General features: G+C 45.4%; 59 protein-coding genes, 3 tRNA genes and 1 riboswitch (2 of these 63 only partly in view). Of the genes, 17 read left to right on the top strand and 45 right to left on the bottom strand.

Annotated elements, in window-relative coordinates; translation table 11 throughout:
* The 4 genes in view from AC5WJX_RS01375 to AC5WJX_RS01360 are tightly spaced (at most 38 nt apart) and all read right to left on the bottom strand, a layout consistent with a single transcriptional unit that may run on beyond the window.
* Positions 1-1,179: the 5' portion of a S41 family peptidase gene (locus tag AC5WJX_RS01375; protein WP_494483037.1), read on the bottom strand. The gene continues 459 nt to the left of window position 1, outside the view; 1,179 of the gene's 1,638 nt are visible here — the first part of the coding sequence; its start codon is at positions 1,177-1,179; its stop codon lies beyond the left edge, outside the window.
* 38 nt (positions 1,180-1,217) lie between these two features.
* Positions 1,218-1,832, bottom strand: a complete 615-nt coding sequence (locus AC5WJX_RS01370; protein WP_494483036.1) for an HAD hydrolase-like protein — start codon at positions 1,830-1,832, stop codon at positions 1,218-1,220.
* Complete coding sequence (locus AC5WJX_RS01365) at positions 1,832-2,332, bottom strand: hypothetical protein (protein WP_494483035.1); 501 nt, start codon at positions 2,330-2,332, stop codon at positions 1,832-1,834. The genes AC5WJX_RS01370 and AC5WJX_RS01365 overlap by 1 nt, the downstream gene beginning before the upstream one ends.
* Positions 2,333-2,340: 8 nt before the next feature.
* A complete protein-coding gene (locus tag AC5WJX_RS01360; protein ID WP_494483034.1) occupies positions 2,341-2,991 on the bottom strand; it encodes an ABC transporter ATP-binding protein in 651 nt (216 codons plus the stop codon).
* A gap of 138 nt (positions 2,992-3,129) precedes the next feature.
* Here AC5WJX_RS01360 and sucC point away from each other — a divergent pair, with 138 nt between their 5' ends.
* Both sucC and asnS read left to right on the top strand, forming a co-directional pair.
* Entirely contained in the window at positions 3,130-4,320 is a 1,191-nt protein-coding gene (sucC, locus tag AC5WJX_RS01355) for an ADP-forming succinate--CoA ligase subunit beta (RefSeq protein ID WP_440429874.1), read from the top strand.
* 130 nt (positions 4,321-4,450) lie between these two features.
* Complete coding sequence (asnS, locus tag AC5WJX_RS01350; RefSeq protein WP_494483033.1) at positions 4,451-5,899, top strand: asparagine--tRNA ligase; 1,449 nt, start codon at positions 4,451-4,453, stop codon at positions 5,897-5,899.
* 24 nt (positions 5,900-5,923) lie between these two features.
* Here the strand turns inward: asnS and AC5WJX_RS01345 are convergent, their stop codons facing one another.
* Positions 5,924-7,564, bottom strand: a complete 1,641-nt coding sequence (locus tag AC5WJX_RS01345) for an FMN-binding glutamate synthase family protein (RefSeq protein WP_494483032.1) — start codon at positions 7,562-7,564, stop codon at positions 5,924-5,926.
* A gap of 81 nt (positions 7,565-7,645) precedes the next feature.
* Here AC5WJX_RS01345 and AC5WJX_RS01340 point away from each other — a divergent pair, with 81 nt between their 5' ends.
* Positions 7,646-8,266: an L-threonylcarbamoyladenylate synthase gene (locus tag AC5WJX_RS01340; protein ID WP_494483031.1), complete on the top strand. Its 621-nt coding sequence runs from the start codon at positions 7,646-7,648 to the stop codon at positions 8,264-8,266.
* A gap of 23 nt (positions 8,267-8,289) precedes the next feature.
* On the opposite strand, the gene trpA is transcribed toward AC5WJX_RS01340, so the two are convergent.
* From trpA to recR, 6 genes are all read right to left on the bottom strand, one after another.
* Positions 8,290-9,060 (bottom strand): tryptophan synthase subunit alpha, encoded by a 771-nt coding sequence (gene trpA, locus AC5WJX_RS01335; RefSeq protein ID WP_494483030.1) that lies wholly within the window; start codon positions 9,058-9,060, stop codon positions 8,290-8,292.
* A 9-nt stretch (positions 9,061-9,069) separates the two neighbouring features.
* Entirely contained in the window at positions 9,070-10,251 is a 1,182-nt protein-coding gene (gene trpB, locus AC5WJX_RS01330; protein ID WP_494483029.1) for a tryptophan synthase subunit beta, read from the bottom strand.
* 10 nt (positions 10,252-10,261) lie between these two features.
* Entirely contained in the window at positions 10,262-10,888 is a 627-nt protein-coding gene (locus tag AC5WJX_RS01325; protein ID WP_494483028.1) for a phosphoribosylanthranilate isomerase, read from the bottom strand.
* 1 nt (position 10,889) lies between these two features.
* Entirely contained in the window at positions 10,890-11,879 is a 990-nt protein-coding gene (gene trpD, locus AC5WJX_RS01320; RefSeq protein ID WP_494483027.1) for an anthranilate phosphoribosyltransferase, read from the bottom strand.
* Positions 11,880-12,105: 226 nt separating this feature from the next.
* Positions 12,106-12,921 carry an SDR family oxidoreductase gene (locus tag AC5WJX_RS01315; RefSeq protein WP_494483026.1) on the bottom strand — a complete coding sequence of 272 codons (816 nt, stop codon included), beginning with the start codon at positions 12,919-12,921 and terminating at the stop codon, positions 12,106-12,108.
* A gap of 5 nt (positions 12,922-12,926) precedes the next feature.
* On the bottom strand, positions 12,927-13,544 hold the full coding sequence (gene recR, locus AC5WJX_RS01310; protein ID WP_494483025.1) for a recombination mediator RecR: 618 nt from the start codon (positions 13,542-13,544) through the stop codon (positions 12,927-12,929).
* A gap of 77 nt (positions 13,545-13,621) precedes the next feature.
* On the opposite strand from recR, the gene AC5WJX_RS01305 reads away from it, so the two are divergent.
* Entirely contained in the window at positions 13,622-15,130 is a 1,509-nt protein-coding gene (locus AC5WJX_RS01305; protein ID WP_494483024.1) for a sodium:solute symporter, read from the top strand.
* A gap of 18 nt (positions 15,131-15,148) precedes the next feature.
* Positions 15,149-15,856 (top strand): LOG family protein, encoded by a 708-nt coding sequence (locus tag AC5WJX_RS01300; protein ID WP_494483023.1) that lies wholly within the window; start codon positions 15,149-15,151, stop codon positions 15,854-15,856.
* Positions 15,857-15,993: 137 nt separating this feature from the next.
* On the opposite strand, the gene AC5WJX_RS01295 is transcribed toward AC5WJX_RS01300, so the two are convergent.
* Together AC5WJX_RS01295 and AC5WJX_RS01290 are read right to left on the bottom strand one after the other, a co-directional pair.
* Positions 15,994-16,587, bottom strand: a complete 594-nt coding sequence (locus tag AC5WJX_RS01295; RefSeq protein WP_440429888.1) for a DUF502 domain-containing protein — start codon at positions 16,585-16,587, stop codon at positions 15,994-15,996.
* A gap of 9 nt (positions 16,588-16,596) precedes the next feature.
* The gene (locus AC5WJX_RS01290; protein WP_494483022.1) at positions 16,597-19,065 is read right to left on the bottom strand and encodes a bifunctional UDP-N-acetylmuramoyl-tripeptide:D-alanyl-D-alanine ligase/alanine racemase; all 2,469 of its coding nucleotides are present in this window, start codon (positions 19,063-19,065) and stop codon (positions 16,597-16,599) included.
* A 92-nt stretch (positions 19,066-19,157) separates the two neighbouring features.
* Between AC5WJX_RS01290 and AC5WJX_RS01285 the strand changes: the two genes are divergently transcribed.
* Entirely contained in the window at positions 19,158-20,162 is a 1,005-nt protein-coding gene (locus tag AC5WJX_RS01285) for an alpha/beta fold hydrolase (RefSeq protein WP_494483021.1), read from the top strand.
* Here AC5WJX_RS01285 and AC5WJX_RS01280 read toward each other — a convergent pair.
* Both AC5WJX_RS01280 and AC5WJX_RS01275 read right to left on the bottom strand, forming a co-directional pair.
* A complete protein-coding gene (locus AC5WJX_RS01280) occupies positions 20,139-20,759 on the bottom strand; it encodes a TetR/AcrR family transcriptional regulator (protein ID WP_494483020.1) in 621 nt (206 codons plus the stop codon). The genes AC5WJX_RS01285 and AC5WJX_RS01280 overlap by 24 nt on opposite strands.
* A 95-nt stretch (positions 20,760-20,854) precedes the next feature.
* The gene (locus AC5WJX_RS01275; RefSeq protein WP_494483019.1) at positions 20,855-21,136 is read right to left on the bottom strand and encodes a hypothetical protein; all 282 of its coding nucleotides are present in this window, start codon (positions 21,134-21,136) and stop codon (positions 20,855-20,857) included.
* Between the two features lie 254 nt (positions 21,137-21,390).
* Here AC5WJX_RS01275 and AC5WJX_RS01270 point away from each other — a divergent pair, with 254 nt between their 5' ends.
* The 4 genes from AC5WJX_RS01270 to AC5WJX_RS01255 all read left to right on the top strand — a co-directional run bounded on the left by AC5WJX_RS01270 (position 21,391) and on the right by AC5WJX_RS01255 (position 24,456).
* Complete coding sequence (locus AC5WJX_RS01270; protein WP_494483018.1) at positions 21,391-22,299, top strand: SDR family oxidoreductase; 909 nt, start codon at positions 21,391-21,393, stop codon at positions 22,297-22,299.
* Positions 22,287-22,634, top strand: a complete 348-nt coding sequence (locus AC5WJX_RS01265; RefSeq protein WP_494483017.1) for a sugar nucleotide-binding protein — start codon at positions 22,287-22,289, stop codon at positions 22,632-22,634. Before AC5WJX_RS01270 ends, AC5WJX_RS01265 begins: the two co-directional genes overlap by 13 nt.
* A gap of 80 nt (positions 22,635-22,714) precedes the next feature.
* Positions 22,715-23,371 carry an NAD(P)H-binding protein gene (locus AC5WJX_RS01260; RefSeq protein WP_494483016.1) on the top strand — a complete coding sequence of 219 codons (657 nt, stop codon included), beginning with the start codon at positions 22,715-22,717 and terminating at the stop codon, positions 23,369-23,371.
* A 47-nt stretch (positions 23,372-23,418) separates the two neighbouring features.
* Positions 23,419-24,456, top strand: a complete 1,038-nt coding sequence (locus tag AC5WJX_RS01255; protein ID WP_494483015.1) for an MBL fold metallo-hydrolase — start codon at positions 23,419-23,421, stop codon at positions 24,454-24,456.
* A gap of 18 nt (positions 24,457-24,474) precedes the next feature.
* On the opposite strand, the gene AC5WJX_RS01250 is transcribed toward AC5WJX_RS01255, so the two are convergent.
* The 6 genes from AC5WJX_RS01250 to AC5WJX_RS01225 all read right to left on the bottom strand — a co-directional run bounded on the left by AC5WJX_RS01250 (position 24,475) and on the right by AC5WJX_RS01225 (position 28,467).
* Positions 24,475-24,861 (bottom strand): acyl-CoA thioesterase, encoded by a 387-nt coding sequence (locus AC5WJX_RS01250; RefSeq protein ID WP_440429903.1) that lies wholly within the window; start codon positions 24,859-24,861, stop codon positions 24,475-24,477.
* 60 nt (positions 24,862-24,921) lie between these two features.
* Positions 24,922-25,125, bottom strand: coding sequence for a hypothetical protein (locus AC5WJX_RS01245; protein WP_494483014.1), 204 nt, complete (start codon positions 25,123-25,125; stop codon positions 24,922-24,924).
* A gap of 64 nt (positions 25,126-25,189) precedes the next feature.
* A complete protein-coding gene (locus tag AC5WJX_RS01240) occupies positions 25,190-26,173 on the bottom strand; it encodes a glycosyltransferase family 2 protein (RefSeq protein WP_494483013.1) in 984 nt (327 codons plus the stop codon).
* Positions 26,164-26,751 (bottom strand): DUF1989 domain-containing protein, encoded by a 588-nt coding sequence (locus AC5WJX_RS01235; protein ID WP_440429908.1) that lies wholly within the window; start codon positions 26,749-26,751, stop codon positions 26,164-26,166. Before AC5WJX_RS01235 ends, AC5WJX_RS01240 begins: the two co-directional genes overlap by 10 nt.
* A 20-nt stretch (positions 26,752-26,771) precedes the next feature.
* Complete coding sequence (gntA, locus tag AC5WJX_RS01230) at positions 26,772-27,530, bottom strand: guanitoxin biosynthesis heme-dependent pre-guanitoxin N-hydroxylase GntA (RefSeq protein ID WP_494483012.1); 759 nt, start codon at positions 27,528-27,530, stop codon at positions 26,772-26,774.
* 82 nt (positions 27,531-27,612) lie between these two features.
* Positions 27,613-28,467 carry an ATP-grasp fold amidoligase family protein gene (locus tag AC5WJX_RS01225; RefSeq protein ID WP_494483011.1) on the bottom strand — a complete coding sequence of 285 codons (855 nt, stop codon included), beginning with the start codon at positions 28,465-28,467 and terminating at the stop codon, positions 27,613-27,615.
* Between the two features lie 311 nt (positions 28,468-28,778).
* On the opposite strand from AC5WJX_RS01225, the gene AC5WJX_RS01220 reads away from it, so the two are divergent.
* Positions 28,779-29,396 (top strand): hypothetical protein, encoded by a 618-nt coding sequence (locus tag AC5WJX_RS01220; RefSeq protein WP_494483010.1) that lies wholly within the window; start codon positions 28,779-28,781, stop codon positions 29,394-29,396.
* 52 nt (positions 29,397-29,448) lie between these two features.
* Here AC5WJX_RS01220 and thiD read toward each other — a convergent pair whose 3' ends face one another.
* From thiD to AC5WJX_RS01185, 7 genes are all read right to left on the bottom strand, one after another.
* Positions 29,449-30,303, bottom strand: a complete 855-nt coding sequence (gene thiD / locus AC5WJX_RS01215; RefSeq protein ID WP_494483009.1) for a bifunctional hydroxymethylpyrimidine kinase/phosphomethylpyrimidine kinase — start codon at positions 30,301-30,303, stop codon at positions 29,449-29,451.
* Positions 30,300-31,415, bottom strand: coding sequence for a 2-iminoacetate synthase ThiH (thiH, locus tag AC5WJX_RS01210; protein ID WP_494483008.1), 1,116 nt, complete (start codon positions 31,413-31,415; stop codon positions 30,300-30,302). The genes thiD and thiH overlap by 4 nt, the downstream gene beginning before the upstream one ends.
* Positions 31,408-32,175 carry a thiazole synthase gene (locus tag AC5WJX_RS01205; RefSeq protein ID WP_494483095.1) on the bottom strand — a complete coding sequence of 256 codons (768 nt, stop codon included), beginning with the start codon at positions 32,173-32,175 and terminating at the stop codon, positions 31,408-31,410. Before AC5WJX_RS01205 ends, thiH begins: the two co-directional genes overlap by 8 nt.
* A 2-nt stretch (positions 32,176-32,177) precedes the next feature.
* A complete protein-coding gene (locus AC5WJX_RS01200) occupies positions 32,178-32,825 on the bottom strand; it encodes a thiamine phosphate synthase (protein WP_494483007.1) in 648 nt (215 codons plus the stop codon).
* Positions 32,818-33,438 (bottom strand): thiamine phosphate synthase, encoded by a 621-nt coding sequence (locus tag AC5WJX_RS01195; RefSeq protein WP_494483006.1) that lies wholly within the window; start codon positions 33,436-33,438, stop codon positions 32,818-32,820. The genes AC5WJX_RS01200 and AC5WJX_RS01195 overlap by 8 nt, the downstream gene beginning before the upstream one ends.
* Before the next feature lie 13 nt (positions 33,439-33,451).
* Positions 33,452-33,655, bottom strand: coding sequence for a sulfur carrier protein ThiS (thiS, locus tag AC5WJX_RS01190; protein WP_494483005.1), 204 nt, complete (start codon positions 33,653-33,655; stop codon positions 33,452-33,454).
* A gap of 60 nt (positions 33,656-33,715) precedes the next feature.
* Positions 33,716-33,807: riboswitch (TPP riboswitch) on the bottom strand.
* A gap of 51 nt (positions 33,808-33,858) precedes the next feature.
* A complete protein-coding gene (locus AC5WJX_RS01185) occupies positions 33,859-34,941 on the bottom strand; it encodes an FUSC family protein (RefSeq protein ID WP_494483004.1) in 1,083 nt (360 codons plus the stop codon).
* 122 nt (positions 34,942-35,063) lie between these two features.
* Between AC5WJX_RS01185 and AC5WJX_RS01180 the strand changes: the two genes are divergently transcribed.
* A complete protein-coding gene (locus tag AC5WJX_RS01180; RefSeq protein ID WP_494483003.1) occupies positions 35,064-37,370 on the top strand; it encodes a glycoside hydrolase family 95 protein in 2,307 nt (768 codons plus the stop codon).
* A gap of 5 nt (positions 37,371-37,375) precedes the next feature.
* Here AC5WJX_RS01180 and AC5WJX_RS01175 read toward each other — a convergent pair whose 3' ends face one another.
* A complete protein-coding gene (locus AC5WJX_RS01175) occupies positions 37,376-38,110 on the bottom strand; it encodes a LytR/AlgR family response regulator transcription factor (protein WP_494483002.1) in 735 nt (244 codons plus the stop codon).
* Between the two features lie 22 nt (positions 38,111-38,132).
* Positions 38,133-39,146, bottom strand: a complete 1,014-nt coding sequence (locus AC5WJX_RS01170) for a sensor histidine kinase (RefSeq protein WP_440429925.1) — start codon at positions 39,144-39,146, stop codon at positions 38,133-38,135.
* Between the two features lie 209 nt (positions 39,147-39,355).
* Between AC5WJX_RS01170 and AC5WJX_RS01165 the strand changes: the two genes are divergently transcribed.
* Positions 39,356-40,438, top strand: a complete 1,083-nt coding sequence (locus AC5WJX_RS01165; protein ID WP_494483001.1) for a DUF5694 domain-containing protein — start codon at positions 39,356-39,358, stop codon at positions 40,436-40,438.
* A gap of 90 nt (positions 40,439-40,528) precedes the next feature.
* Positions 40,529-40,927: a PH domain-containing protein gene (locus tag AC5WJX_RS01160; protein ID WP_494483000.1), complete on the top strand. Its 399-nt coding sequence runs from the start codon at positions 40,529-40,531 to the stop codon at positions 40,925-40,927.
* A 30-nt stretch (positions 40,928-40,957) separates the two neighbouring features.
* Here AC5WJX_RS01160 and AC5WJX_RS01155 read toward each other — a convergent pair whose 3' ends face one another.
* From AC5WJX_RS01155 to AC5WJX_RS01125, 7 genes are all read right to left on the bottom strand, one after another.
* Positions 40,958-42,841: a mucoidy inhibitor MuiA family protein gene (locus AC5WJX_RS01155; RefSeq protein ID WP_494482999.1), complete on the bottom strand. Its 1,884-nt coding sequence runs from the start codon at positions 42,839-42,841 to the stop codon at positions 40,958-40,960.
* Positions 42,842-42,943: 102 nt separating this feature from the next.
* On the bottom strand, positions 42,944-44,161 hold the full coding sequence (locus tag AC5WJX_RS01150) for an MFS transporter (RefSeq protein ID WP_494482998.1): 1,218 nt from the start codon (positions 44,159-44,161) through the stop codon (positions 42,944-42,946).
* Between the two features lie 70 nt (positions 44,162-44,231).
* Positions 44,232-44,304: transfer RNA gene (locus AC5WJX_RS01145), tRNA-Gly, on the bottom strand.
* Between the two features lie 74 nt (positions 44,305-44,378).
* Positions 44,379-44,463: transfer RNA gene (locus AC5WJX_RS01140), tRNA-Leu, on the bottom strand.
* A gap of 48 nt (positions 44,464-44,511) precedes the next feature.
* Positions 44,512-44,584 (bottom strand) — tRNA-Gly (locus AC5WJX_RS01135).
* Between the two features lie 132 nt (positions 44,585-44,716).
* A complete protein-coding gene (locus tag AC5WJX_RS01130; RefSeq protein WP_494482997.1) occupies positions 44,717-45,199 on the bottom strand; it encodes a regulatory protein RecX in 483 nt (160 codons plus the stop codon).
* Between the two features lie 68 nt (positions 45,200-45,267).
* A complete protein-coding gene (locus AC5WJX_RS01125) occupies positions 45,268-45,492 on the bottom strand; it encodes a hypothetical protein (RefSeq protein ID WP_440429934.1) in 225 nt (74 codons plus the stop codon).
* Positions 45,493-45,849: 357 nt separating this feature from the next.
* Between AC5WJX_RS01125 and AC5WJX_RS01120 the strand changes: the two genes are divergently transcribed.
* On the top strand, positions 45,850-46,476 hold the full coding sequence (locus AC5WJX_RS01120; protein ID WP_494482996.1) for a DUF6266 family protein: 627 nt from the start codon (positions 45,850-45,852) through the stop codon (positions 46,474-46,476).
* Between the two features lie 18 nt (positions 46,477-46,494).
* Here the strand turns inward: AC5WJX_RS01120 and AC5WJX_RS01115 are convergent, their stop codons facing one another.
* Genes AC5WJX_RS01115 through AC5WJX_RS01105 form a run of 3 tightly spaced genes read right to left on the bottom strand, consistent with a single transcriptional unit; the run spans position 46,495 to position 48,835 of the window.
* Positions 46,495-47,505 carry a glycoside hydrolase family 43 protein gene (locus AC5WJX_RS01115; RefSeq protein WP_494482995.1) on the bottom strand — a complete coding sequence of 337 codons (1,011 nt, stop codon included), beginning with the start codon at positions 47,503-47,505 and terminating at the stop codon, positions 46,495-46,497.
* Between the two features lie 31 nt (positions 47,506-47,536).
* Positions 47,537-48,022, bottom strand: a complete 486-nt coding sequence (locus AC5WJX_RS01110) for a DUF4112 domain-containing protein (protein ID WP_494482994.1) — start codon at positions 48,020-48,022, stop codon at positions 47,537-47,539.
* 3 nt (positions 48,023-48,025) lie between these two features.
* The gene (locus AC5WJX_RS01105; protein WP_494482993.1) at positions 48,026-48,835 is read right to left on the bottom strand and encodes a hypothetical protein; all 810 of its coding nucleotides are present in this window, start codon (positions 48,833-48,835) and stop codon (positions 48,026-48,028) included.
* A gap of 104 nt (positions 48,836-48,939) precedes the next feature.
* On the opposite strand from AC5WJX_RS01105, the gene AC5WJX_RS01100 reads away from it, so the two are divergent.
* On the top strand, positions 48,940-49,176 hold the full coding sequence (locus AC5WJX_RS01100; protein WP_494482992.1) for a hypothetical protein: 237 nt from the start codon (positions 48,940-48,942) through the stop codon (positions 49,174-49,176).
* 37 nt (positions 49,177-49,213) lie between these two features.
* On the opposite strand, the gene AC5WJX_RS01095 is transcribed toward AC5WJX_RS01100, so the two are convergent.
* Genes AC5WJX_RS01095 through AC5WJX_RS01085 form a run of 3 tightly spaced genes read right to left on the bottom strand, consistent with a single transcriptional unit; the run spans position 49,214 to position 53,444 of the window.
* The gene (locus tag AC5WJX_RS01095) at positions 49,214-50,413 is read right to left on the bottom strand and encodes an AGE family epimerase/isomerase (RefSeq protein ID WP_494482991.1); all 1,200 of its coding nucleotides are present in this window, start codon (positions 50,411-50,413) and stop codon (positions 49,214-49,216) included.
* Positions 50,414-50,423: 10 nt separating this feature from the next.
* Positions 50,424-51,599, bottom strand: a complete 1,176-nt coding sequence (locus AC5WJX_RS01090) for a glycoside hydrolase family 130 protein (RefSeq protein ID WP_494482990.1) — start codon at positions 51,597-51,599, stop codon at positions 50,424-50,426.
* Positions 51,600-51,617: 18 nt separating this feature from the next.
* Entirely contained in the window at positions 51,618-53,444 is a 1,827-nt protein-coding gene (locus tag AC5WJX_RS01085; protein ID WP_440429946.1) for a sodium:solute symporter family protein, read from the bottom strand.
* 330 nt (positions 53,445-53,774) lie between these two features.
* On the opposite strand from AC5WJX_RS01085, the gene AC5WJX_RS01080 reads away from it, so the two are divergent.
* Positions 53,775-54,650, top strand: coding sequence for an AraC family transcriptional regulator (locus AC5WJX_RS01080; RefSeq protein ID WP_440429947.1), 876 nt, complete (start codon positions 53,775-53,777; stop codon positions 54,648-54,650).
* 88 nt (positions 54,651-54,738) lie between these two features.
* Here the strand turns inward: AC5WJX_RS01080 and AC5WJX_RS01075 are convergent, their stop codons facing one another.
* Positions 54,739-55,734: a glycoside hydrolase family 5 protein gene (locus AC5WJX_RS01075; protein ID WP_494482989.1), complete on the bottom strand. Its 996-nt coding sequence runs from the start codon at positions 55,732-55,734 to the stop codon at positions 54,739-54,741.
* Positions 55,735-55,754: 20 nt separating this feature from the next.
* On the bottom strand, positions 55,755-56,760 hold the 3' portion of the coding sequence (locus tag AC5WJX_RS01070; RefSeq protein WP_494482988.1) for a WD40/YVTN/BNR-like repeat-containing protein. It continues 11 nt past the right edge of the window; 1,006 of the gene's 1,017 nt are visible here — the last part of the coding sequence; the start codon falls outside the window, past its right edge — the gene reads right to left on this strand; it ends in the stop codon at positions 55,755-55,757.

Below are 56,760 nucleotides of genomic sequence, written 5' to 3'. Positions count from 1 at the left end.
AACACCGGTCAGTCCGCCTACTTTTTTAAAGCTAGCGGTGTTGCCTGCAATAGAATAGTCTACATTCGCATAAGTCAACATCTTGTTTTGAGCATCAAACCGGATGTTGCCATTCGCGTCGGTAAGTGGTTGGTTTCTAAGGATACTGGTGCTGCGATTGATATCACGCAAGGTCTTGTTGTAAACCTCCTTGTACATCACCCCATTTGCCGTAGCGGGCGCGATGAGGTTGATCAAATGTTCTGCAGTATTTACATAGCCACCGCCATTGTAGCGCAGATCTACGATCAGATCGGTCAATCCCTCCCGGGCGAACTCCGCAAAAACAGGATCCAGGTTTGTATCAGATGGGTTCGCACCCTCAGGGCTCGTCATTCTGGAGAAGCGGCCAAGGTGTACATAACCGACCTTTTTACCGTTTACTTCGAAAACCTTCTTCTTGTAAACCGGACTGCTGTTGTAAGAAGCCCGTTCTAAAGTAATATCAAATGCAGTTCCGTCAACTTTGTTCCCTTTTAACTTCGCGGAGCTTTTCGAGTTATCCAGCAGTTCGTTGATCAGGTCTTTCTCTGAGTTAAAGTTTGTACCAATCCGTTTACCGTCGATGGTGGTAATTTCCGCACCTCTGGTAAGTCCTTTTGCAGCAGCAGGAGAACCCGGATACACCGCTTTGATGTAAAGCCGGTAGTTGTTGTCGGTTCCGAAAGCAGAGAAGGAATAGATCCCCATGTCAAAGCCAACACCGTCAGTGTTCACCGCACTTTTAGTCACCATAACAGCCTCAGGATTTCTGTCCTCTAGGTCTGAGATATAGGAATATTTGGGATAATCAGGCGAAGATTTATTGTACTCGTAAGGCTGTCCAGTTTCTGCATCTGTACCATAACGCGTGATCTGGAACAGTTCGGCTTCGTAGCTCAGCAGATCTGTTCCTGCGATAAAAGATCTCGGTTTAAAATCATTATAGTTCGGCAGCGCCTCATTCCAGAGGTAAACCTCTTTAGCGTAGTAAAAAATAGAATCTTTTGTCAGATCAGCTCGCTCGCTTGAAGAGGGGTTCGGCGTTGATGGGTTCGTAAGATCAACTTCAGCATCTGACTTCTTACAGGCTGAAAGACCTACGGATATGATCAATGCAGCTGTAAAGACGCTGCGCATCCAATTGGATTTTATATTCATTTCAAAGAGGTAGCAATGGTTATGGTTTATTAACGTACTTAAGATAAGAAAAGTTTATCGACCGCTAAAAATTTAATACCCAGCTCGGCAGCCATATGGCGATCTGCCTCGGCACGTCCAATCACCAGAACTTCATCGGCCTTCAGCCGGTGTGCGGTCACAAACTTGCTCAGGCTATCATGATCCGGGTTCAGGGTGATTTCGGACTTAAAGAACACCCGGATGTATTGCTCCAGACCATTCCACTCGATCTGCCTGATCTTGTTCAGCTGTTGCTCGGGATCCCCTGCCACAAGTAAGTATATGGTTTTCCGCTCCACCACCAGGTCCTGCATAAACTTCAATACCGGATCAAAAAGCAATAGCTTCAAGGGAAGTTTGGCCGTTTTATTCAGCAGCGCAAAGTTCTCCCTGTACTGTGCTGGTATGGCGAACTTTTCGAAAGTGCTGTCGAGCACCGCTTCTACCCCTTGCTGTTCATAGGTTTCTTTCATAAACTGCACAATGGCGCTGGCATTAAGCTGCTCCGAGTATTCAATGAAAGATGCGAAAAGGTAGTAAACCTGCAGGTGGAAGTCCTTTACGGGATATAAAACATCATCCAGCTCAAAAACAAAAGCCTCATGTTTATCAATATATGCCGATGCTGTCATTACTTAATGGTAAATAAGATGGCTGTTGGTTTATCCAATTGTTCGGGAAGGTAAAATACGCCATTCAAATCGTGTTCCCTACCCAATGCACGCTGGCTTTCATCCGCGTCTAAAGGATACTTCAGGTCGCCTTTAACGAAAATGGCCCATGGACTTTTGACATCTACATCCTGTTGTGGGTAGAAGAACTTCGGCAGATCTAATAGTTCGGGTAAGAGCACGGTGATGTTGAATTCTTCAAACAGCACCAATGATTTGGAAACCTGCGAAACTTCGAAGGCATGCAGCGGTAACAGGCAATCCACGCCATGGTCAAGGCAGGTGTTCATCAGGTTATGTGCGATTGCGTCATTCGCTTCACCTAAAGAGATAAAGGTATAAGCTCCGGAACCGAAGGTCGGGGTGTCGCCATAATCGGCTAAGATGACCTCATGCCCTTCGAAGGCTTTAAGTAATTTAAGGGTGCCGGCAGATTTGCCGCCAGTAATCAATATCTTCAATGTGTTTGTTATATAATTAAACCATCTTTCATCGTAACCACGCGGTCGCTGATCTTAGCGAGGCCTTCATTATGTGTTACAATGATAAAAGTCTGTTTAAAGTTTTCACGGAGCGTGATAAAAAACTGATGCAGGGCATCGGCATTCATGGAGTCGAGGTTACCTGAAGGTTCATCGGCAAGTACCACAGTTGGTCTGTTGATCAGCGCACGGGCAACGGCAATACGTTGCTGCTCCCCGCCTGAAAGCTCATTAGGCTTATGCTGCGCACGGTCTTTCAGGCCCAGCATATCGAGCAGTTCCATGGCCTTCAGCTCTGCGTCTTTCTTCTGCACCTTGGCAATGAAGGCTGGGATACAGATGTTTTCCAGGGCTGTAAATTCAGGCAGTAAATGGTGGAACTGGAAGACAAAGCCGATGTTCTTATTACGGAACACGGAAACCAGCTCCCCGCTAAGGTTGTTGATCTTGGTGCCATTAAGTTCTACGGTACCGGAGTCCGGTTTGTCCAGCGTACCCAGAATATGCAGCAAGGTACTTTTTCCGGCACCCGAGGCACCGATGATGCTAACGATCTCCCCTTTTTCAACTTCAAAGTCTACACCTTTTAAAATGGGTAAACTTCCATACGATTTTCGAACTGCTGTGGCTCTAAGCATATACCTGCAATATTACAAAACGAATAGCATTAATAAGCCCAAAGCGCCCATCAAAACGTCAAAAAAAACCCAGAAACACGATTATATGTTTTTATAACCGAACTGAAATTGTAGATTTGAAACAAAATAATTCAGCAAATGAACATCCACGAATATCAAGGTAAAGAAATACTAAAGAGTTTTGGTGTTGCCGTTCAAGAAGGCATCGTTGCCGATACAGTTGATCAAGCTGTTGAAGCTGCTAAAAAAATGAAAACTGATTACAACTCTGACTGGGTTGTGATTAAAGCACAGATCCACGCTGGTGGTCGTGGTAAAGGTGGCGGTGTAAAGCTTGCTAAAAACCTGGATGAGGTTAAAGAAAAAGCATCTGCAATTCTTGGAATGCAATTGGTAACTCCTCAAACTGGTCCTGAAGGTAAAAAAGTGAATAAGGTTCTTGTTGCACAGGATGTTTACTATCCAGGTGCTTCAGAAACTAAAGAATTCTATATGAGCGTTCTGTTAAACAGAACAAACGGAACCAACATCATCATGTACTCTACCGAAGGTGGAATGGACATTGAAGAGGTTGCGGACAAAACCCCTCACCTGATTTTCAAAGAAGAAATTGATCCTAAAGTAGGTTTACAAGGATTCCAGGCACGTAAAATTGCTTTCAACCTTGGCTTAACTGGTGCTGCACATAAAGAGATGGTAAAGTTCGTTAGCGCACTTTACAAAGCTTACGATGCTACTGACTCTGCAATGTTCGAGATCAACCCGGTATTAAAAACCTCTGACGATAAAATCATTGCTGTTGATGCTAAAGTGAACTTAGATGAGAACGCTTTGTTCCGTCACAAGGATTACGCTGCAATGCGCGACACTGCAGAAGAAGATCCGACAGAAGTTGAAGCAAGTGCATCTAACCTGAACTATGTGAAACTTGACGGTAACGTTGGTTGCATGGTAAACGGTGCTGGTCTTGCGATGGCAACGATGGATATCATTAAAATTGCTGGTGGTGAGCCTGCTAACTTCCTTGACGTGGGTGGAACAGCAAATGCGGAGACCGTTAAAGCTGGTTTTAACATCATCCTTAAAGACCCTAACGTAAAAGCGATCCTGATCAACATCTTCGGTGGTATTGTTCGTTGCGACCGTGTTGCTCAAGGTGTTATTGATGCTTACCAGGAAATTGGAGACGTTCCGGTTCCAATTATCTGCCGTCTGCAAGGTACAAATGCTGAAGAAGCTAAAAAGCTTATCGATGAGTCTGGCTTACAGGTTTATTCAGCTATTGCGTTACAAGATGCCGCTAACCTGGTAACTAAAGTATTAGCATAGTATTCTAATTTATATAATATGAAACGCCGGCCAGCATTAATTTGCTGGCCGGTTTTTTTATAGGGCGCTTTTGCCGGAATTCCTTATTTTTGACTGGCTCCATAAAAAGACATGATTCCATAACAAAGACATGATTAAAAGAGAAAAAGTAAAAGACTTATTAGAAACGACCGAGTTTGACAGAGAAGTAACCGTGATGGGTTGGGTTCGTACCTTCCGCAACAATCAGTTTATTGCGATAAATGACGGCTCTTGTATGGGTAACATACAGATTGTGGTTGATTTTAATAATACACCGGAGCAACTACTGAAAAGAATTACAACCGGTGCTGCCTTGGCAGTTACTGGTACCATTGTAGAGTCGATCGGAAAAGGTCAGCGCGTAGATGTTAAAGCAACAAGCATTGAAATCCTGGGTGACAGTGATCCGGAGAAATTTCCATTGCAGCCAAAAAAGCACAGCCTGGAGTTCTTGAGGGAAATTGCACACCTGCGTTTCCGTACCAACACCTTCAATGCGGTTTTCAAAGTAAGACACGCACTGGCTTTTGCCATTCACAAGTTTTACAACGAGCGTGGCTTCGTATATATGCATACCCCGGTTATCACCGCCTCTGATGCGGAAGGTGCCGGAGAGATGTTCAAGGTGACTACCCTGGATTTTGAGAATACACCGCGAACCGAGGACGGTAAAATAGATTTCTCTGAAGACTTCTTCGGAAGAGCAACTAACCTGACGGTATCTGGTCAATTGGAAGGTGAGCTTGCAGCCATGTCCTTCGGACAGATCTATACCTTTGGTCCTACGTTCCGTGCAGAGAACTCTAATACCACACGCCATTTGGCGGAATTCTGGATGATTGAGCCAGAGGTCGCTTTTGCTGATCTGGAAGACAACATGCAGCTCGCAGAAGACATGATGAAGTATGTCATCAGCTATGCGCTGGAAAACTGTAAAGAAGAGATTGAGTTCCTGAACAACCGTTTACTGGAAGAAGAGAAATCTAAACCGCAGATTGAGCGTAATGCCATGTCCCTGATCGAGAAACTAAACTTCTGTCTGGACAACGAATTTGAACGCTTAACCTATACAGAAGCGATACGGATTTTACGTTCTTCTAAACCAAACCAGAAGAAGCAGTTCAAATATCTTATTGATGAATGGGGTGCAGATCTGCAGTCAGAACACGAACGTTACCTGGTTGAGAAGCATTTCAAAAAGCCGGTGATCCTTACGGACTACCCTGCTGATATTAAGTCGTTCTACATGCGTCAGAATGAGCCGGATGAGCAAGGGCGCCAGACGGTTGCTGCAATGGACATCCTTTTCCCTGGTATTGGCGAAATGATTGGTGGTTCACAGCGTGAAGAGCGCCTGGAGAAGCTAACGCAACGTATGGAGCAGCTTGGCATTCCGCAGGACGAAATGTGGTGGTATTTAGATACCCGCCGTTTTGGTTCTGCACCGCATGCAGGTTTCGGTCTTGGCTTCGAACGTTTGGTACTATTCGTTACCGGTATGACCAACATCAGAGATGTGATCGCATTTCCGAGGTTCCCTAAGAACGCAGAATTTTAAGATAAGCCGATTGGCTCATGCAAATTACCCATTAAGGGAATTTGCATGAGCATAATCAATCTGCGATACTTTATAATCTGTTGGCGCAAAACTCTTCGCTGTACTCAGCGCCATGCCCAACTCATACTTCAAAGGATAAGGTGTTTTCAACAAACTGCCTTCCGGAATATACGGGAAGGTTTCAATGTAAGATTGCATCACATTCGGGCTGATCCTCCTATTGATGTAAGCTCTTGTAAGCTGGTAAGGATGTCTCAGTCCGGCAGCACCAAGCAACTCGATTGCACTAGCCACCGTTAAACGGTGATAGTTAAATACCCTGGTTTTTTTATCTTCCACAACAAGCCCTTTCATCAAGCTTGGATCCTGAGTGGCAACACCCGTAGGACAGGTATTTGTATTACACTCCAGCGCCTGAATACAACCAATGGCGAACATCATGCCTCTTGCCGAGTTACATAGGTCGGCACCTAAAGCAATGTTCTTGATGATATCAAAACCTGAAACCACTTTTCCAGAGGCAATGATCTTAATGTGTTTCTTTAGGCCAAAACCTGTAAGTACATCATATACAAAGGCGACTGCTTCGCGTAAAGGCATACCTACAGCATTGGAGAACTCCTGTGGGGAGGCTCCGGTTCCACCCTCACCACCATCAACGGTAATGAAATCTACATAGATCCCGGTTTGCACCATGGCCTTGCAGATGGCGAAAAACTCACTCTTACGACCTATACAAAGCTTGATACCTACAGGCTTTCCACCGGAGAGTGTTCTAAGTTTCTTAACGAAATCCATCAGCTCTAAGGGTGTGGAGAATGCGGAGTGCGCTGGCGGCGATAGTACATCATATCCTTCTTTTACCAGACGGATCCTGGCAATTTCAGGTGTTACCTTTTGTGCGGGTAAGATACCGCCGTGGCCGGGTTTAGCGCCCTGCGATAACTTGATATCAATCATTTTCACCTGCTCCATTTTGGATCGCTCGGCGAAAGCCTCATCATTGAAGGTTCCGTCATGGTGACGGCAGCCGAAGTATCCTGTACCAATCTGCCAGATCAGGTCGCCCTTTTCCGCCAGGTGATAATCGCTTATCCCGCCTTCGCCGGTGTTGTGAGCAAAGTTCCCCATAAAGGCACCTCCGTTAAGTGCACGGATGGCATTTTCGCTCAGGGAGCCAAAACTCATGGCAGAGATGTTAAAGATGCTGGCAGCATAAGGTTGCGTGCAATCGGGACCTCCGATCATCACACGAGGGTTCGGGTCGAGTTCATGGTGACTGATGGCGGCAATGCTATGGCTTAGCCACTCGTAACCGTTTTCATAGACATCTAACTGTGTTCCGAAGGGAATGGTGTCGGTTTCTTTTTTCGCACGCTGGTAGATCAGTGAGCGGCTTAAGCGGCTGAAAGGTTTACCATTCGTATCACTTTCGATGAAGTATTGGTAGATCTTAGGGCGCAGATCTTCAGCAAAGTACCTGAGACGGCCGAAAACAGGATAATTCCTTACGATGCTATGTTTAGGTTGGTATAAGTCGTAAATACCGAGTAAGACAAATGGACCGATGAAAATGTAGGCCCAGAAAAATGGCGGCCAGGCCATGCTGATCATAAAAGTGGCGGTGACCAAAAACGCTGCTAGAGCGATGAAAGCTTTCCTCATATTCTAATTATTCAAAACAGATTGCTACAATACTACATTATATATCAATATGCACACCAAACAATTTCGTAAATTGACCCTATGCTTATCAAGATCTATCCAGAAAACCCAAATCCAAAATTCATAGAACAGGCAGTGGAGGTACTCCGAAATGGCGGTATCATCATCTATCCAACAGATACCATCTATGGCCTGGGCTGTGACATCACCAACCACAAAGCAATTGAACGCATTTGCCGGCTGCGTGGCATTAAGCCGGAGAAAGCAAACTTCTCTTTCATCTGCTCGGACCTGAGTCACATTTCAGATTACATTAAACCGATTGACACCAATGTTTTCCGGGTGTTGAAGAAGGCCCTACCAGGACCTTATACCTTCATTCTCAATGCGAACAACAATGTACCCAAGATGCTAAGTTCCAAGAAAAAGACGGTCGGTATCCGGGTGCCTGATAATAACATCGCCAGGGAGATCGTGCGGCTGCTTGGTAATCCTATCCTTTCCACTTCCATCCGTGATGACGATGATGTGCTGGAGTACTCAACCGATCCAGAGTTGATCCAGGAGAAATATCATGACACGGTAGATCTAGTTATCGATGGCGGCTATGGCGGCAACGTGGCATCAACGGTGATCGATTGCACCTCGGGTGAGTTTGAGGTGATCAGGGAAGGAAAAGGAAGCCTTGAAGATATCCTCTAAATTCAAAGCTTCCACTGTCCAGTTTATTGGGCAAAGCCCTTCATAAAGTCTTGTATGTTTTGTTTAAGGTCGCCGCTTTCGATCGCTTTGACGAAAGCGGTACCGATGATCGCGCCTCGCGCGTATTGACAAGCCTTATCGAAACTTGCCTGGTCACTAATTCCGAAACCAATCATAGCAGGACTTTTCAACTCCATAGCAGCTACTCTCGAGAAATAGTCTTCAGTAACCTGAGAAAGCGACAGGTTCTTGCCGGTCGTTGCTGAGGAGGAAACCATATAGATGAAGCCGTTGGTTAGTGCATCGATTTTACGAATCCTGTCTGCCGTGGTTTGCGGCGTGATCAGAAAGATGTTGCTGATGCCATATTGCTGAAAGGTGTCTTTGTAGAACTCCTCGTATTCCACCATAGGCAGGTCGGGTACGATCAAACCATCAACACCCACTTCCGCACAAGCTTTACAGAAGTTTTCTACCCCGTATTGCAACAATGGATTCACATAGCCCATAAGCAATACTGGTATTTTCACAAACTTACGTAAGTCTTTAAGTTGTTCAAATAAGATCCTCAGGTCCATACCATTATCCAGGGCTTTTTTACTGCTTACCTGGATTACCGGACCATCCGCCACAGGATCCGAATACGGGAAGCCGATCTCCAGCATATCTGCGCCTGCACTTTCCAACTCTCGGGCAATGGTTAAAGTATCTTGCAGATTTGGATAACCTGCCGTGTAATAAATTGATAATATATTCTTGTTCTTCTCCTGGAATAATTGATTAATTCTATTCATGGTATGCTGTTATAAGCCAAAGTATTTCATGTAAGTTTCCATGTCCTTGTCGCCCCTGCCGGATAAACAAACGACCACATTTTCACCTTCTTTAAGTTCCATCTTCTCCAGCTGCGCCAAAGCGTGTGCACTTTCGATTGCCGGGATGATTCCTTCGAGCTGGGTCAACAACAAGCCTGCGTTCAGCGCTTCCTCATCGGTGATGGAGACATACTGGGCCCGCGTGGTTTTAAACAGATGTGCATGCTGTGGACCTATACCCGGATAATCAAGTCCTGCGGACACAGAAAAAGGTTCCACCACCTGGCCATCTTCCGTTTGCATCAGGATGCTCCTGCTGCCATGGAGTACGCCTTCCTTGCCCAGTGCCGTTGTTGCAGCGGTAAATCCGCTGGAAACACCTTTCCCCGCAGCTTCTACAGCAACCAGTTTCACCTCAGTATCGTTGATGAAGTGATAGAACATGCCCATGGCATTGCTACCCCCGCCTACGCAAGCCAGCACATAATCAGGTTGATCATTACCGGTCTGCTCCAACAGCTGCTTTTTTGTTTCTTCAGAAATGATCGACTGGAACAAGGCCACCATATCGGGGTAAGGATGTGGTCCTACTACAGAACCGATGATGTAGTGCGTATCTACAGGATTGTTCACCCAGTCGCGCATGGCCTCGTTGGTGGCATCTTTCAAGGTTTTTGAGCCTGATGTTGCCGGAACGACAGTTGCGCCAAGCATTTTCATCCGTGCAACATTTGGCGCCTGGCGCTGAATGTCGATCTCTCCCATGTAGATCACACATTCTAGACCGCGCAATGCACATACCGTTGCGGTGGCTACCCCATGCTGGCCGGCGCCAGTCTCTGCGATGATCCGCTTTTTACCAAGACGTTCTGCCAGCAGGATCTGCCCAATGGTATTGTTGATCTTGTGTGCGCCAGTGTGGTTCAAATCTTCTCTTTTTAGAAAGATGTTGGCGTGGTATTTTGAGGACAAACGTTTCGCCAGGTATAAGGGCGATGGACGTCCGACATAGTCTTTCAGTAGTTTTTTAAACTCCTCCTGGAAGCTTTCATCATTGATGATGCTCATGTAGTTTTGTCTTAACTCCTCTACATTCGGATAAAGCATTTCAGGAATATAGGCGCCCCCAAAGTCGCCATAATATCCTTTGTCATTTACAAAATAATCCATAGCTGGTGTTTTATAGCTGGTTTTTAAATGTTGTTAATTGATCAATATCTTTATAAGCCGGGCTGATCTCAAAGCGGCTGTTTACGTCTACGGCGTACAATCTTGGGTCCATGATTTCCTTTAACTGAGCAACCTGGTCCAGCCCGATGCCGCCGCTCAGAAAATAAGGAACGGGTAATTTGTATTGTTTTAGTAGCGCCCAGTTGAAGGTTTCTCCAGAGCCACCATGTGCTGCAGTCTGCGTATCAAAAAGGAAATAGTCTACGAAGCCCTGGTACTGCTCCAGCAGTTCAAAGTTAAAGCCATCATTAATACCAAACGCTTTAATAAGCTCAATATCTGATAGATGAGACTTTAAACACCTACAGAACTCCCCTGATTCGGAGCCATGTAACTGAATTGCTTTCAACTGATAGCGGCTGGCAATACGCAGCATTTCTTCCTGGTTTTCATTTACAAATACACCTGTAGCTTTGATACCCGAGGGCAGCATTTGCACGAGTGCCAGGTCCATCCCGCCCACAAAGCGTTTAGACTTTTCGTAGAAGATAAATCCCATGTAATCCGGTGCAAGTGCTGTAAGCGCTTCGATGTTCCCGGGTTCACGCATACCACAAACCTTCAGTTTCACACCCATTTTAAGCGCTCAGTAAGATTTTAAAACTATTCAGTGCCCGCTTGCTCTTCAGCGATGCTTCAGCCTCGTAGAAGCAATCTCCGAAGCTCTTGGTGCCATCAATGGTTTGGATGGCCAAAGCAGCATTACATAGCACCACATTGTTCTGGGCATCTGTTCCTTCGCCGTTCAATATGGAGGTAAAGATTTTCGCTGAAGATTCCACCGTGTCACCCCCTTTAATGTCGGCCTCCGCCAGCTGTTCGAAACCAAGATCGGCAACAGCATGCAGCGCCTCACCCTTCGAGGTAAAAGTCTTGAAGTCTGAGGTTAAGGATACCTCGTCGAATCCACCCAAGGCATGAAGAATGGTGTAGTTCTTGTCTGTCTCCTGATACAAATAAGCATATAACCGTGCCAGTTCCAGGCTATAAACCCCAACCAGCTGATTTTTTGGTTGCGCTGGATTGCACATCGGCCCGAGCATATTGAAGAAGGTTTTAACACCCAGCTCCTTACGGATCGGTGCTACAATCTTCATCGCCGGGTTAAACAGTGGTGCATGGATAAAACATACCCCTGCCGCATCCAGTGTTCGCTTAAGCTGATCCTGATTGTTGGTAAAGGTGTAGCCCAGGTGCTCCATCACATTTGAAGAACCGCAACCCGACGACACCCCGTAGTTACCATGTTTGGCGACCTTATAACCAGCACCAGCCAGTACAAAGGAAGCAAGTGTAGAGATATTGAAGGTATCCTTCCCATCCCCACCCGTACCACACAGGTCAATGAGCTCGTAATCAGATAGGTCGACCTTGATGCAAAGGTCTAACATCGCGTCGCGGAAGCCTTGCAGCTCCTGTACGGTAATGTTCCGCATGCCGTAAGCGGTGATGAACGCAGCGATCTGAGCACTTTGGTACTCACCGCGGGCAATGGAGATCAGGATTTTCTGTGCTTCAGCTCTGCTGAAGCTCTTGTTTTCGAAAAGATGAGCGAGGATTTTCTTCATGGATATAAACAAAAAAAGGTTGCCTAATAAAGCAACCCACGTAATTTCTTATAATAAATAAACGAACAACAGGGGTTACACTACGCTTTTGCGTTGTGCCACCACCAAAATTTAAGTCCGCTTGTTTGTATCATCTCTCGCAAATATGGAATTGTTTTTATAGAAATCCAATTAATTTCAAAAAATATCCACTACTATGATATTGCAGGGACAACCGCGTCGCTATCTACTTGATCAACGCGTTCTTTTCTTTAGTGAAATGTTTAAATACCAGATTGTCTGCAAGACCCGGTAGCAACTTGTTTAACCACACCGTAAGTTTCCCCTGACCGGTCATTACCAGTGTTCTTTTTCTTGCTGCAATACCATCTACAATGATTTTTGCAACCGCTTCAGGGCTCATCATCTTAGCCTCTTCCATGCTCGTCTCCCCATGTGCCTTTCCGTTTTCAGAAAGTGCAGCAACACGAATGTTCGAAGACGTGAAACCCGGACAGGCAACCAATACATTAACGCCTGTCTTTAACAATTCAGTCCGCAATGCTTCCATAAAGCCATTCATGGCAAACTTTGAAGCTGAATAGCCTGTCCTGCCCGGTAGCCCGCGGTAACCGGCAATGGAAGAAACGCCAACGATCGTACCTTTGGTCTTCAGTATCTCCGGTAAAGCAAACTTGCTGCAGTAAACCGTACCCCAGAAGTTCACATCCATCAGGTTCTTTAAAACACTCAGGTCAAGATCAGCAAATAGCGCACGCATGGACAAACCGGCATTATTGATCAGCACGTCAATGCGGGAAAACGTTAACATCGCCTGTTTGATCAGGAACTGACAGTCCTCTTCAAGGCTTACATCCGCCTGCACAGCAACAGCTTTGATCTGGTACTGCTTCTCCAAGGTTGCGGTAAGCTGGCAAAGCGTCACGTATTGCCTCGCGGCAAGTACCAGGTTCGCACCACGACTGGCCATTTCTATTGCACAAGCTCTTCCAATCCCGGAAGAAGCGCCGGTAATGATGACAACTTTATCTTTAAAATCCATGAATATTATTTGAGTATTGAATTTTCGTAAGGAACGCGGGTGATAATAGAACGGCCAAGGGTGATCTCATCAGCGTACTCCAGTTCGCCACCAAAAGCAATACCTCTGGCAATGGTTGTAATTGGAATATTAAAGGCCTTTAATCGTTTGTAGAGGTAAAAGATGGTGGTATCACCTTCCATAGTAGGACTGATGGCGAGGATCACCTCCTTTACCGGGCCTGTAGAAACCCGTTGCACCAGAGTATCTATAAAAAGGTCTGAAGGCCCAATGCCATCCATTGGAGAAATGAGTCCCCCTAACACATGGTACACCCCGAAGTATTGACCTGTATTTTCCACGGCCATGACATCACGGGTATCCTCAACCACACAGATGATTTCCTTTTCACGTTTGGTTGAGCTGCAGATTTCACAGATCTGATTATCAGAGATGTTATGGCATATTGAACAATGCTTAATTTCCTGTCTAAGTTTGACAATCGAGTTTCCAAAAGATTCCACTTCTTCAGGCTCTCGGTTTAAAAGATGTAGTACAAGACGAAGCGCAGTCTTCTGTCCGATACCAGGTAATTTCGAAAATTCGTTAACGGCATCTTCAAGTAATTTAGAAGAAAAGTTCATGTTGCAAATTTATATTTATCTATCGTAAAACGCTTTTTAAAAGATGTTTTATTACATTTAGCAGCTAAAAACATACGATGAGTCCAGCGATACTTCTTTCTTTTCTACTCGGTTATTTTATAGTTCTGATTATCATTGCCTTCGCAACCTCTAAAAAATCCTCTGATAACTCAACCTTTTTTATTGCAAATAGAAATTCCAAGTGGTATCTGGTTGCTTTCGGCATGATCGGAACGGCACTTTCCGGAGTGACCTTTATATCCGTTCCAGGCGAAGTTGGTGCCCCCTCGGGTAATCAGTTCCAGTACTTTCAGTTCGTACTCGGAAACGCCGTTGGCTTCATCATCATCGCAACACTGCTACTGCCGCTATACTACCGGATGAAGCTTACCTCCATCTACAGCTATATCGAACAGCGCTTGGGTTATTTCAGCTATAAAACCGCGGCATCGATCTTCCTGATCAGCAGAACCATTGGATCAGCTTTCCGATTATACCTGGTGGTTATCGTTTTACAACGTTTTATATTCGACAGCTATGGCGTGCCCTTCTGGGCTACCGTACTGATCTCCCTCCTGTTGATCTGGTCATATACCTTCAAAGGTGGCTTGAAAACCATTATCATCACCGATACCCTTCAAACCTTCTTCCTGGTACTTTCGGTCTTTATGACCTTGTATTTCATCTGTGACAGCCTGAATCTAGACCTTCCGGCAGCATTTGAAACGGTCAAAAACAGCGGGTATGCGAAGATATTCTTCTATGAAGACTTCATGACAAATGGCTTTCACTTCAGTAAACAGTTCATCGGCGGTATTTTCGTAACCATCGCGATGACTGGGCTGGACCAGGATCTGATGCAAAAGAACCTGAGTATGGGTACCATTAAAGAAGCGCAAAAGAACATGTTCACTTTTACCGGTATTTTCGTCGTGTTGAACATCTTCTTCCTGAGCGTTGGTGCATTGTTATATGTTTTTGCCGCGAAAAATGGAATTGAGATTCCATTGGATCATGCAACCGGATCTCCGAGAACCGACTTCTTATTCCCGGAAATTGCTTTGAACCACCTTGCCGTTGTACCGGCAATTGTATTTATGCTGGGCTTAACTGCTGCAACCTTTGCAACGACCGACTCCGCTCTAACCGCATTAACAACATCATTCTGCGTAGACTTTTTAAACCTGGACAAAGGCGATCAAACAAATTCTCAAAAATCAGTAAACAAAAGGCACATGGTTCATGTTGGATTCTCTTTGTTGATGTTTCTTGTGATCTTGGTTTTTAACGCCTTTAATGATGAATCTGTGGTGAAGGGTATCTTCAAAGTTGCTTCCTATACTTATGGACCGCTTTTAGGTTTATACAGCTTTGGTTTGTTTGTGAGAAACCGTGGACTGCATGATAAGCTGGTTCCTTTCGTTTGCCTGATCTCCCCTGCAATCTGTTACTTGCTGAGTCTATATTCAGCACAGTTATTTGGCGGTTATACCTTCAGCGTAGAGCTGATCCTGGTAAATGGCTTGATCACCTTTATCGGATTATTACTGATCAGTAAAAAGACAGATCAACAAACAAGATTTTAATTTAAAAATATTTATAGCATGAACAGTGAAGAGAAAATAAGAAGTGCTTTTGAGAACAAAAACTGGCAGGAGATTAAAGTTACGGACTCCTGGCAGATCTTTAAGATCATGGCCGAGTTTGTAGATGGTTTTGAAAAGCTTGCTAAGATCGGTCCTTGTGTATCGATCTTTGGATCTGCAAGAACTGCAGAAACAAATCCTTATTACCAGATTGCCGTAGACTGCGGCCGTTTGCTTACCGAACGCGGCTATGGGGTAATTACAGGTGGTGGTCCGGGTATTATGGAAGCCGGCAATAAAGGTGCACACATGAATGGTGGTAAATCTGTAGGTTTGAATATTGAACTTCCATTTGAACAGTTCCACAATAAATACATCGACCCCAATAAGTTATTGGAATTCGACTACTTCTTTATCCGCAAGGTGATGTTCATGAAGTATTCCCAGGGATTCATTGTTTTGCCTGGCGGAATGGGCACCATGGACGAGTTGTTTGAGGCAATCACCTTGATTCAAACCGGAAAGGTTGCACGTTTCCCGATCGTTTTAGTCGGTAAGGATTACTGGGGCGGATTGGTAGACTGGATCACCAATACCATGCTTAAAAAAGAACACAACATCCACGCTGAAGATCTAAACCTGTTCCGTTTAGTTGATACGGCTGAAGAAGCTGCAGAACACATCTTCAGGTTCTATGATAAATACGTATTGAAACCAAACTTCTAAAACTTCCTTAGGCAAAGGCTTTGCAAAGCCAGGAGTTCGTTTAAGGACATCAAGCAAGTCCCTAATCATAAAAGTAAAAAGCCTTTCGCATTTGATGCGAAAGGCTTTTTACTTTTAAAGTGGTGTCTGCTGTAAGATTACTCCAGATGACTTACCCCGCCGGATACCACTAATTTCATGGCATCCGCCGCACTGATCTCCAGCACCTTGATGTTTTCATTTTTAACAATATATACCTGCCCTGCAAAAGAGTAGGAAAAAGGGAAATAGACAATCGATTCGCCATGTAGACCAATCGCCGATAAGTCACTCTGCGTTAGAAAGCCAATCCGCTTCAAACCAGCTTCAACTTCTACCAGCACCGGATGATTGAATTTTTTCTCATCACCAACAAAGGCCTCCGTAAGATCCTTTATGGAAGAATAAATGAACTTGAGGATGGGCAGCTTGTTGAGCATTCTACTAAACCAGTTATACATTGGCTCCGTAACGAGGTTGGTCACGAAAATACCCGCAGCAAGGATGATGGTGATCACCATACCCAGGCCAAGACCAGGAATATTCCGGTTTTCGCCCGTTCTTGGGTCTACACCAAGAATGTTATTCAGGTTTAGCCAGCTGTCTACCGTGGTCACTGCCCAAATAACAATAAACACGCTGAGTGCTATTGGCAGCACGACCAACAAGCCTTTGATAAAGTAATTAATTAGGACCCTGCCTACTCTGTTCATGCCGCAAAACTACTCATAAAAATACACTCGCTTTACTCTTTGAGAAATATTTGTCAGGATCTCATATGGGATGGTTTGGATCTGCTTCGCGAGCATTTCAATCGTTAGCTGATCATCAAAAACAACCACCTCATCCCCGGTTTTTACATCCAGCCCGGTGACGTCCAACATGCACATATCCATACAAATAGATCCTATGGTTGGCACCGCCTTGCCCTGTACGAGCATACGTCCAACCCCATTGCCAAACATACGGCTATAACCATCGGCATAGCCAATCTTGACGGTGGCAATACAGCCATCCTCCGTCATCACACCGCGCCTGCTATAACCGACGGATTCATTCGCTTTAACCTTGCGTAGCTGCGTAACGGTCGTTTTAAGCCGGGCAACAGTCTGCAAGCCATGATTATGCTTTAAGGCAGCGTCAAAGCCATACAGTCCAATGCCGACACGTACCATATCCAGGTGAGCTTCCGGCATTCTGGAGATTCCTGAAGTGTTGGATATGTGTTTTAGTGGCGCATACCCCAGCGTATCTGAAATGCGAGAAGCAATTACCTTAAAGCTTTCCAATTGTCCTTTGGTAAAATCATCATGTATGGCATCGTCGCTTGCCACCAGATGGGAGAATATGCTATTTACCTTAATGCGCTTTGCCGTTTTTAGTTCCTGCAGCAATGCGTCGATATCCTCGGCTTCAAAGCCAAGACGATGCATTCCGGTATCTATTTTCAGGTGTATCGGGAAAGCTTCGCCTGAAGCGTCTGCATCATCAAGAAAGCTATGGAATGCTTTCAGGATCTGCAAGCTGTAAATCTCCGGCTCCAGGCGATAACGTTTTATTGCCTCAAAGGCGGAAGGCTCCGGGCTCATGACCATGATTGGCAAGGAGATGCCGGCTTTACGCAGGGCGATTCCCTCATCGGTATAAGCCACGGCGAGATAATCCACTTTGTGGTACTGCAGCACGTTGGCGATCTCAAAACTACCACTCCCGTAGGAAAAAGCCTTAACCATCGCCATAACCTTCACGCCAGGTTTCAGCTTGGAACGATAAAATTTCAGATTGCTGGCCAGCGCACTCAGGTCTATCTCCAATACGGTATCATGGATTTTTTGTGTAAGCAGTTTACTAATGCGCTCAAACTCAAACACCCGCGCACCTTTCACCAGAATGCTTTCATTATGAAACTGCAAATTCTGAAAATCGTCTATAAAAGCATCCGTATTCGGGTAGTATTTAGCATCCGGAGGGAGAAGATCCCTGAAAGTGGAAATGGATTCGCCAATGCCGATCAAGCGGCTCAGCTGCTTTTGCCGCAGCAGTTCGCCAATTTCCTGGTAGAGCGCTGCTTTACTTTTTCCGGTTTCCAACAGGTCTGATAATATCAGGGTTTTCCGCGGATGCTGGTTCTGCAGGTTCAAAAAGTCTAATGCAATGGCCAGCGAGGAAATATCAGCACTATACGAATCGTCAATGATGGAACATTGGTTGATACCGTTTTTCAGTTCCAGTCGCATGCTAAGTACGGTGAGCGACTCCAGCTTATCAACCAATGATTCAGCATCATAGCCCATCGCAACCAAAGTAGACCAGCAGATCACTGCATTCTCAATCGAGGCCTGGTCACTGAAAGGCAAACTGCATTCCAGCTTGCGCCCTTGTACCAGTACGGTCAAATGTGTTCTTCCGGCACTAAACTGTTTATTCAGCACCTGCAAGTCGGCAGCTTCGCTAAAACTCCAGCTAAATTTCTGCTTTCCTGCCAAGCTTCCCTCAGGCATACCCAAGGTGTAGGCCGGGCTATAGATCACCAACGAAGCATCTTTAAACAGTTTTAGCTTTTCACTTAACTTCTCCTCCACCGATGAAAATCCCTCCGCATGTGCCTCCCCGATGTTGGTTAGTACACCAATGGACGGCTGGATCATCTGTTGCAACCGCGCCATCTCACCAGGCTTGGAAATTCCAGCTTCGAATATCCCAAGATTATACGTTTGGTCAATCTCCCATAAGGATAACGCTACGCCGATCTGAGAATTAAAGCTTTTGGGACTTTTTACAACATTGAAGTCATTTGCCAGCAGTTGGTAGAGCCAATCTTTCACGATCGTTTTACCGTTGCTACCAGTGACACCAATGATCTTAAGCTCGTACCGGGCGCGTTTGTGCGCCGCGAGTTGCTGCAGTGCCTGAAGGACATCCGGCACGAGTAAAAAGCTCGCGTCATCATATCGATGCATCAAGGATGGATCACTGATGACAAAATTCCGAATTCCGTTTACATAGGCGTCGGCTATAAACTGGTGCCCATCCCGCTGGCCACGTAATGCGAAAAAAAGCGAAGTGTCCGGGTCTACCAACCGGCGGCTATCAATCACCAGATGATCAATTTGATCTTCACTGCGAAGGGTCGCAGCTTGCACCTGCAGAATCTCTGCGATTTGTTGTAGGGTATATTGTTCTTTATTCAATGTAAAACCAGCAAATGAAAACCTTCACTAAGGTAGGAAAGAGTTTGGCACGACTTTATTGCATTATCAAATTTTGGAATTATTTATCTGGTATGACGGCAAAGAATCAATGGAAGTTACTGGCACTAGGCTTGTTTATGGCATTTGGAAGATACCCAATCTCCTGGTTATTATCTTCGCACCGCAAAGTTAGAAAACCTGGGATACTGCCCTCGCGAAGCCGCGGACACCTAAGCTGCAGCAGTGGTAATATCTACTACGTCGAACTGGATGGTCCTCAGGATGCCCAGGCCATCGTCTTTCTGCATGGCCTGAATGCCAGTGGACTGCAGTGGTACTATCAACGAGCTTACTTCAGAACCAAATACAAACTGGTGTTTATCGACACCCCTGGGCATGGAAAATCACCCTTGGGAAAATCATTAGCGACAGAAGTACTTGCCAATGATCTCGCAGAGATGATGGAGATGCTTGGCATCAAAAATCCGGTAGTTTACGGCCACAGCATGGGTGGAATGGTAACGATGAAATATGCCGGTGGTCCAGGCAGGGCCAATGTAAAAGGCATTATCTTACAACATTCTGGCTACAGCCATCCTTTCAAAACCACTAAATTCCCGAAAACACTACTTTCGATAGAACATCCGTTCTTGCGACCCTACCTGGCTTTCGCGAAGCGACACCCGGTGCTCTTCCGTTTAATCAGCATGCTTAACTACTTAAACGGATTGAGCCTGCTGTCTTACCGTTACCTCTTATTTTCAGGGGAGCAGACAGCCTCACAACTCCGCTTTATGACCCGGATTGCCGCCATAAATCCGCCGGAAGGCATAGCTGATGCATTTCTTGGTATTCTGGATTTTGATGCTACCGCTGAACTCGAGAAAATTAACGTGCCTGCACTGATTATCAGCGCAGATCATGATCCGATCCTGGTTCCAGCCGCGGGCAGCTACCTCGCCAAGGCAATCAAACTTGGTACACATCAACAGGTAGATAGTGGCCACCTTAGCTTAATGGAACACGCTGTAGAACTGAACGTGATGGTCAACAATTTTCTGGAGTCTCCGGCGTTACTTGATCATCGCGGTGATTAACTTCCGCATATGCTTTTTAGCGCGTTCCTTTAGTAGCGCTTCAAACTTCTCATCTGGCAACTTCTTCAAGTCATTTACCTCACGGTAATATGCTTGGTTAAATACAATGTGGTTGATTGTACCAGTGAAGGTGCTGGTGATTAAAGAGACATCAATATCGGGGTTGAATTCGCCGGCGGCGGCGCCAGCTTCAAATACGGATTTCAGCAGATCGTGGTTCCGGTGCCGCAAATTATTGAAGTGTTGGATCAAAGAAGCCTGAGCGTCACTCGCCTGAAGCTGATATAACAATTTATAGAAATTCTTTTGTTCAAAGACCTTGTCTATATAGAAGTCGGTGAGCGCTAAGATGTGTTCCAGGTTACTGGAACTTTTAGCCTGCAGCTGGGGAAGCAGTTCATCCAGATTTGTCGTCCGGTAGTCGAGAATAGCCTTCACCAGCTTCTCTTTTGATCCGAAGTAGTAAGATATCATTGCGGAATTTACGGATGCTAGTTTTGCTATATCTCGTATCGAAGTTTCTGCATATCCATTCTCAGAGAATAGCTTTTCTGCATGCTCCAACAAATGAATTTTCTTGGCATTTAGTTCCATCATTATAAATTAACCCAATTTGGTTCACCTAACCCGCGCAAAATATCAAATAATTTTGGAAACCTGCCAATCCCTGGGCAACTGTACTGATATAAAATCTATTGCATAGTACTTGCAGAAGAATTCTGCAAGATCGCTGCACCCAACCGGTCCAGATCTTCCTGAGTCATGTTCACTTTAGCTGTACCCTCCGTACGCCAATTTTGTTCGCCATTTCTACTCAGCACAAAATCAAAGTCGTGACTATCCACAGGTACTTCATCAGCGTCAAAAAACTCAACCAGGTTCAGTGTACACCCAAAACGGCCAGCCTCCAACGGTTCTACGGTCACGTAAGTACGCACACCGCTCATCATAAATTGTGTTCTAAATGGTTCCATGTCTTAATAAGCTGGTCCGGCACTTGTTTGTTTCAGCAAATTCAACAACATGGGTAAAACTACGTTTATGTTCCTGTGTATACCCGAAAAACCAGTAATCATTGTCCACCGATATCTGAAGTGTTCTTTTCTACTGAAAAATGCCGCTATGCTTGTTTTTTGACCAGTGCTGTAACCATTTTACAAAAAACACGCGCTTGCAATTAGAATAGAGACTATGGAACTGAACAAGAAAGACAAACTCGAACTATGGGGTGGCATCGAATGCACCATCAACCGTGTACACGACAGCTATTTTGCTGCCGCTGGCGATTACCGAATGTCATCTTTACAGCCCCCGGGAGGATCAGATGCGCTGGTTCTATGATATGTGGCTGACACTGAACCAGCTCAGGGATGATGGTGTCGACATCAGGGCACTTACGGCATGGGCACTGTTTGGCTTGCATGGTTGGAACCGGCTTTGTACCGAGCCCTGGGGTGAATATGAACCCGGCGTTTTTAGCCTCAGCGCTGGTGAACCCCGCCCTACTGCAATGGCGCGACTTATTCAGGAACTTAGCAAACAAGGAAGCTTCGAGCATCCGGTACTTACCGGTGAAGGTTGGTGGAAACGCGACCATCATAAAATACCCGTCGGCAAAAGAATCATGAGCCTTCCTAAACCGACCAAAGAAGCACAATGCTGTAGGCCACTGGTCATCATCGGCAAAAACGGCACCCTGGGCAATGCCGTTCGTGAGATTGCCGAAGAAAGAAACATTCACCATGTGGTATTAAGCAGGTCAGAGCTGGATATCGCAGATCCATCAAAAGTAGAACAGATGATCGATCAGCTCAACCCATGGGCAATCATCAATGCTGCCGGATACGCGAACATCGACACGGCCGAATCGGAAGTAAAAGACTGCCTGAAGTCCAACTTCAAAGGCCCGGTAATCCTCGCTAATCTTTGTGCTCAGCGGCATATCAGGTTCCTAACCTTCTCTTCGGATCAGGTATTTGATGGAAAAAAGTCGACACCCTATGTGGAAAGCGATCGCCCGGCACCACTAAGCAGCTATGGAAAAAGCAAGGTTAAAGCAGAAAAGAAAATTCAGGAACTAAACCCACACGCTTTAATCATCCGTACGAGTAGCTTTTTTGGGCCATGGGACGAATAAAACTTGATGTCTTCATCTCAGCCACCTACCTGCCGGATCTAATTCAGGAGTCGTTGAACATGTTACTGGATCATGAGCGTGGCATTTTCCACCTGACCAATGTGGGCGTAATTACCTGGGCTGGCCTGGCGGAGAAAGTAGCAGCGGTCGCCGAGCTCGATGGTAGCTTTATTGAATCCATTCCTTTGAAGGAGATGGGTCTGACGGCAGTACGACCGCGGTATAGCGCTTTGATTAGTGAAAAAGGTGTACGCATGCCATCGCTCGATGACGCGCTACAACGTTGTATCGAACGCATGGATAACAGCTATACTTATCAGAGAAGAGCTGGTTAATTGAAAGTCCCTCCCGCCAAACATACCGCGAACGAAACAAAAACGCTTGCTGGTTTGTAATTAGCTGCAAAAGCAAGATTATGAAAACAGCGGTCATCATAGGAGCAACAGGTATGGTCGGTAACAATCTGGTCCAACTATTACTTCATGATGATCGCTTTTCCAGGATCATTGTCTTTGTACGTAGATCGCTGCAAATACAAGACAACAAACTTGAAGAGCATATCATTGATTTCGACAAACCCGAATCCTGGATGCATCTGGTGCAGGGCGACATCCTCTTTTCGGCATTAGGAAGCACCATCAAACAGGCCGGAAGCCAGGACAACCAGTATAAAATCGACTATACTTATCAGTACAGCTTTGCACAGGCCGCTGCAAAAAACCAGATCCCGACACTTGTGCTTGTTTCTGCTGCAGGCGCTAACCCCAAGGCTAGTATCTTCTATTCCAGAATGAAAGGTGAACTGGAGCGTGATGTCAAAACGCTGCCTTTTAAAAGCGTAAACATCATTCGCCCAGGACTGCTGCATGGCACGCGCAAGGAAGAACGTTTTGGAGAAAACATGGCCTACAAAGCCTTGAAGGCCATCAATGCCATCGGACTGTTTAAGCAATACCGACCTATAAGTGGACAAACCGTTGCTGCTGCTTTGCGTAATGCGGGACTACAAGCAAAACCGGGCCTGAACAACTATACCCTGACAGAAGTTTTTGATCTTGCAGATCAAGCCTAAAGCGGAAACTATTAATAACTTAGGGCCATAATTTTCTGCACGATTATATGAAAGAAACGACCAGCGAGATCTCCAAAAAGCTGCGCAAAGAAAGGATACATAGCTCTAAAAACTTCAGGAACGGCAAATTCCAGAACCTGAACCTCACACCCGCATTAACCGAAGGGTACGGCTATTTCAAAGTACTCTATGAATTTTTCTTCAAAACGGTGAATGACAGAAGACCTTTAAGGCCCCTGCCTTCTGTAAAGACCGACTTACTTGAACTTAATCCTGCAGAAGACATTTTGGTCTGGTTCGGGCACTCCTCTTATTTCATGCAAATTGACGGTAAAAAGTTTCTGGTTGATCCGGTATTCAGTGGAAATGCTTCGCCACTAAGAGGAAGCAATACTTCCTTCAACGGCTCTGACAATTACAAGGTTCAGGATCTTCCCTACATCGACTACCTCATCATTACTCATGATCATTATGACCATGCCGACTATCCGACCCTGGTACAGCTTCCCTCAAAAACCGGAATGGTAATCTGCGGTTTAGGTGTTGGTCGATATCTGGAAAAGTGGGGCTTCAAACCTGACTGCATCCTTGAAAAGGACTGGGATGAAGAAGTGGATCTTAGAGATGGATTTAAAGCTTACATCAAACCTGCGCGGCATTTTTCTGGACGAGGCCTCGTCAGGAATAATACTTTATGGATGTCTGTATTGTTAAAAACGCCATCAATGAAAATTTATATCGGCGGTGATAGCGGTTACGATACACACTTCGCTCAGATTGGTAAGCAGTTCGGAGAAGTCGACCTTGCCATCCTCGAAAACGGGCAGTATGATCTAAAATGGAAGTACATTCATATGCTGCCGGATGAGGTGCTGAAAGCTGGAAAAGACCTGAAGGCCAAAAGGATTCTCCCTGTGCACAGCGCGAAATTTGCAATGGCGAATCACGCCTGGAATGAACCACTTAGACGAATCACCACCCTCAATAAAGCCTTGAACCTAACACTTGTCACACCCATGATCGGTGAAAAGGTACTATTGAAAGATCCAGCACAGCAATTTAAACCTTGGTGGGAACCGGAATAGCAGCACTGGGAGTTATCCTTATTTGATCACACTAACAGGCTGCTTAAATTCATCTATAGCGACAAAAGTAAAGTTGCCCTGAATCGCAAGTTCCCGTCCCTCTGAATACATCTGCTCAATATATATTTCTACAGCTACCTTTAGACTTGTATTTCCGATGTGTACCACCCTGCCAATAAGCTCGACAATCGTACCTGCAGGAATCGGCCTTTTGAAATCAATCTTATCGCTGCTAACGGTAACCATAATTTGCCTGCTGAATCTCGTAGCCGTGATAAAAGCAACCTCATCCATCATGTGCATGGCTGTTCCGCCAAATAGGGTATCATAATGGTTGGTGGTGTTGGGAAATACAGCTTTAAAAATTCTGGTCTCCGATCCGTTTATGCGCTCTTCAATTGTCATGCCTCTTGTATGTTATCGGTTTGTACTGGTATTTCCGCAAAAGTAACATTTATGATGCATTTACCAGACAGAAGCTAGGGCAATCTTTGCTTTCGGCCTGCTTTTCTCTATGATAATATCCTTTTGCATCCTGTTGATCACGAGCTGATGATCGCATACCGGGCAATTAAAAATGTAGGCATTGAACCTGAAGTTGAGGCTTTTCAACTCATTTGGTCCCGGGACATCAATAAGTCCCTCGTGTTTACGACAAATAATTTTCATGCTTAAAATTACCAGTGCAAAATGAAGTTAATTTAAGCAGAACATTAATTGTTGGTGATCTTATCTATACACTTGCTGTATTTACGATACGGCTTGCGTTAAGTTTAGATCGTAACTTCCAGATCGGATTAGCAGCAATACTGATGATCCTGTTGTTGTACCTTACACCGCCATATCGAAGCTTAGCAAACATCGCCAACCATGTGCATAATCCCCGCTCCAGTAACCAGCATGGAGCATATAAAGCGCAAGCGGCGGGAAAATATTTCGCCCCACCGTGCATGCGCCGGCCTGCCTCCGCTACGGGAACAGACAAGGCGAGCAAACCTACAGGCATCAGCGGTGATACGAAAGCAGATGTTATTAAAGCCGGGATCAGTGTAAAAAAGAATGTTAACTTCAAAGGCTGCGCGTAATCGTCATATGCCTGCCTAACGCGCTGCGACCAGAAGTGCTTGTCTGATGGCGGCAGGCGCTCAATATAGAGGTCCGGTTTGTATAGTACTTTGCCGTAGCCAGCTTTAACGGTCCGCATCAACTCCAGATTTTCAAAAAGTACGTTCCCGTCATAACCGCCAAGCTGATTGATGAAGTCCCTTTGCACTGCAAGTGTACCAGGATAATCGTGGTGTAAGGCCCGGTTCAACAGCGTACGTGCAGTATCCCACTGTGCATGCCAGGGGCGCGGCGAGAAGTAGTTCTGCGGCACAACCAGCTGTACATCTTCTAGCAATGCAGCCACCAGGCGAAGCTGCTCTGGCGTATACCGTACGTCATCATCGGCAATAATTACCTTTTCATGTTGTGCTACACGCAGCCCCGTCATTACGCCATTTACCTTTCCATTAACGAACTGGAAATCCGGAGCAGGTGGAATATGTTTTCCGTAGCTTCCCCAGGCTTCTTTGTGCAGCAGGAAATTCGCAGGATTCGAACCGTCCACCACAATCAGTTCCACCTGATCTGCTATGCTTTCCAGGTATTCTGTAAGTTCGTGGGTATCCTGCCCTGCATCCCACTTAATTGGTAAAATGTAACTTAGGCGCATCTTATAATTTCGTATTGGATGGGTTTAAACGACCAGTTATTAGATTGTTCCGCTGAACAAGCCGTAAGGCCCACGATCAGGTCCATCTTCGCCTCAAACAAGAGATAATCACCCGCTTTGCTTTGCGGCGGATCAACGGACAAGGTACCGTCAGCACTAAACTGCACATTCATGAAAATGTTAAAAGCGGTGGGTATGTCGTCCGGTTCAATGCCGTAGGCTGCAAGATTAGTATACAAGTTCTCGAAACAACTCGGATGATATTCAGGATTGTCATACAGGATCTGAAAGGTTTCCGGACTGCAAGGTGCCAGTAAGAAATCATTCCTGCCGTTCGTGTCATCCAGTATCTCCATCATTTTCTGACTGCGATTGCTCCAAAGGTGGTGCCCCTTAGTGATCAGAATGGTATTTTCGAAGTCTAGGGTCTTTCCTGAAGATATTTTCTCCCGCTTATCCCTTGCATTAAAAAGGACCATGTCACTAACCTGTTCACCTTGGGGATCAATAACTTTAAGTCGATCGCCTGCATTGAGCTTGAAAGCCGCTCCTGTTTGTTTTTGTATGGTTTCTATCATATATATTGGTTACGCTGCTACTACTTATGTGGATTTGAACTCAGATCAAGATCCGAAAGATCCATGCTACGACTTAGGAACGGACACTTCCAGCTTTCATCAACTTCCCTACCGCTATATTGCGGCGCTTCAAGTCCTTGACCATGGTCCTTAAGCATGGGGTTAATACCGCCGTCATAGTTCTTCTCCCGTGTGCGGATGGTATTTTTCATCTTTTCGTAAACACCAGATTCACGAAGTGCCTCGAATTGTTTATGCAGGTTGAAAGCCATGGCAGTGAAGCCAAATCGCCTTGCACGACGGCTTGCCTGAGGATGTAAGCCTACGACGAAAAAGGCATATCCGTTGAAGCTGAAGCTGAAGTTTTTATCTGCCGGATCGCTGCTGACGGATGGGTCCCAGTCTGCATCGGTATCGGCATCATGCAACTTCTGCAGCTGCTGCCAGAGCTTTTTTTCAAACTCCAGCTCTGAATCCACCTTGTCCTCAAACACGGCAATCATGGACATATAGTTGCAGTCTTTGCCCAGCGAGTCTTCAATGTACAATTTCAGATCGTTCGCAAGCGCTTGGGTACTGTCTTCAGCAGCCATACCGCCGTAAATACCTAAACGGTATTGTTTGGTGTTAAAAGCAGCTTTAGCACCTACACAAGGGTATTCTGTAGTATCAACTTTTCTGATGAACTCCTGGTTTACTTTCCATGCCCTGGAATGCACATCCTCCGAAATCTGATCGGGTAGAAAGTAGGTCTCACTTTGTTTGATCTGAATATCCATATTGCTTCAAATGTTTAACTGGCTTATTCCTAATGATTAAGAAATAGAAGAACAGCCTTCCTTTTGGTTTTGTTTAGCCGTTTTATACTAGACCTGCACAGTATTTATCCCAATAGCTAAGCAATAAACGCTGTCCAAATTTGCTGTAACCCTCACCCATTCCGGGCGTTGGCGTGAATTCTCCAAATACGGCGCCCTTGGTAGTTGCGTAAAAATCGATGCGGCAAAAGATTTTGTAAGCCCTGCTTAAAACCTTTACCTGCTGTACCATTTCTTCCAGACATTCGGGTCTGGGTTTCGGCGCTACAAGGGTATAACCCGGATGAACAGCTTCCATAGGGTTCCAGTGTTCATCGTAAAAACTTCCGAAGCCCGCCTTTGGCCCTAGCCTGTTGATCAGTTGACAGCTTGCAATCTCCCCATTGAAACAAAAGAACTTATAGTCGTTGAGAACTTTGTATTTACCTGGTTCTTCCTGCAGGAATTCCTCAATCAGAAATTCAAGTCTGGGGCTTTCTGCTAACTTCGACGCCAACAACCTACGTATGTCCTCATCTTCATAGCACTGGTTATCAAACAGATTGCACCCCTTATCCATGATAAAAACATTACCAGAAGAATGCCCGATGGTGGGACGGATCACGTATTGTTCCGGGAATTGACTGAAATCTATTGTTTCTACGTCTCGTCCATTCCAATAGAGATCAGCAACCTTACAGCCCAATTTCAATGCGAACTGCTTCGCGTTATATTTGTTGCTGAGTTTACGCTGCCAATATTCTTCCCTTTGCCAACGCTCCATGGAGTCCTCGGCATCCATAATCGTATTTCTGACATCTTCCGCATTTTTAGGGCTCCAGAAAGCACGATGCCGGTGCTTGATCCGCTTACTAATTTCATCCTGCTGTTTGAAAACCCTTCTTATTGTTCCTAACATTGAACTAACCATTCCGAGTGCATAATTTATGTAGTGCTCTGATTTGAGCACGGGCTAAAAACAGGGAGCTTTGATGTTGGTTTCACAAAACCGCAAATCAGGTATAGAATACCTAAAAGAGGCTAAAATACAGCACACTGAAGATCAGAAATCCTTCACCTTCACGTATTCCGCAACGCATTATAGGTTTACTCACAACGGCTTACACGCTTTGTAGCTGGATAAGTACCCAAAAATTCAAAACAGGAAACCTCTGGCCCTCCAAATTGTAGTTATGGCAATCACCTATTAAAAACTTAAATTGAAATCTTATGAAAAGAGTAATTTTTTCGACCGCAATAATTGCACTAGCAATGAACTATGCAGTTGCACAGACGGGAACAACAGGGACTAGCGGAACAGGTACTGGTACAACAGGTACAGGTACTGGAACTACCGGAACTACCGGAACAGGGACTGGAACAATTGGTACTGGAACAGGAACAACTGGTACAGGGACTGGTACAATCGGAACTGGAACAGGAACTGGTACAATTGGTACAGGAACTGGAACTACTGGCACCGGAACTGGAACAATTGGCACAGGCACCGGAACGACAGGTACTGGAACATCTAGCGGTACGATAGGTACAGGTACCGGAACCACAGGTACTGGAACTGGTACAATCGGAACTGGAACAGGAACTACTGGTACAGGTACAGGTACTACCGGAACCACTGGTACAACCACACCTCCAACTGAAAGAAAAGGAAAAGTAAAACCTGGTAAAACTACAGGTACTACTGGCACCGGTACCATGGGCACTACCGGAACTACTGGCACAACCGGTACAACTGGCGGAACTACAGGTTCAGGTACAACCGGTGGAACAACTGGATCGGGTACAACTGGTGGAACTACCGGAACCGGAACCATCCCTCCTATGTAATACCCAACATCAAATTAGATAATCAGGGGTACGGCTTTGTCGTACCCCTTTTTTATGCCCTAACTATGACCAGCTTAGCTTGGCGCCTTGGCTCAAAAAAATGGTTTAGCGGACCGGAGCCTTCACCGGTATGGACGTCCTTACCTTGTTCAAGCGCTAAACTCAGGTAGTTTTTTGCTTTTTCAATGGCTGGGATCATGGAGTCGCCGAGTGCGAGTTGTGCGGCAATCGCAGCGGAAAGCGTACAACCTGTTCCATGCGTATTGCGGGTTTCGATGTAGGGCGCTTCAAATACAGATCTTATCCCTTTTGAAGTAACATATACGTCCTGAATCACTGGACCAGTAAGATGACCACCTTTCAAAAGCACTGCCTTGCATCCCATCCCAACAAGGAGTTCTGCAGCTTCAAGCATCTCTGCTAAGGAAGATATGGGTATACCACACAGCAAGGCCGCTTCATCCAGGTTAGGTGTAAGTAAATCTGCGGAAACAATCAATCCAGCTTTCAAGGCCGCGATCGTTTCATCTAAGATCAACTTGTGCCCGCTGGTCGAAACCATGACCGGATCGAAGATCACCGGTACACCGGTATAATTCTTTAGGGTCTCGTTGATTATGTTTGCCAGTTCTGGCGTGTGTACCATACCGACCTTCACCGCCGCAGGTTTAATGTCGTCCATGACCGCTCGAATCTGGGCCGCTACAATTTCTGGTGGAATGCTGTGAATGCCATGCACACCCAAGGTGTTCTGAACCGTCACCGCTGTGATCGCGGAAGTACCATAGCAGCCCAGCGCAGCAAAGCTCTTCAAGTCGGCTTGAATACCTGCGCCACCACCACTATCCGAACCTGCAATAGTCAGCACACTAGGATATCTGTATCTTAATTCCCTGTCTGCCGTCATGACATCAAACAATTATCCCAGTCCTTCCATACCGGTTCATACCCTTGGGCCCGGATCATGGTCGCAATTTCCTGAGGACTGCGTTCATCGGAGATTTCAAACTGCTCCAATGATTGCGGGTCAACCACATAGCCGCCGGGATTCGTCTTCGAGCCTGCACTCATTGAAGTGATTCCAAGTTTAAGCACATTGTTCCGGAAGTGTTCTGATTCCCTGGTGGAGATAGAAAGCTCAAGTTCCTCATTAAAAAGGCGATATGCACAAATAAGCTGCACCAGTTCCGTATCACTCATCTCTACCTTAGGCTCCAGCCCGCCACTAAAGGGTCTCAGCCTTGGAAAGGAAATGCTGTACTTACTCTGCCAGTATCTCTTTTCCAGGTAATTCAAGTGCAGAGCTGTAAAGAAAGAATCTGTGCGCCAGTCTTCCAGCCCAATCAAAACACCTAAGCCGATCTTATGTATACCTGCGGAACCGATCCTGTCGGGTGTTTCCAGTCGATAGTTAAAGTTCGACTTTTTCCCTTTGGGGTGATGTTTTTTATAATCTTCCTTATGATACGTCTCCTGATAGACCAGCACCGTATTTAAACCGAATGGTTTTAAGGTCTCATAATCCTGCTGATCTAAGGGCTGCACTTCCATGGCGATATGTGCAAAATGCGGCCGGATGAGCTGCAGCACACTTTGAAAATAAGCAACATCAACTTTCAGATGGTGTTCACCGGTAACCAGCAGCACATGGTCATACCCCATCTCTTTGATACGTGCAACTTCTTGCATGATTTCAATAGCGTTGAGGGTTTTTCGCTTGACCTTATTGTCATAGCTGAAGCCGCAATAAGTGCAGATATTATTACACTCATTGGAAAGGTATAGTGGCACATACATCTGAATAACCTTGCCGAAGCGCTTCAAGGTTAAGTCACGGCTTTGTTGTGCCATTTGTTCCAGAAAGGGCGCAGCTGCTGGTGAGATCAGCGCCATAAAATCCTCCAGTGTACGTTTCTTTGCCTGCAATGCAGCCTGCACGTCCACAACAGTCTTGCTATAAATGCTGGCTTTTACCTCAGCCCAGCTATAGCGTTCAAATAGGTCGACAAAACTATTCATCCAGAAAAGAAGTTAAGGGGCTGCTGGCAACCGCGTGTGTAACTAAAGGTGCAAGCCGCGCTTCATAGGCCATCCTTCCGGCTTCAACAGCCAGCTTGAAGGCTACGGCCATCTGCATGGGATTTGCGGAAACGGCAATAGCGGTATTTACCAACACCGCATCTGCACCGATTTCCATGGCTTTCGCAGCATCAGAAGGTGCACCAATGCCGGCATCAACCACCACAGGCACATTGCTTTGGTCGATAATGATCTCCAGGAAATCAATAGTTCGCAAACCCTTGTTGCTGCCGATGGGCGAGCCAAGGGGCATCACCGCAGCGCTGCCCACTTCTTCCAAACGCTTACACAACACCGGGTCCGCATGGATGTAAGGAAGTACGACAAACCCTAATTTCACCAGTTCTGCCGTGGCTTTGAGCGTTTCGACCGCGTCGGGCATCAGGTATTTCGGATCAGGGTGTATCTCCAGCTTGATCCAGTTTGTTTCAAGTGCTTCACGAGCCAGCTCCGCGGCGAATACCGCTTCCCGCGCATTACGAACGCCAGAGGTATTTGGTAACAAGTTTATATGTGGAGCATTCAGCCGCAGCATCAAATCATCCTGATCGGCATTGTTCAAGTTCACGCGCTTGAGCGCAACGGTAACCAGCTCTGAACCGGAAGCAATTAACGCTTCCTCCATAATGGCGGCATCATTAAACTTGCCCGTTCCGCTGAACAATCTTGAACCAAAGGTTTTATCTGCAATTTTTAACATCATTATCGATTTAAAGGATTCAAGTTTTGGTTTAATGCCTGCCTAAGCGAGGAAACTACAACTTCTGGCATATCGGAGCATGTTATCGCCGCCGATATGGCCACGCCGTACAAGCCAACTTCCAGGAGTGCGGGAATGTCCCCGGCAATCAAGCCACCAATAGCGATTACGGGAATATCAATTGCTGACTCTTGCAACTGCTTCATTATCGTTGTGTATCCAGGCATTCCCAATATGGGGCTGAGGTTCTTCTTGGTTGAGGTAAAGCGGAATGGGCCGAGTCCAACATAGTCTGCGCCTTCACTTACCCGCTGTACCACATGCTCAAAGGTGTTTGCCGTACCGCCGATAATCATTTCCGGACCAACAATACCCCGGGCAGCAACGATCGGCATGTCCGACAAACCAAGATGTAAACCATAGGCAGCTACCGCCAGTGCAACATCCGGATGATCGTTAACAATCAGCTTAGCACCATTTGCATCACAGAGCGCTTTGGCTGCAAAAGCCTGCTCCAGCATAAATGCAGTCTCGCGATCTTTAATTCGCAGCTGTATCCACTTGCAGCCTGCAGCAAGTGCCTTTTTGATGGCTGGCAGGTGATCTCCCACGCCATCAGGTTGAGATATGTAATGTAGTCTATCAATCATGTCTTAAGTTTTGTACCGGGTTTTCTAATTGTTTATGAATACAGTCTTGGATGCGTAAAAAATGCTCCACAGGGGAACCGGGTTTATTCCATATGGCGCCTAAGACGGCAACGCCATCAAAGTTCATCTCCATTGCCAGGGGAATATTGCCGTAATCCACTCCGCCCAATGCAATGATTGCGGGGGTGGCTGCCGATTTTGATAGGCGGAACTCAGGAGAAAGTGTCCCATGGTATCCGAGTTTAGATATGCTGTTAAATACGGGACTAAAAAAGACGTAATCAAAGACAGACAGCGTACACGCATGTTCTAGCTTGTGAATGGAGGTACTCAAACCCGTGCCACGTCGCTTCTGCGCTTCCAGTAGCTCTCCTTGTATCAGGCGTAAAGCTTCGGGATAATGTCTTCTATGCATTGAAAAACCATCGGCAAGCTCGTGCTGCTGATGTAGCACCACTTCAGACCTATAGCCCGGATCAATAGCACTGATCAGCTCAATCAATTTCGCGACGCTTGCATTGGGCTTACGCAGGTGAAAACGTTTCATCCCCGCAGCAAAAAGTTCATTGATCACCCTCGCCTCGTCCTGCAGGAATTCAGGACTCGATATCACGATCAGCTCCATATCAGCCGCCTTGGGTTGCCTTGATAATCATGACCTTGTCGCCCTGGACCAGCTTGCGCCCGGACCATTCGGATCTGGTAATCAGCTGTTGATTAATGGCTACAGCAATACCCTTGGCAGGTAAATTTGGCAACAGGTCCAACAAAGTTGCGATACTGCAGTTTTCCTGGATCTCTAAAGTTTCTTGATTTACGGTTACTTCCATCTTGTATAGCATTATACTTTAGGAATGGTCCCGCAGGAGGAAAGAAAGGCTACACGCATACGTGTTTCCATCACTTTTCCCTTCGGCAGTACGAACTGCATCAGGTTCAAAGGGTATTATCTCAGTCCTATCGGACACCCCTAAAGTTTTATAAATGTATAAATAAAAATTTCTTAAAACAGATCGTAATAAAAAATTGACGATTACCGTCTTCTACGAACAAGCACCTTAGCAATGCGCATATGCCGGTCTGCCTTCGCTTTCAACTGCTGATGGTGTAAGAGCCATCCACCTACCCCGCCAATCAGACTACCAACAGCAATATCTGTGAACCTCGCCGAAATTAACAGATCCGAATCTACAGTAAACAGGCTTCCGATGTCGGCCAGAAAGATCGTAAGCGGCGTAATGAATATACAGGCTAAGGCATAATGGCGCACGATCAGCATCTCAATAATGAATTGCAGGATCAGGATACTTACACATACGGATAACGGCTGCATATCGAACCTCAATAACACCCAGGTAAGCCCAAGCCCTACGACCGTACCCAACATGCGGTGAAAACTTCTTTGCCATACATGAGTCAGACTCACGCCCTGCATGATGGCCAACGACGAGATCGGCACCCAATATGGGTTATGGAAATCGAGCAGGTGTGGCACAAACAAGGAAAGTCCTGTAAATGCACCAATGGTGACCGACTCAGCTATTATAATGGTGTTTTTCTTTCCTGGAATAACCGACTGAAGCTTATCCTTGTATTTAGCGGTCATATACAGGCTGTACAGCAACGCTAGTGCACAGGCAAAAAGAACACCCAGGGCCAACAATCCTGCTTTAACCGGAATGGCCTCCAGGTCAAAGGGCTGGCAACTAGCCATGGCGGCAATCATGATGAAGAAGAAATTTCCCGGAGGGCCAAGCTTGAAGATGTTTGTAATCCAGTTTACAAAAAAGGCAAACACCGCCATCATGAGCGATGACAATACCGGATTGAAGCTGAACACCAAACCAAGTGAATAGCTCAGGATGAAGCCCAGAGAACTGAACAACATGGTACTTCGGCGATGCCGGAAATTTGTCGGCGGTAAATACAGAATGACCAATCCACCAAGACAAGACACGATGCCATATTCAAGATGACCTAACAGATAACCTGCAAGCAAGGGAAGACCGACACACAATGACGCTAACACCGGAACATGCCACAAACGCTCTGTCTTTTTCAGCTGGAAAAGCAGCTTAAGTTCTCGCTTGATGATGTTATTTAGGGTATCGGCCATGCCGCAAAAATACAATTGTTCTCCTAAAAACAGCTATGCTGACCCAATGGCGCCGATTGCTGGCCGCGGAATTGTAAAAATCTGGCACAATTGGTAGATTCGTCTGCTAACCAGATTTAACTATGCAGTTCAAGATCAAGTTCCTATCCACCCTTATTCTTGTTTTTTTCATACATCTGATGATCATCAAACAGCAGATCCTTGCCCAAACGCCCCGCTCAACTGCGGCAAAACCGCAGCTAGTATTATGGGATGATAAAGCAGCGACAGACTGGATGACGCAGGCTTATCCTATTGGCAATGGCAGAATTGGGGGCATGATCTTCGGCGGTGTTCAACAGGAACGTATCCAATTCAATGAGAATACGCTGTGGACAGGCGACGAGTCTGATCGTGGGATGTATCAGGCTTTCGGTGATATGCTCATCGATTTCGGACAGGGCAAGCCCAGTGGCCAGTCCGCTGACCGGGTGGATCACTACAGGCGTAGCCTGGATCTTGAAAATGCGGTACATGAAATTAGCTATACCCAGAACCAGGTTAAGTTCAACCGGACGTATTTCACAAGTTTTCCAGATAAAGTGATGGTCCTGAAGTTTGCTGCAGATCAAAAAGGTGCCTACTCCGCTGTCATTCGACTTAAAGATGAACATGGAAGTAAAGCCTCCATAGCGGGCCAGACCATAAGTTTTGCGGGGCGTCTGAATAATGGAATGAAGTACCAGGCAAGTGCCTTGATACAGGTGGAAGGCGGTAGTGGCAGTATTGTACCGGATCAGCAGGGTGGATCCGCTTTTAAAATCAGTAATGCAGATGGTTTTAGTATCATCTTTACGGCATCTACAGACTTCATCAATAAGCGAGATCAAAATTGGAAAGGCGAAGATCCTGCGGTCCAGAACAGCAGGGTTCTGAATGCAGCTGCAAAAAAGAAATTTCAAGCCCTGATGGCGAATCATCTGAAAGATTATAAACAGCTCTTCGCTCGGGTGAAATTAGACCTGGGCAGTAATCCCGGTCTAAGCCAAAAAACCACTGCTGCCCGTGTACTCAACTATAAGAACACCAAAGACCCGCAGCTGGAGAGCTTACTGTTTCAATATGGCAGATACCTGCTGATTGCATCGTCCAGAGCCGGTGGACTTCCGGCAAACCTTCAAGGGCTATGGAACAATAGCAATACCCCACCTTGGGGAAGCGATTACCACTCCAACATCAACATCCAAATGAATTACTGGCTTGCGGAGCCAACAAACCTTGCCGAATGTCATGTTCCCTATCTGGACTATATCAACAGCATTCGTGAAGTCAAAAAGATGCACACCAAAAAACAGTATCCAGGTGTACGCGGCTGGACCGTACGCACCGAAGGTAATCCCTTTGGTGGAGAAAGCTTCCTTTGGAACACGCCTGGAAGCGCCTGGTTTGCTCAGGCACTATGGGAACATTATGCCTTTAACAAGGATGAAAAGTACCTGCGTGAGTTTGCTTACCCCATTATGAAAGAGGTTGTTGAGTTTTGGGATGATCATTTGAAAAGAAGACCTGACGGCATCCTGGTTGCCCCGCTTGGCTGGTCGCCGGAACATGGCCCAACAGAAGACGGCATCTCTCACGATCATCAAATTATTTGGGACCTGTTTACCAACTACCTGGAAACCGCAGCTATTTTAGAAATTGATCAGGAATATGCCAAACGTGTAAGCGATCTGCGTGAACGTCTGCTGCCACCTAAGATTGGCAGATGGGGGCAGCTACAGGAATGGGAAACCGACCGTGATGACCCAACAGATAAACACAGACATGTGTCACACCTCTTTGCTCTACACCCGGGCAGGCAAATCAACACCACGGAAACACCTGAACTTGCACAGGCTGCAAAGGTTAGCTTACTGGCACGTGGCGATGCTTCAACAGGCTGGTCTATGGCATGGAAAATGAACTTCTGGGCGAGACTTCAGGATGGGGATCATGCATACAAGATCATGCAAAATTTCATTACCCCGGCTGGGGAAAAAGGCTTCAATTATAATGATGGTGGAGGAATCTATTCGAACCTATTCTGCGCACACCCACCTTTTCAGATCGACGGAAACTTCGGGTATACCGCTGGCATTGCCGAGATGCTTGTACAAAGTCAAACTCCAACCATTCAAATTCTACCTGCACTTCCTGTAGCTTGGCCTAAGGGCAATGTAAGTGGCTTAAAAGCCCGGGGTAACTTTGAGATCACCAATCTCAGCTGGAAAAATGGCAAGCTTACATCACTTAGCATCAAGTCACTTTCGGGAGGTTTGTGCCGTATAAGTTCAACAACAGCCTTAAAGAGCAGGATGGAAAACTTGCGTGCAAGAAGTACAGGTAAGCAGATCGAGTACAGCTTCGAAACTAAACCTGGCAAAGAATACCACTTTGTAGCGCTTGAGTAAGCCCTTCAGGACCTCCGCTCCTTGATAGCCTTAAAGAAAGCCTCCTTGAAGGCGTCGCCGATGGGAATCAGCTGGTTGTTTATGAATAAGCTATTGCCGTCGACCGTGCTGATTTTTCCAAATGGAATAATATAGGATTTATGTACCCGGATAAACTCGGTGGGTGGAAGCTGGCCTTCAAAATCCCGTAATGACTGGTAAGTGATCAAACGTTGTGTGCTCGTATAAACGGAGATGTAGTTCTTCAAACCCTCTATATATATGATATCTTTCAGATCAACTTTAATGAATTTGTTTTTGCTGTCCCCTTTTAGAAAAATATAATCGGTTGCGAAAGCAGTTCCGTTAGCATGCTCCGGTTCATTTTTTAATTTCGGTGTATCGCCCTCAAAAAGTTGTTTGGCTTTCATGATACTTCTGTAAAAACGATCATAGGGAATGGGTTTCAAAAGATAGTTTACTACATCATGTTCAAAGCCTTCTAATGCATATTGCTCATATGCCGTCGTTAGGATGACCTTACAGCTACGGCCACATATCTTTAAAAATTGAATTCCATTTAGCTCAGGCATTTGAATGTCCAGGAACACCAAATCCACTTCACCCGATTGCACCAGCTGAATGGCATCGAAAGGATTAGTTGTGGTACTTACAAGCTCCAGGCCGGGCGTTTTCCGGATATATCCCGCAAGGATCTCTGAGGCGTAAGCTTCGTCATCGACGGCAAGGCAGCGTATCATAGGCTAAATTTAAACAACAACATTAACTTAATGCTATGATCAAAGACGACGCATAATAGTTTTCATGTTTTTCAACGTTAAGTTCATGTTGATCAGGATAGATCAAATCAAGGCGTCTTTGAATATTAACCAGGCCGATACCACTCGAATGATCTTTCTGTCCAGGGTTGATCAAATTGGAAACCCTGAATTCAAGATGTTTCCCAATTATCTTTAGAGTGATCTCAACAGGATATTCAGGATTATTTACCACGCCGTGTTTAAATGCGTTTTCCACAAATGGAATAAGCAATAAAGAAGCGATCTTTTGCTCAGCAATGCCTTGTAAGCTGAACCGGACGTAAAAGGCTGGCTCAAAGCGCATCCTGAACAGGGCAATATAGCTCTCCAGGTACTCAATTTCTTTATGCAGCAGAACCATCCCATCAGGACTGTCCTGCAAGGTATAACGCATCAAATCAGAAAGCTTCAACACAGCATCTGCCAGCTTTTCGGAAACGGGAATGGCTAGTGAATAGACGTAGTTGAGCGTATTATAAAGAAAATGGGGGTTGATCTGGGACTTCAAGAATGCGAGTTCCGCTTTTTTCGCCTCCGCCTGCAGCAAGCGCTGATGCTTCTCCGTTTGGAACGCATTCACGACGCCCCAGGCTGCTCCCGCAACCACAATGTAGAAGCTTCCATAATAAACATTGTCCAAAATGTAATGCTGCAAACTGGTGTCGTCCGAGTAATTGTGAATACCGAAGACCGCACGGTAGATCACCTCTTCTAGCAGATAACGACAAGTTACAAATACAAAAAAGGCAACCAGCAAACCGCCGATCAACTGCGGCACTTTTCCTCGCCGCATATACCGGGGATACACCCATAGGTAACAGATATAGAACTGAATCACCTGCACGAGGGATATCGACATGCCGAAAGCGATATCATAAAAGCTGAAATCTTCTTTGAGCAGGTAACTTCCATAACCATAAAGCAGCAGGACTGTCCAGCAAATAATGTGTATGGTTACGATGCTCAATTTCTTCATGATCTAAAACTATTGAAAGATCTCAAGAACTCCGCTTTTCTTATCCGAACATACCCATTTTATATACCAATGCCGCTATTTTGCAGCTTAAGTGCTGAAATCTGGAATATAGCGATTGGGATAATGTTCCAGCCATTTCGGATCATAATATTTTTCAGCCAGCAGACGAAGTTCATTTTTGAGACACAATCAAAATAAAAATGAACAATATGAAAACAAACATCTGCATCTTTTTAACTTTTATCGCCCTGCTTTTTAGTAAAGGCATAGTTGCACAAACGACGGAAATCCTTGTGCTGGGCTCGGACCATGAAAATAAACCGGGTGCGGAAGACTACGACATGGTCGTACGAAAACTGACCAACTTCAAGCCGGATATGGTTTTTGGTGAGTACCTCTCCCCTGCGGACTACGAAGCACTTGAGCCGGGAACCTGGGCATTCCAAGGCATGAAGAAATCGAAAGAGTTCATTGCAAAGACCTACCGACAAACACCAAAAAACCTGAACAAGAAAATCCAGGAAGCCCAAAGCGCATTACAAAAGTTTCCTTACCTGCACAAAGTCAGGATGGATCTTACAGCCTGGTACATCATGCAAAGTGACCGTGGTAATGCCGATTACCAAATCTACCTGATAGAACATGAAATGAAAAAGCACTTTGGTAAATCAGAGATGGCCTACTATACTCAACATTTCGGCAATTTGGACAGTCTGAAGAAGCTGCGCCTTTACCGCCCATTAAGTGAGTACACCAATATCTACTTCCCCTTGCTGTATGGCTTGAAACAGAATCAGATTTATCCGATGGATTGTCAGAAGTACGACCGTCCCTGGTCTGAGGCATGGGCAAAAGCTGATTCCGCGTTCAAAGTGCTTAGAACGAAGGCTAAAGCTGACACCAGTTCAGCAGAGGCGAAAACCTACGCAGCAATTATCAAGTATTCGAACCTGACACCGGAAGACGAAAAGCACATGACCAAATCTCCTTACTACAATATGGCGCATCCCAGATATGCGGAGTTAAATGATGCGTGGAACTTTTATGGCGGTAGCCACTTTTACGGTTGGGCAGGCTTCCCGGATCAGCATGTTAAAGACATGTTTGCTCAATGGACGCTTAGAAATGAAGGGATGTGTGCGAACGTACTTCGTCAGGCCAAAGCCAATCATGCAAAAAGGGTGATCGTTGGCGTCGGTGCAGGGCACAGGAAGCTTATGGAAGATATCCTGGCAAAAGATCCAAACGTAAAGATTGTGAGTTTTCTCGATCTGGCTCCGGCTGCCAATTGAAAAAACATTGATTAGCTCCTATCTTTGCATCAGAGATATTCAGGATATTGAGTTTTAGGTGACAAGTACAAAAATGCATAATAACAGCTTATGAAATTCTATTCACGTAAGGGCTTTTCGATGATGGCCATTAGTAGCTTCTTATTGTTTTTAAGCTTGTTCTGCTTAGTTGATGAGGCTTATATACCCTTTGTGGTAATACTTGCCACCTTGTTTTACTTACTATGGACAATCTTTGATACCCATTACGTGATTTCGGACAATAAGCTGCACTACAAATCCGCGCTGCTTAAGGGTTCGATCGAAATAAGCAGCATTGTTGAAATCAGAAAAAACAAAACAATGTTTGCAGGTTTAAGACCAGCTACTGCAAGCAAGGGAATAATCATAAGATACAATAAGTGGGACGACATCTACATGTCGCCCGCTAATGCCGATGCTTTCGTTCAAGCTCTAATGGCTGCCAATCCGGCAATTAAGGTGCGGTAAAACCAGTTTTTTTGCATTAGTACAACGATTCTATTCCAATTGAATTGGCCGATTCTTCGGATATTTTACTTGGTAAATCACTTCGAGCTCCTTCTTCTCGTTAGGTTGCAGCTGTAGCTTCCAGGTTAACATACCTGAGTTCGCATCCAAATCGGCATTGGAAAGTTCCAGCTTCTCAACGGATACCTCACTGCTGGTGGAAACCGGTATTTGATCTTCCACATGCAGCGTTACAGGCACAGCTTTCCTGCTTGAGATCTGATAAGCAAAGGACCTGGTTGCCCGCATATTCGAGCCGATCGCCGATTTACTGTTCTGATCTTTCTGCTGAATACGTTTTACAATTAGATTTTTGTCTACACCCAAGGAAACGGTCAGTGTGTCACTAGCTTGCTGTACATCAATCAAAGTTTTACCTAGAAAAGCACCCTCGAAGAAAATGTTGGCTTCGCCGCTCATTAAATTGAGGTCCGTTATTCCCGTCAATGAGGCATTCAAGTAAGCATCTTCACTCAGTTTTGGAACTGCATAATAATTGTAATCCGTTGCTAAATGATGTTCCGCAAGTTCCACGGTCAATTGCTTTCCATCGCTGAGCATGGTATAAGGCTGCGCAACTTCAAACTGAACCGTTGTTTGGTTCTGCTGAACCGCTACTTGTAGCGGAATGGAGCCCGGAACATTGGATTTCCCCCGGATGGCTAGGCCCGGCGCTTTCCCCTGCAGGGAGGCAAGTTCCGGTGAAGTACCCTTGGCGCCGTAACCAACAACTACGACCTCGTTTAATGAAGCGGTAATTGGCTCAAGCTGCACACTTGCTACGGCTGCTGTGACCGGACGTTCGATGGTCTCGTAACCTACAAAGGCATACTCCAGAGAAGCATTTCCCGGAGGAATCTGTATGGCGTAATCGCCATTTGCATCAGAGGTGGTGCCAATTGACGTTCCTTTCACCCGTATACTTACTCCGGACAACGCTGAGCCATCCTGCATATCCGTTATCCTGCCACTTACCCGGTTTATATTAGATGCTGGGGCATAGGATGATGTGTTATATCCAATTTGATACGGCTTCAATGTAGGTTTGTTTCCTCCCCGCGAAGGGTCGCCGGAGGAAAGCACCAATTTTACATTCTTCCATGCTTCCCCACTCTGTTGACTGATGTTCGCGCGATAAATTAAATCCACCGGCTCATTTACAGCCCTTGCGCGGATGTCGTAAGAAGGGTACCAGCGTGCATTTTTAATAAGATAAGTGATTCTGAACGTTCCGGCAGTTGGCGCCTTTGCATTCACTTTTACGACAATATCACTGGTGTTGTTCCTGTTCTTGTCCCTAAGTTCATTACTTTGCTTCTGCAATTTTGAAATATCTTCGTTAAGCCGCTTAATCGCTTTCTCATTTTCCAGTTGCTTTAACTTGTTTTCTGTCAATCTTGCTCGTTGAAATTCAAGCAGCTGCTTCAACTTATTTAGGTCAAGTCCTGCTCCCCCGGTTCCTACACTCTGGTTAGCAGCCAGCAGATCCTCTTCTTTCTTCAGGTTGAGAATGTTGTTTTGTTTGATATCTACCTGGTCATTCAGGTCATTCAGCCTTTGTTCAAGAATTTTTATCTCCTCATTGGCTTTCTGTTCATTCAGGTAGTTATTTTGGCGACCAACAGAAAGAATGCTGAAGTTCCCTGCGCCTTTCACCTGGATACTCTGTTCTTCGATCTCTGGTGAAAGATCATGAAAGACAATACTAGATGTTCCTGCCGGGATCGTGGCCGTTGAGGTACGTTCAATTTGTGCACCATCCAGAAAAACAATGACTCTTTCTATCTTAGAATCCGAGGTTAGTGACCTATCCTGTGCATAGTTCAAAGAAAAAGCAGTGGAGAGAAAAAGCGTGAGCGCTATTCGTAAATTCATTCGCTTGACGTTAATGTTTGACTAGCAAAGTAGGAAAAATCGTCGATATCACCTAACGTTGTACCTCTTGTAAGGCATGGTGATCGGGACTTTTCAAGGTACTTATGCTTCCCTTTGCTGGCCAGGTTTATTCAGATATCTGGCTAGAATAAACATCAGTACACAGGAACCTAAGGCAAGTACGAAATAACCGTAACTGAGGTTCAGCTGATCTTTGGCCGGAAATACGTCAATGATTTTGTAACTCAGGAAGGAAACCAGGATATATACAATACCTCCAGTAAGCCCGCCAGAGATTCCCGCATTTTTAGGAAACCTGGTGAGGCAGTAAGCGAAGTAGTTGTTGTAGGTATAACCTGCGCCAACATGAATCAGAAATGCGAAAAACAACAGCGTATAGAGGTTCTCCAAGTAGCCGAGGCTCAAAATCATTAATATCGTATATGTTAACTGCAAGCCAACATTGACCAGCATCTTCTTCAGCATCGGACTTTTTATGGTCGCTTTTCCGATGAAACCACCAACCATCCATGCGAAGCCAAGAATGAGCGAACAATAGCCTGTCACAATAGGACTCATCTCAAAGGCATGCTCAATGATAAAGGGTCCGGACATGTTGTAAACCATCACCATAGAATACGCCAGGCCCAGCATCACAATGCCTAAGGTAAAGCTCGCTGTCTTAATCATTTCGCCATAGATCTGAATAATTTTGCGGATCCGGAATTCCGTTTGCTGACGAATCGTTTCACCGCTAAAGATCAGCTCAAGCACCAGAATTATCGTTGCAAAGGCAGCAAGAAAATAGAAATTTGATTCCCAACCGAAAAAGTTCTGCAGATAGCCACCTAAAAATGGTGCGATAATCGGTCCCGTAGACCAAACGATCGTAAATATGCTGAGATAAGCCTTCAGCTGATCACCGGAATACACGTCTACAAAAAACGCCCGTTTGGCCACTACGATACTTGCAACGGTTATCCCCTGTACAATTCGCATGAGGTAAATGACATAGATGTTTCCGGTATTGGAAATGACGAAACAGGAAATAATAAAGAGAATTAATGCTCCAAGGCTGATGTTATACCTCCCGAAGCTATCGACAATACTGCCGACAAAAAGCTGCCCGACCCCGTAGCTGATCAGGAAGAAACTTAAAGTAAGCTGAACCTGTAAGCTGCTCACACTTAATGCAGCCTCCATAGAGGGCATTGAGGGAATATATATATCGGTTGCAAAGCCCGAAAGTGGCAATAGTGCAAATGCCAGGATGGTGGCGATCCCCTGATTTCCTACTTTTTTATCGGAAAGTATCTTCATCGTTGTTTTCAATTGACGGCAGACTAAAATGAAGTCCACAAAAAAAGCCTTCCAAATTGGAAGGCTCTAGAGCGAAAGACGAGATTCGAACTCGCGACCCCGACCTTGGCAAGGTCGTGCTCTACCAACTGAGCTACTTTCGCATGATTTAAACATCTCCGATGTTCCGGTCTTAAGTTGACCATAAAAAAAGCCGTCAATTAAAACAGCTTTTTAGTACTCAGAGCGGGAATCGAACCCGCACGACTTTTAAGGTCACAGGATTTTAAGTCCTGCGTGTCTACCAGTTCCACCATCTGAGCAGGCTATTAACCTTCTAAATAAATGCCTCCTGGTAGGAAGACATTTAGAGCGAAAGACGAGATTCGAACTCGCGACCCCGACCTTGGCAAGGTCGTGCTCTACCAACTGAGCTACTTTCGCATTTTGTAAAACATCTCCGATGTTTTGTCCCTCTGAAACGCTTACTTTTTTAATGTGCTTCGTTCCGTTTGGGATTGCAAATATAGTGACAAAACATTTCCTGACAAGTTTTTTCTTAAATAATTTAGAAGTTTATTGTAAGTTATTGTCTTTCAGGACAGATAAAATCACATCACTTTCAAAGCCCTTCCGCATCAGATAAGTCATGAGCTTATGCTTCCTTTTGTATGGGTCTTTCTCGGTGATCGTTCGCAGTTTTTTCTCTGCAGCAGCCTGTATCACCTGTAGATAATCATCGTAATTGATGCTGTTTAGCGCCTTAGTAATCATACGATCTGGCACTTTACGTAACTTCAAGCCTTGCTTGATCTTAATCTTTCCCCATTTCTTGATGTTGAACTTGCCAGACACATAGGACATGGCGAAACGTTCTTCGTTTAGAAAGTTGGTCGTGATCAGTTCAGAGATGATATTCTCGACATCTGCTGCATGCAGGCCCCATTCATAGAGTTTATTCCTGATTTCCTGCTGCGCACGCTCCTGGTAGGCACAATAATGCTCTGCCTTCATCAGCGCTGCTTTTTTATCTAATATAACGGGCTTTCTCTCTTCCAAAGTTGCTTATAATAAAAAAGCCATTAAATCTTCATTCAATGGCTTTCGATGTTTATTCTCCGATACGATTATCTTGATCTTCTTGCTTGTGTTCCTGCAAATTCGATTGTAGAAGCGAAAAGAATCAGGCCGATACCGAAAACGATAAATCCGCCATAAACCAAGCCTGCAGCGGCATTCAAGCTACTCGCTGAATCAAATATGCTGCGGTGATTGGAAGCTGTTAAAATAAATCCACCTGCGATTATCAATAATCCTAAGACTGTGATGCCTAATCCTAATGTTTTTTTCATCTATTTAAAATTTTCTCTGGTTGATGAAGCGATTTCTATTTGTTGCTACAATGGGCAAATATATAAATTTTAGCTGGCCATGAAAATCAGAAGCCATTAATTTATAGAAACAAATAGTGTTCCAAGACAGCAGGAAAAGTGTAGGCCTGGCTTGGGATAGATCGCACATCAAACCCACATGAAACCCAGATCGAACGCACATGGACCGCAGCCCAACTGTGCGCCTGATCTGGCTTTGCCCTTGGTGCCTTTTGTACCTGAACTGCAGCTATAATGTAACTGTTCTTAAACTAATATCCTTTCAGTTACATTGTTTACTTTATTTTTCGTATTTTACAACATACAATTAACGCTCAGATGGCCAAATATACAGAAGGAATCACCGGCGCTTTCTCAGGGAAAGTAGGCCCGGTTGTGGGATCAAGCCGAAATGGGGTCCCCTACATGAAAAGCAAAGGAAATGCGCGTACAAGCCTGGCGACGGGTGCGGAGCTTGCAAACAGGAAAAAGTTTTCAGCAGCACATGCTTGGTTAAAACCATTATTACCGCTTCTGAGGGTAGGCTTTAAAGGATATTCTCAAACATCTTACGGCTTTAATGCGGCTAAGTCCTATCTACTGAAACATGCGATGGAAAATGGTCAGGTGGTACCGGAAGAAGCAAAGATCAGCAATGGAGATCTTCCACAATCAGCTGGTCTTTCCGTAACCTTGCAGGACTCGTACAAACTACAATTCCACTGGTCGCCGGATTACATGGACGGCACCGACCCGAAAGATCAACTGATGACACTTGCCTATCATCCGGAAAGTTCGACAGCACAGTACGTGGTGCATGGCGCTTTCAGGGAAACCGGAGAACAAATCCTTGCCCTATCGCGTGATTTCATCGACAAGACTGTACATATTTATGCCGCATATATTGCTGCAGACCGTAATCGCCAATCTGATAGTATTTACCTTGGGCCAATGCTCATCACTTAAGCTAGAACTTGCAGAAAGTTACTTGCCGAACTGGGCGAACAGCCGCTTAGCTTCTTCCGCAGTGATCGGCATCACCGTACCATGGCGTGGATGAAAATCCATGCTTACCCCATTTCCGATCACTTCGAAATGTTCCAGATCCTTGCTCCTGCACAACTCATATTTGCCCTTCCGATAAACATCATACATCAGGATCCATTCATTCGAATTGTTCAGCTTGAACACATCTGCCCCTTCAACCGCTTCTGTGGTTTGATGCAAGTTCTTGTTCTGCCAAACGTAACCGCTGGTAAGCTTATCGGACACCGCTTTTTGGATGCCGTCTCCATGTGCCTCAGTTTTGAAGAACAAATGGTACTTTCCATCTTTTAAAGCAATGGTACCATCTATACAGGCACCGTCGCCGGGTTTGAAGAACAATTGTTTCGGCTCCGTGCTTAAGCCGCTGAAATCTTGGTTGGCATAGGCATAGTAGATCTTGTCTGGCCCTTCACCAAAGCGCATGGACCAGTAGATCATGTACTGCTTTGTTTCCGGATCATAGATGGTTTGTGGCGCCCAAACACGATTGATCTCCGCAAATGCTTCAAATGTTTTGGGAATATTCACTTTGCTTGATGTCCAGTTGATCAGGTCCGTCGATTTCAACAACACCATTCCATAGTTCGGACCCCAGTCATTTACCGCGACATGCATGTCTGTCGCGACCATGTAGAAAGTTTTACCATCTTCCGCACGCAGAATATGCGGGTCACGAAGTCCACCGGTTACGCTGTGTGCCGATGAACTGATCACCGGCTGATCGTCGTTTAAAGCTCTATACGCCAATGCATCGTCACCCAATGCGAAATGTACGGCCTCCTCTCCTTTTCCGTTGCCCGTAAAGTAAGCGAAGAGATAAGCTGCAGGTTTTTCGGTCTTTAAGCTAGTGGACTTATCGCCGCTGGTACAGGCCTGCAATAGGGCGCTGAGGCAAATGCAACATACCTGTAGCAGGAAAAAACCGGAACGGAATGATCTTAAAAGCATATTATCTGAACTGTGGTGTTAAAGCTTTGCGCTAGCTAAACCAGCCGATCACCCATTCACCCACCTTGATCAGACCGTATACCAGCAAGGCCAAGATAAGCACAAGAACGATTAACGCAATGATTATGGTGTTTTTACCACTGCCCTGGTGTTTTCCTTCGACAAAATATTCCTGCATCAGGCGCAGGTTCCGGGTATTGGATTTGAAGTAGAAATCGAAAATATGCCCGATCACCGGGATCGGCCCGATAATGGAATCAACAAGAATATTGATGGACATGAGGACCACCACCTTACTGCTGGCACCATTGCGGGCCATCGCCAACAACATACCCGCCGATATCAAAAAGCCCGTCATATCCCCTACAACCGGGAACAGGTTGATGATCGGATCAATACCAAAGCGGAACTTTGTGCCGGGCAGCCTAAACTGCTCATCCATCAAATACGAAACTGACTTTATCCAGCCTGTTCCAGGTCTATTTGGTATTCCGCTTTGATATGGATTTTGCGCCATGGCTTATTTTTTGAATTCGCTGATGTCGACGATTGCATTATCGTCTACATACTGCAGGAACTCAATTCCTTTGCCATTTTTCTTCCAGGTGTAATTATTTTGAATCCATTTGTAAACATTGGTCATATTCCTTGGCGCTTTCGTCGGCAGTGCCGCCGTGTAAACGCTGCCTGTAGGGTAATGAACCTGGTAAAAGGAATCCTGTGTCAGAAATACGAGCGTTGTTTTATCTTTTGACTGCAAAAAGAATTTTCCCTGAATGCGTTGGTTTTCCTGCTGACGTGGGATTTGGTACACCCGGGCATTTACGGTTGTCACAAATACATCGTTATTGATCAGGTACCCTGACTTGCCCACGCGAATCATACCATTCGTAAATTCCTGATCATTCGCCCCGTTGGATGCGCGGTAAAGACTTACGACTTCAACTTTGCCATTATTTGCCGACAACAGAAAGAACGGCGCCTCTGTTTTCAGACTTCCTTCCAACTGCACAAGTACACAGGTCTTCTGCGTATTCACAACTTCAGCAATACTGAAACGATCTTTAAGAAAAGTTTTATCTTTTTCATCAGGCTGTATCCTGATAAGGGTGTCCTTATATTTCACCTGGAAGGTCTCTTTAATTTCTGGCCCGGCTTGTTCTCCAGGAGCGGCTAAAACAACTTTGAAAACGTCCTCAGGATTTTTGGGATAATGGTTAAAGTCTTCGTTTTGCGTTAGCGCACGAGGTACATAGCTTTGTTCTTTAGGGCTGTTTTTACAGGCACAGAAACAAACAATAATTAAAAAGGCGTATAATCTAGTTTTCATATGGTGCCAAAAGTAATATTCAACACTTAAATCCTATATTTTATTTTTTAAAACTTCACCTTTAGCGGGTTGTTTTCTAAATAGATAACATAAAATTTTGTGCTATGAGATTTACCTATAAAGACCCGATTACCGAAAATGAGATCGAATTGAATGCAGAACCTGAAGATTATAATGGAGAACAGGGCCTGAGGATCATTTTTCCTGAGAAAGATTCTTTCGTAATGGTGCAAAAAGATGGAAGCTGGGATGTAGTGGATGATGAAGACATCAACCCGGCAATTGTAGAAGCTATCGCCAATGGATTGAAAACCCATTCGCGGTATACTCACCTAACCTAATAAAAACCAGAAAGTCCCGGCGTAAACCGGGACTTTCTTATTTAATTCTTTTAATTAATTCTATACAGGCCCTGCTATTATGGTATGGACACTTCCACAGACCAACTTTGTCCTCTTGAGCCATCAGCTGTCCATCCTCGTAAACGCCCCAAAACCATTCTCCGTTCTGCCGGTCCAATATGGACTGTTTCACAAAGTTCCAGTTCTTGCAGGAGATGGTAAGGAAGTCATGGCGACCGCTGATCTGCCAGGAATTATAAAAACCCACCATGGCTTCAGCCTGTACCCACCAATGCTTTTCTTTTACGATATGATTTGCTGAAGGATCTTTCTCGTACCACAAGGCACCATCATCATCCAGTCCTTCAAGGCAGGCATCAGCCATTTTTACCGCCAATTTTTTGATGTCCTCTGCCAGTTGATGATCGCCAATTACTTCCGCTGCTTCCAGCAACAACCAGGAGGCTTCAATATCGTGGCCGTAGGAAATGATGTTTGACTTGCTATTCCATCGCTCATCGAAAAATAAGCGCATCCGAGAAGTGTTGGGATCTATGATATGATGCTGGAAATCATTGAGCAGCCCGATGATCTGCGTTTTCAAGCCTGCATCGGGCCAAATGCGGTAAAGGTTGGTGAAAGCCTCCAGCACATGCAGGTGGGTATTCATCGTTTTCTTTTCGTTTGCATCCTTATTGCTCAACCTGAGGTCATCCATGTCCTGCCACTCGCGATTGAAAGCTTCCAGGTAGCCACCATGCTCGGCATCAAAGCTGTGCTTCAGCAAAACCCGGTACAAACGCAGCGCGTGATCTCTGATCACTTCGTCACCTTTCGCCAGAAAATATTCGCTTAAAGCGTAGATCGTAAATGCAAGTGCATAAACCTGCTTCTTGGTATCTAATGGCCGGCCTTGATAATCAACCGTCCAGTACACGCCCCCATATTCCTGATCGATGATATGATCAACGATGTATTGATATGCCCGGTCAGCAAGCCTTAGGTCATGAACTGGATTCAGGTTGTGTGCCGCAGCGAAGGACCAAAGAATCCTGGCGTTTAGTACTGCGCCTTTGGGCGCGGTACCCTCAACTGTATTAGCATTGGAGATCTTGCCATAAAAGCCTCCATTAACCTCATCCACCGTATGCTTGCTCCAATAATCCAGAATGTTCTGCAACTCAATAGCGAGCTCATCTTTATAGTCCTGCACGGTGACGCCTTTATTGTTCATCATCTTAGTTGATTTAATCAGCCAGCGCTTTGTTGTTATCGACAATCTTGATGATCGACTGCACTGAGGCTGCGGAGCGCAGGCCATCAGCCGGTGTGTTCATCACGTAGTCTAACAGCTTCGAAATGGTACTGGTTGCAACATGCATGCGGGTATCAGAAGAGGCATAATAGATGAATACCTTATCGTCTTCATCTCTGATCCAGCCATTGCTAAAAACCACGTTAGATACGTCACCGATCCGCTCTTCACCCATTGGAGCCAAGAAGTAGCCCCCTGGTTTATAGATCACTTTGGTTAGATCTTCAAGATCTGTCATGAACAAATATAATACATAACGCAAACCTGCAGCGGTATTACGTACACCGTGTGCCAGATGTAACCAGCCATGTTCGGTTTTTAAAGGCTCTGGTCCTAAGCCGTTTTTGGCTTCATACACCGTGTGATATTGTTTATTGTCGACGATACTTTCTTTGTCGATAACCGCATTTTCAATAGTATCGCTCAAGCCAAAACCAATGCCACCTCCGGTACCAGACTCAATGAATCCATCCTGCGGACGGGTATAGAAAGCATATTTTCCATTTACGAATTCAGGATGTAACACCACATTCCGTTGTTGTGGGGAAGGCGTTTTTAAATCGGCAAGACGCTCCCAGCTGACAAGATCCTTGGTGCGTACAATGCCGCATTGTGCAACAGCCATCGTTTGATCAAAAGCCGGTGCTTCAGGGTCCTTCCGCTCTGCACAAAACAGACCATAGATCCAGCCATCTTCATGGGCCGTTAAGCGCATGTCGTACACGTTTGTATCAGGCTCAGCTGTTTCCGGTATCACCACAGGCTTGTCCCAGAAGCGGAAATTGTCAATGCCATTTTCACTTTCTGCAATGGCGAAAAAGGACTTACGGTCTAGACCTTCCACCCGCACCGCCAGCACGTATTTGCCATTAAACTTCATTGCGCCAGCGTTAAACGCTGCATTGATCCCGAAACGTTCCAGTAGATAGGGATTGGTTTCCGGGTTGAAGTCATAACGCCAGTTTAAAGGTGCATGATCTCCGGTGAGAATTGGATTTTGATAACGGCTAAAGATGCCGTTACTACTTGGAATTTCTTTATTCGACAAGGTAATTAAGGCCTCGTGAGCTGCTTCTAATTCTTTTTGTCTTTTATTAAAGTCTGTCATATGATACTATTGGGATTCTTAATCTTCTAATTTGTTCCACCAGGTTCGTTTCAGGACTGCAATCAACACTGCGAGAACAGCAATGGTGATCCATAGTGGGATTTGCATATTTAAAATGAAATACATTGGCAGGATGGTCAGACAGAGCTGCGCAATAATACCGAGCACCACGTTGAACATATCCAGCTTAAAGCGTTTGTTTGCGAGAAACGAGGGGTCTTCAGCAACAACTGCTGCATGGACAGGGCCCCAGAAACCCCATGGACGTACAGTCTTGTAGAAGGACTTCAGTACCTTCATGTCCGTTGCTGCTGTTGCATAGGTGCCAATGATGCTTCCTGTGAGTGAAAGCACGAATAACAGTGGCCACCAGTATAGCGGTAAACCAGTGGTGAAGTATGGCATCAATAATGCTGCGACAATTCCTACGGCCATGCCCCAGAAAAATCCGTTTGCATTGAAACGCCACCAGTACCACTTTAAACAGTTGGAAGCAACGTAGCCACCATACAGTCCACCAACAATCCACTGCAGGATGTCATTTACATTGTTGGCCATCAGGCCTAGTCCGATCCCGATGAACACCACGGCTACCCCCACGATGTAATTCATGGAGATCACTTTCCTGGTACTAGCATTTGGATTGTAGTATTTTAGATAGATATCGTTTACGATATAGGCCTGAGCAGCATTCAGCGTTCCACTAAAAGTCCCCATGAATGCACCTAAAAGGCCGGTAAGTACCAGACCTAAGACGCCTGTAGGTAGAAAAGTATTGATCGCGGCAGGTAGGATCATTTCGAAGTCTGTCATGCCACCCGGGCCTTTCAGGTTCAATCGGTCATAGTACAACAACGCCAGCACCGTTAGTCCAATGACCATGGAATAACGGATTGGAAGCAAAATAATGCTTACAAAGCCGGTCATCTTGCTGGCTTCCTTTGGACTTCTGGTACTTAAGACCTTCTGCATATCGTAGTTTGGCGCAGGTCCGGCAAGCGAAGCAAACACCCCTTTAAGCAACATCATGCCGAAGAAAAGGCTGAAAAGACTGAAACCGTCTTCCTCAATTTTTTTGTTTGCATCTTCAGCGATGCCGGTCCAATCCAGATCCAGCCTCCATCCAAAAAATGGGTTGTGCCAGCCTTCGGGAACATTTAGTGTTTGTCCATCCAAATGCGACATGGCAATTACGGCGATAGACATACATGCAACCGTCATGATTGCGTATTTGATCATATCACCCAGCACAATGCTGTGAAGTCCGCCCAGGATCGAATAGAACATTGCAAACAAGGTAAAGGTGATACCATAAACATGTGGCACGTACTTCGGTGCAACATCAAAAGGCACGTAGGCTTTGACTAGATCCCAGGGAATAAAGATTTCCATGAATTTACCCAGGCCGATGAATCCGTAGGCGAGAAATCCGAAACAGCTTAACAAGGCAAATGCGATCACCACAATGTGTGAGGCGGTAACACCTTTCCCAGTTAAGCCAAAACGGGTTTGCAACCATTCTGCTCCCGTGTTGGCATTACTTCTGCGCAGCCACTTACTGAGGAACATCATCATGAAGACCTGGTTGAAAACCGGCCAGAGCCATGGAATCCAGATGCTCTTCAATCCATAAACAAAACATAATGCAACCATCCACATCGTACCACTGATGTCGAACATGTCTGATGCATCGCTTAGTCCCAATTTATACCAGGGCAGTGATTTGGAACCCAAGAGGTAACTTTCCTTATCAGTCTTGGCTTTCTTACGATACCAAAAGCCAATGAAAATCATTGTTGCCAGATACAGCAACAGCATAGAAATATCAATTAATTGTAGGTTCATACGGGTTTGGATGCTATGGAACTAAGACTTGATTACCAGGCGTTTGTTTAGCCTCAATGATTGGTCTTGATCCAGGCTTGTCTGCACATTCAAAAAAAAGCGCGAGAGGAATGGTAAGTTGTTGATCATACAGAATTCGGTTATTTGGTATAGGGGTCTAAATTAGAGATCGAAGTTACATGCATGGTAATACTATTTTAACCAATTCACATCGATATTTTTAATGGGAGCTCTTATAATCGTGTTGCGTATTCGTCATGGTTAAAAATTTTTATTTTATTTGTACCAATGATCTTTTAACCAGGAACAGATTACTTCTAACCAAACTGTATGAACAATATCATCAAAGAGATCACTCCGCTTACCCAAAATGATTGCTTTACCATTTTTTCGAGGGTAAAAAGTGAGTTTAACTTCCCCTTGCATTTTCACGAAGAATTCGAGTTGAACCTGATTGTAAATGCAAAAGGGGCCAAACGCATTGTTGGAGATAATGTTGAAGAAATTGATGACCTGGAACTGGTACTTGTAGGACCTAACTTATCGCATGTTTGGCTCAGCCATAACTGCACAAGTGAAAATATCACGGAAGTCACCATCCAATGGCACAAAGACTTGTTCGACGACAAATTCCTGAAGCGGAATCAGCTGAGCTTTATTCGCAGGATGTTTGATCGCTCGGTAAGAGGCATATTATTTCCAAGAGCAACAGCAGAGTCCGTTGCAGCCCGGCTACTTGCGATCAATCAGATGCAGGGCTTTGATTCGGTGTTGGAATTGATGAGCATTCTGCATGAGTTAAGTACTTCGAAGTCCATGCGTATACTCTCCGATGTAACCTTTAACAACGCGCAGGTTCTGAATTATAACAGCAGGAGAATTGATAAAGCTTATGAGTTTATGAATGCCAACTTTCACAAGCCAATTTCACTGAAAGATTTGGCTAAGCTGGTAAACATGACTGAGGTAAGCTTCAGCCGCTTTATCAAAAAACGAACAGGCAATACTTTCATTGACAGTTTAAATGAGATTCGTTTGGGTCATGCCACCAGAATGTTAATAGAGACCACCCACTCCATTGCAGAGATTTCCTATAACTGCGGGTTCAATAATATCTCAAACTTCAACCGCTTTTTCAAGAAAAAGAAACATTGCACGCCTAAGGAATTCCGGGAAAACTTTGCCGGAACCAGGGTATTTATATAGCAGCTATAAACAACGAAGCGCCCTGCGACTAAAATCAACCTTCGGTTGAGACCAGTTGCAGGGCGCTTCGTTTTGAATTATCGGAAGGCTATTTTGAATGGAGTTCAATCAGCTTCGCACGAATATACTGACCGGCAGGTGTAAGCTCCGCCATGCTCCATTTGCCTTTTGTATTTGCGCCAGGCATCAGGATTGCGGTAGTCTCTTTCTTATCCGTGATGTTCCAGTTTGCCCAACTTAACTGGTTTTTTTCCATCCAGTTCATCCATTTGGCATTTCTTTGCTGATCAAAAATACCATCTCCATTGGCCTCGCCTACCCCCCATTCTGTTACAAACAGCGGCAGTTTCAATCGGATGGCCTCATCAGCCCTGGCCATTAAGCCTTCCTGGTGATTATTGTCTGAGGCATAGAAGTGGAAAGAATAAGCAATATTGTTTTGACCCGTAATCGGATCTTTTGCTGCAACATCGACATGCTGGTCCCAAAAAGGGCTACCAACCACAATGATGTTCTTTTGATCGTACTTGCGGATCACTTTGATGACTTCAATTGCATAATTCTTTATGGTAGGCCATTCTTCTTTCTCTGGCTCATTCCAGACTTCATAAATCACATTTGGTACACCGGTATAGCGTTGAGCCATTTTAGCGAAAAAAACCTTTGATTGCTGAAGATTTTTATCCGCGTGATGATCGTGCCAGTCAATAAGCACATACAGGCCTTTCTTAATGGCCGCATCCACGACCCCAGTGACCAGCTTTTCCTGTGCCACGGGATCTTTCAGGTAACCACTGTCTGGCTCTACAGCCATGGAAACCCTTAACAAACTGATCTTGAAATCATCTGCCAGCCAGTTCACGACATCAGGGTTGTAGTACTTCCGCCCAGCCCAGATGCTCCAGGAGAGGCTTATACCATGCAGTTGTGGCGCTTCATCCCTGCTGTTCAGCATTAGGCCATTTTGAACTTTAAGTTGACCGTGTTTGGAAACCGGTGTTTGCGCTTGAAGGGATATACTAGAAAGGATAAAAATTGCGGCACTAACTAAGGTTCGCAAGAAGGAAACGGTATTGACTTTCATATTTTAGCAGCTATAGGTGTTTATGGTTGGATATCTAGCCTGTAGATGTTGCCTTTATTACCTGCCAGAAGAACCAGGTTGCCCGACTTTGCTTTGGTAACGGCATTGATATTCAGGTCGGAGATCTTTTTCCAGGTCTTACCGCCGTCGGTAGATGCGTCCACTCCTGAAGAGCCTGCAGCGATGCAGGTGCTTTGGTTTACATATATTACCGCAGAGCGATAACCGGATACGGAGGTCTGCGGCTTCGACCAGGTTTTACCTCCATCTGTGGTGTACAGTGCATTGTTCGTACTTTCCTGGTCTTTCAGATAATCACCACCAACCACGATCCCGTTCTTTGCGTCAAAGAAGTCGATCGAGAAAGCACCGGTACTGTTCAATCCCTGGATGATTGGGTTTGAATAGCGCTTCCAGCGTTTGCCGTAGTTTGAAGAATAGTAGATGTTGGCTTTTGCGCCACCTGTCGCGATCCACACTTTACCATTTTCTAAGGTCTTGATGGTAGAACCACTAGCGGCGAAGCCAGCTTCACCCATCGCCATTTTGTATTTTAATTTTGAGGAGATATCGTCCCAGCTTGCACCACCTGTACCGGTGTAGAGAAGCTGTAGTTTCCCTTTGATCGGGTCACCGAAAATGATCCCGCGGTCTGCATTCCAGAAATCCATACCATCGAGGAAGATGGCGGAATCCCTATTCACATAGGATTGTTGCCAGTTCTTTCCGCCGTCTGCGGTATGCAGCACAAAGGCAGGTGAGCCTGCATTTACAATAATGGCTTTCTGGGCATCAAAGGCTTCAATATCACGGAAGTCGAGGCTGTCGTAGCCAGCAGGTTTGGTCCAGGTCCAGCTTTTACCTCCATCCAGGGTTCTACCTACATGACCGTTGCTACCGCTCACCCAGGCTACCTGATCATCTACAACGGCAAGGCCGCGAATACTCGTGTTTGTACCACTGTTTAAAGGCACTAAGGTAAACTGTTGTGCTGTGGCGATAAAGGGAAATAAAAGAAGGATTAAA

This window comes from Pedobacter sp. NEAU-ZC8, assembly GCF_059278965.1.
Note: the sequence above shows the minus strand (reverse complement) of the source record. Positions and strands in the feature narration are given on the sequence as shown.

Bases quoted from the DNA above. Each gene is read 5' to 3' on its own strand.
- AC5WJX_RS01250 (WP_440429903.1), bottom strand. From the start codon at position 24,861: ATGACAATTGAAGAGCGCATAAACGGATCGGAGACCAGAATTTTTAAA.
- AC5WJX_RS01175 (WP_494483002.1), bottom strand. From the start codon at position 38,110: ATGATACGCTGCCTTGCCGTCGATGACGAAGCTTACGCCTCAGAGATC.
- asnS (WP_494483033.1), top strand. From the start codon at position 4,451: ATGATTAAAAGAGAAAAAGTAAAAGACTTATTAGAAACGACCGAGTTT.
- AC5WJX_RS01180 (WP_494483003.1), top strand. From the start codon at position 35,064: ATGCAGTTCAAGATCAAGTTCCTATCCACCCTTATTCTTGTTTTTTTC.
- AC5WJX_RS01235 (WP_440429908.1), bottom strand. From the start codon at position 26,751: ATGATAGAAACCATACAAAAACAAACAGGAGCGGCTTTCAAGCTCAAT.
- AC5WJX_RS01345 (WP_494483032.1), bottom strand. From the start codon at position 7,564: ATGAGGAAAGCTTTCATCGCTCTAGCAGCGTTTTTGGTCACCGCCACT.
- AC5WJX_RS01085 (WP_440429946.1), bottom strand. From the start codon at position 53,444: ATGAACCTACAATTAATTGATATTTCTATGCTGTTGCTGTATCTGGCA.
- AC5WJX_RS01205 (WP_494483095.1), bottom strand. From the start codon at position 32,175: ATGTTAAAAATTGCAGATAAAACCTTTGGTTCAAGATTGTTCAGCGGA.
- AC5WJX_RS01240 (WP_494483013.1), bottom strand. From the start codon at position 26,173: ATGCGCCTAAGTTACATTTTACCAATTAAGTGGGATGCAGGGCAGGAT.
- AC5WJX_RS01170 (WP_440429925.1), bottom strand. From the start codon at position 39,146: ATGAAGAAATTGAGCATCGTAACCATACACATTATTTGCTGGACAGTC.
- AC5WJX_RS01125 (WP_440429934.1), bottom strand. From the start codon at position 45,492: ATGAAAAAAACATTAGGATTAGGCATCACAGTCTTAGGATTATTGATA.
- AC5WJX_RS01200 (WP_494483007.1), bottom strand. From the start codon at position 32,825: ATGATTGATAGACTACATTACATATCTCAACCTGATGGCGTGGGAGAT.
- AC5WJX_RS01220 (WP_494483010.1), top strand. From the start codon at position 28,779: ATGAAAAGAGTAATTTTTTCGACCGCAATAATTGCACTAGCAATGAAC.
- AC5WJX_RS01095 (WP_494482991.1), bottom strand. From the start codon at position 50,413: ATGATGAACAATAAAGGCGTCACCGTGCAGGACTATAAAGATGAGCTC.
- recR (WP_494483025.1), bottom strand. From the start codon at position 13,544: ATGAACTTTTCTTCTAAATTACTTGAAGATGCCGTTAACGAATTTTCG.
- AC5WJX_RS01080 (WP_440429947.1), top strand. From the start codon at position 53,775: ATGAACAATATCATCAAAGAGATCACTCCGCTTACCCAAAATGATTGC.
- AC5WJX_RS01255 (WP_494483015.1), top strand. From the start codon at position 23,419: ATGAAAGAAACGACCAGCGAGATCTCCAAAAAGCTGCGCAAAGAAAGG.
- AC5WJX_RS01265 (WP_494483017.1), top strand. From the start codon at position 22,287: ATGGGACGAATAAAACTTGATGTCTTCATCTCAGCCACCTACCTGCCG.
- thiD (WP_494483009.1), bottom strand. From the start codon at position 30,303: ATGACGGCAGACAGGGAATTAAGATACAGATATCCTAGTGTGCTGACT.
- AC5WJX_RS01090 (WP_494482990.1), bottom strand. From the start codon at position 51,599: ATGACAGACTTTAATAAAAGACAAAAAGAATTAGAAGCAGCTCACGAG.
- AC5WJX_RS01280 (WP_494483020.1), bottom strand. From the start codon at position 20,759: ATGATGGAACTAAATGCCAAGAAAATTCATTTGTTGGAGCATGCAGAA.
- AC5WJX_RS01115 (WP_494482995.1), bottom strand. From the start codon at position 47,505: ATGCTTTTAAGATCATTCCGTTCCGGTTTTTTCCTGCTACAGGTATGT.
- AC5WJX_RS01105 (WP_494482993.1), bottom strand. From the start codon at position 48,835: ATGAAAACTAGATTATACGCCTTTTTAATTATTGTTTGTTTCTGTGCC.
- gntA (WP_494483012.1), bottom strand. From the start codon at position 27,530: ATGGATATTCAGATCAAACAAAGTGAGACCTACTTTCTACCCGATCAG.
- AC5WJX_RS01360 (WP_494483034.1), bottom strand. From the start codon at position 2,991: ATGCTTAGAGCCACAGCAGTTCGAAAATCGTATGGAAGTTTACCCATT.
- AC5WJX_RS01275 (WP_494483019.1), bottom strand. From the start codon at position 21,136: ATGGAACCATTTAGAACACAATTTATGATGAGCGGTGTGCGTACTTAC.
- thiS (WP_494483005.1), bottom strand. From the start codon at position 33,655: ATGGAAGTAACCGTAAATCAAGAAACTTTAGAGATCCAGGAAAACTGC.
- AC5WJX_RS01100 (WP_494482992.1), top strand. From the start codon at position 48,940: ATGAGATTTACCTATAAAGACCCGATTACCGAAAATGAGATCGAATTG.
- thiH (WP_494483008.1), bottom strand. From the start codon at position 31,415: ATGAATAGTTTTGTCGACCTATTTGAACGCTATAGCTGGGCTGAGGTA.
- AC5WJX_RS01260 (WP_494483016.1), top strand. From the start codon at position 22,715: ATGAAAACAGCGGTCATCATAGGAGCAACAGGTATGGTCGGTAACAAT.
- AC5WJX_RS01225 (WP_494483011.1), bottom strand. From the start codon at position 28,467: ATGTTAGGAACAATAAGAAGGGTTTTCAAACAGCAGGATGAAATTAGT.
- AC5WJX_RS01305 (WP_494483024.1), top strand. From the start codon at position 13,622: ATGAGTCCAGCGATACTTCTTTCTTTTCTACTCGGTTATTTTATAGTT.
- AC5WJX_RS01340 (WP_494483031.1), top strand. From the start codon at position 7,646: ATGCTTATCAAGATCTATCCAGAAAACCCAAATCCAAAATTCATAGAA.
- AC5WJX_RS01300 (WP_494483023.1), top strand. From the start codon at position 15,149: ATGAACAGTGAAGAGAAAATAAGAAGTGCTTTTGAGAACAAAAACTGG.
- sucC (WP_440429874.1), top strand. From the start codon at position 3,130: ATGAACATCCACGAATATCAAGGTAAAGAAATACTAAAGAGTTTTGGT.
- trpA (WP_494483030.1), bottom strand. From the start codon at position 9,060: ATGAATAGAATTAATCAATTATTCCAGGAGAAGAACAAGAATATATTA.
- AC5WJX_RS01245 (WP_494483014.1), bottom strand. From the start codon at position 25,125: ATGAAAATTATTTGTCGTAAACACGAGGGACTTATTGATGTCCCGGGA.
- AC5WJX_RS01370 (WP_494483036.1), bottom strand. From the start codon at position 1,832: ATGACAGCATCGGCATATATTGATAAACATGAGGCTTTTGTTTTTGAG.
- AC5WJX_RS01325 (WP_494483028.1), bottom strand. From the start codon at position 10,888: ATGGGTGTGAAACTGAAGGTTTGTGGTATGCGTGAACCCGGGAACATC.
- AC5WJX_RS01295 (WP_440429888.1), bottom strand. From the start codon at position 16,587: ATGAACAGAGTAGGCAGGGTCCTAATTAATTACTTTATCAAAGGCTTG.
- AC5WJX_RS01160 (WP_494483000.1), top strand. From the start codon at position 40,529: ATGAAATTCTATTCACGTAAGGGCTTTTCGATGATGGCCATTAGTAGC.
- AC5WJX_RS01165 (WP_494483001.1), top strand. From the start codon at position 39,356: ATGAAAACAAACATCTGCATCTTTTTAACTTTTATCGCCCTGCTTTTT.
- trpB (WP_494483029.1), bottom strand. From the start codon at position 10,251: ATGGATTATTTTGTAAATGACAAAGGATATTATGGCGACTTTGGGGGC.
- AC5WJX_RS01285 (WP_494483021.1), top strand. From the start codon at position 19,158: ATGACGGCAAAGAATCAATGGAAGTTACTGGCACTAGGCTTGTTTATG.
- trpD (WP_494483027.1), bottom strand. From the start codon at position 11,879: ATGAAGAAAATCCTCGCTCATCTTTTCGAAAACAAGAGCTTCAGCAGA.
- AC5WJX_RS01120 (WP_494482996.1), top strand. From the start codon at position 45,850: ATGGCCAAATATACAGAAGGAATCACCGGCGCTTTCTCAGGGAAAGTA.
- AC5WJX_RS01315 (WP_494483026.1), bottom strand. From the start codon at position 12,921: ATGGATTTTAAAGATAAAGTTGTCATCATTACCGGCGCTTCTTCCGGG.
- AC5WJX_RS01150 (WP_494482998.1), bottom strand. From the start codon at position 44,161: ATGAAGATACTTTCCGATAAAAAAGTAGGAAATCAGGGGATCGCCACC.
- AC5WJX_RS01155 (WP_494482999.1), bottom strand. From the start codon at position 42,841: ATGAATTTACGAATAGCGCTCACGCTTTTTCTCTCCACTGCTTTTTCT.
- AC5WJX_RS01110 (WP_494482994.1), bottom strand. From the start codon at position 48,022: ATGGCGCAAAATCCATATCAAAGCGGAATACCAAATAGACCTGGAACA.
- AC5WJX_RS01185 (WP_494483004.1), bottom strand. From the start codon at position 34,941: ATGGCCGATACCCTAAATAACATCATCAAGCGAGAACTTAAGCTGCTT.
- AC5WJX_RS01075 (WP_494482989.1), bottom strand. From the start codon at position 55,734: ATGAAAGTCAATACCGTTTCCTTCTTGCGAACCTTAGTTAGTGCCGCA.